55 protein-coding genes and 1 tRNA gene (1 of these 56 only partly in view) are annotated in these 56,604 nt (G+C 66.3%); 35 read left to right on the top strand and 21 right to left on the bottom strand.

Annotated elements, in window-relative coordinates; genetic code table 11:
* Positions 1-157: 157 nt before the first annotated feature.
* Both J2751_RS10430 and J2751_RS10435 read right to left on the bottom strand, forming a co-directional pair.
* Positions 158-406 carry a hypothetical protein gene (locus J2751_RS10430; RefSeq protein ID WP_209485836.1) on the bottom strand — a complete coding sequence of 83 codons (249 nt, stop codon included), beginning with the start codon at positions 404-406 and terminating at the stop codon, positions 158-160.
* A gap of 60 nt (positions 407-466) precedes the next feature.
* Positions 467-1,798, bottom strand: a complete 1,332-nt coding sequence (locus J2751_RS10435; protein ID WP_209485838.1) for an MFS transporter — start codon at positions 1,796-1,798, stop codon at positions 467-469.
* Positions 1,799-2,024: 226 nt separating this feature from the next.
* Here J2751_RS10435 and J2751_RS15715 point away from each other — a divergent pair, with 226 nt between their 5' ends.
* Positions 2,025-2,156 (top strand): DUF7503 family protein, encoded by a 132-nt coding sequence (locus tag J2751_RS15715; protein ID WP_280901084.1) that lies wholly within the window; start codon positions 2,025-2,027, stop codon positions 2,154-2,156.
* Here J2751_RS15715 and J2751_RS10440 read toward each other — a convergent pair.
* Complete coding sequence (locus J2751_RS10440) at positions 2,153-4,270, bottom strand: CHAT domain-containing protein (protein ID WP_209485840.1); 2,118 nt, start codon at positions 4,268-4,270, stop codon at positions 2,153-2,155. The two genes, J2751_RS15715 and J2751_RS10440, sit on opposite strands and share 4 nt — an antisense overlap.
* 186 nt (positions 4,271-4,456) lie before the next feature.
* On the opposite strand from J2751_RS10440, the gene J2751_RS10445 reads away from it, so the two are divergent.
* The 3 genes from J2751_RS10445 to J2751_RS10455 all read left to right on the top strand — a co-directional run bounded on the left by J2751_RS10445 (position 4,457) and on the right by J2751_RS10455 (position 8,123).
* On the top strand, positions 4,457-5,413 hold the full coding sequence (locus J2751_RS10445) for a succinylglutamate desuccinylase/aspartoacylase family protein (protein WP_209485842.1): 957 nt from the start codon (positions 4,457-4,459) through the stop codon (positions 5,411-5,413).
* Complete coding sequence (locus J2751_RS10450; protein WP_209485843.1) at positions 5,413-6,633, top strand: pyridoxal-phosphate dependent enzyme; 1,221 nt, start codon at positions 5,413-5,415, stop codon at positions 6,631-6,633. The genes J2751_RS10445 and J2751_RS10450 overlap by 1 nt, the downstream gene beginning before the upstream one ends.
* 587 nt (positions 6,634-7,220) lie before the next feature.
* Positions 7,221-8,123 carry a ketopantoate reductase family protein gene (locus tag J2751_RS10455; protein WP_209485844.1) on the top strand — a complete coding sequence of 301 codons (903 nt, stop codon included), beginning with the start codon at positions 7,221-7,223 and terminating at the stop codon, positions 8,121-8,123.
* Positions 8,124-8,148: 25 nt separating this feature from the next.
* Here the strand turns inward: J2751_RS10455 and J2751_RS10460 are convergent, their stop codons facing one another.
* Positions 8,149-8,370, bottom strand: coding sequence for a DUF7556 family protein (locus J2751_RS10460; protein WP_209485845.1), 222 nt, complete (start codon positions 8,368-8,370; stop codon positions 8,149-8,151).
* A 117-nt stretch (positions 8,371-8,487) separates the two neighbouring features.
* Here J2751_RS10460 and J2751_RS10465 point away from each other — a divergent pair, with 117 nt between their 5' ends.
* From J2751_RS10465 to J2751_RS10475, 3 genes are read left to right on the top strand one after another with little or no spacing between them, the layout of a single operon-like run.
* A complete protein-coding gene (locus J2751_RS10465; protein ID WP_209485846.1) occupies positions 8,488-9,336 on the top strand; it encodes a CBS domain-containing protein in 849 nt (282 codons plus the stop codon).
* Positions 9,336-11,138 (top strand): glycine--tRNA ligase, encoded by a 1,803-nt coding sequence (gene glyS, locus J2751_RS10470; RefSeq protein ID WP_209485847.1) that lies wholly within the window; start codon positions 9,336-9,338, stop codon positions 11,136-11,138. Before J2751_RS10465 ends, glyS begins: the two co-directional genes overlap by 1 nt.
* Positions 11,139-11,154: 16 nt before the next feature.
* A complete protein-coding gene (locus J2751_RS10475) occupies positions 11,155-11,793 on the top strand; it encodes a dolichol kinase (RefSeq protein ID WP_209485849.1) in 639 nt (212 codons plus the stop codon).
* 105 nt (positions 11,794-11,898) lie between these two features.
* Here J2751_RS10475 and J2751_RS10480 read toward each other — a convergent pair whose 3' ends face one another.
* The gene (locus J2751_RS10480; RefSeq protein WP_209485851.1) at positions 11,899-12,582 is read right to left on the bottom strand and encodes a riboflavin synthase; all 684 of its coding nucleotides are present in this window, start codon (positions 12,580-12,582) and stop codon (positions 11,899-11,901) included.
* Between the two features lie 127 nt (positions 12,583-12,709).
* On the opposite strand from J2751_RS10480, the gene J2751_RS10485 reads away from it, so the two are divergent.
* Entirely contained in the window at positions 12,710-13,000 is a 291-nt protein-coding gene (locus J2751_RS10485) for a DUF7533 family protein (RefSeq protein ID WP_209485852.1), read from the top strand.
* A gap of 50 nt (positions 13,001-13,050) precedes the next feature.
* Here J2751_RS10485 and J2751_RS10490 read toward each other — a convergent pair whose 3' ends face one another.
* The 7 genes from J2751_RS10490 to J2751_RS10515 form a co-directional block, all read right to left on the bottom strand.
* Positions 13,051-14,496 carry a M24 family metallopeptidase gene (locus tag J2751_RS10490; RefSeq protein ID WP_209485853.1) on the bottom strand — a complete coding sequence of 482 codons (1,446 nt, stop codon included), beginning with the start codon at positions 14,494-14,496 and terminating at the stop codon, positions 13,051-13,053.
* Positions 14,493-16,337, bottom strand: a complete 1,845-nt coding sequence (locus J2751_RS10495) for a UvrD-helicase domain-containing protein (protein WP_209485854.1) — start codon at positions 16,335-16,337, stop codon at positions 14,493-14,495. Before J2751_RS10495 ends, J2751_RS10490 begins: the two co-directional genes overlap by 4 nt.
* 240 nt (positions 16,338-16,577) lie before the next feature.
* Complete coding sequence (locus J2751_RS10500) at positions 16,578-16,736, bottom strand: DUF7563 family protein (protein ID WP_209485855.1); 159 nt, start codon at positions 16,734-16,736, stop codon at positions 16,578-16,580.
* An 88-nt stretch (positions 16,737-16,824) separates the two neighbouring features.
* Positions 16,825-17,004: an HVO_0416 family zinc finger protein gene (locus tag J2751_RS15530; RefSeq protein WP_245202726.1), complete on the bottom strand. Its 180-nt coding sequence runs from the start codon at positions 17,002-17,004 to the stop codon at positions 16,825-16,827.
* A gap of 71 nt (positions 17,005-17,075) precedes the next feature.
* Positions 17,076-17,828, bottom strand: coding sequence for a pirin family protein (locus tag J2751_RS10505; RefSeq protein ID WP_209485856.1), 753 nt, complete (start codon positions 17,826-17,828; stop codon positions 17,076-17,078).
* A 168-nt stretch (positions 17,829-17,996) separates the two neighbouring features.
* Positions 17,997-19,247 (bottom strand): cation:proton antiporter, encoded by a 1,251-nt coding sequence (locus J2751_RS10510; protein WP_209485857.1) that lies wholly within the window; start codon positions 19,245-19,247, stop codon positions 17,997-17,999.
* 57 nt (positions 19,248-19,304) lie between these two features.
* A complete protein-coding gene (locus tag J2751_RS10515; RefSeq protein ID WP_209485859.1) occupies positions 19,305-19,784 on the bottom strand; it encodes a cation:proton antiporter regulatory subunit in 480 nt (159 codons plus the stop codon).
* A 152-nt stretch (positions 19,785-19,936) separates the two neighbouring features.
* Here J2751_RS10515 and J2751_RS10520 point away from each other — a divergent pair, with 152 nt between their 5' ends.
* The 4 genes from J2751_RS10520 (at position 19,937) to J2751_RS10535 (ending at position 22,967) form a co-directional block, all read left to right on the top strand.
* Positions 19,937-20,233, top strand: a complete 297-nt coding sequence (locus tag J2751_RS10520) for a DUF7562 family protein (RefSeq protein ID WP_209485861.1) — start codon at positions 19,937-19,939, stop codon at positions 20,231-20,233.
* Positions 20,234-20,258: 25 nt separating this feature from the next.
* Positions 20,259-21,068, top strand: coding sequence for a hypothetical protein (locus tag J2751_RS10525; protein WP_209485863.1), 810 nt, complete (start codon positions 20,259-20,261; stop codon positions 21,066-21,068).
* Between the two features lie 71 nt (positions 21,069-21,139).
* Positions 21,140-22,438, top strand: coding sequence for an RNB domain-containing ribonuclease (locus J2751_RS10530; protein ID WP_209485865.1), 1,299 nt, complete (start codon positions 21,140-21,142; stop codon positions 22,436-22,438).
* 58 nt (positions 22,439-22,496) lie between these two features.
* The gene (locus tag J2751_RS10535) at positions 22,497-22,967 is read left to right on the top strand and encodes a hypothetical protein (RefSeq protein WP_209485867.1); all 471 of its coding nucleotides are present in this window, start codon (positions 22,497-22,499) and stop codon (positions 22,965-22,967) included.
* Positions 22,968-23,273: 306 nt separating this feature from the next.
* Here the strand turns inward: J2751_RS10535 and J2751_RS10540 are convergent.
* Positions 23,274-23,345, bottom strand: a tRNA-Ala gene (locus J2751_RS10540).
* Between the two features lie 235 nt (positions 23,346-23,580).
* On the opposite strand from J2751_RS10540, the gene J2751_RS10545 reads away from it, so the two are divergent.
* The 3 genes from J2751_RS10545 to J2751_RS10555 all read left to right on the top strand — a co-directional run bounded on the left by J2751_RS10545 (position 23,581) and on the right by J2751_RS10555 (position 26,140).
* A complete protein-coding gene (locus J2751_RS10545; RefSeq protein WP_209485868.1) occupies positions 23,581-24,324 on the top strand; it encodes a DUF120 domain-containing protein in 744 nt (247 codons plus the stop codon).
* Entirely contained in the window at positions 24,324-25,115 is a 792-nt protein-coding gene (gene ribB, locus J2751_RS10550) for a 3,4-dihydroxy-2-butanone-4-phosphate synthase (RefSeq protein WP_209485869.1), read from the top strand. Before J2751_RS10545 ends, ribB begins: the two co-directional genes overlap by 1 nt.
* Before the next feature lie 95 nt (positions 25,116-25,210).
* Complete coding sequence (locus J2751_RS10555) at positions 25,211-26,140, top strand: branched-chain amino acid transaminase (RefSeq protein ID WP_209485870.1); 930 nt, start codon at positions 25,211-25,213, stop codon at positions 26,138-26,140.
* A 104-nt stretch (positions 26,141-26,244) separates the two neighbouring features.
* Here J2751_RS10555 and J2751_RS10560 read toward each other — a convergent pair whose 3' ends face one another.
* Both J2751_RS10560 and J2751_RS10565 read right to left on the bottom strand, forming a co-directional pair.
* Positions 26,245-26,982 (bottom strand): DUF502 domain-containing protein, encoded by a 738-nt coding sequence (locus J2751_RS10560; protein ID WP_209485871.1) that lies wholly within the window; start codon positions 26,980-26,982, stop codon positions 26,245-26,247.
* A gap of 69 nt (positions 26,983-27,051) precedes the next feature.
* Positions 27,052-27,891, bottom strand: coding sequence for a proline dehydrogenase family protein (locus tag J2751_RS10565; protein WP_209485872.1), 840 nt, complete (start codon positions 27,889-27,891; stop codon positions 27,052-27,054).
* Between the two features lie 133 nt (positions 27,892-28,024).
* On the opposite strand from J2751_RS10565, the gene J2751_RS10570 reads away from it, so the two are divergent.
* Entirely contained in the window at positions 28,025-28,567 is a 543-nt protein-coding gene (locus J2751_RS10570) for a CDP-2,3-bis-(O-geranylgeranyl)-sn-glycerol synthase (RefSeq protein WP_209485873.1), read from the top strand.
* Positions 28,568-28,571: 4 nt separating this feature from the next.
* Here the strand turns inward: J2751_RS10570 and J2751_RS10575 are convergent, their stop codons facing one another.
* Positions 28,572-29,270: a phosphoglycerol geranylgeranyltransferase gene (locus J2751_RS10575; protein ID WP_209485876.1), complete on the bottom strand. Its 699-nt coding sequence runs from the start codon at positions 29,268-29,270 to the stop codon at positions 28,572-28,574.
* 103 nt (positions 29,271-29,373) lie between these two features.
* Positions 29,374-30,453 carry a tubulin/FtsZ family protein gene (locus tag J2751_RS10580; RefSeq protein ID WP_209485878.1) on the bottom strand — a complete coding sequence of 360 codons (1,080 nt, stop codon included), beginning with the start codon at positions 30,451-30,453 and terminating at the stop codon, positions 29,374-29,376.
* Between the two features lie 74 nt (positions 30,454-30,527).
* On the opposite strand from J2751_RS10580, the gene J2751_RS10585 reads away from it, so the two are divergent.
* From J2751_RS10585 to J2751_RS15720, 12 genes are all read left to right on the top strand, one after another.
* On the top strand, positions 30,528-31,115 hold the full coding sequence (locus J2751_RS10585) for a DUF7310 family coiled-coil domain-containing protein (RefSeq protein WP_209485880.1): 588 nt from the start codon (positions 30,528-30,530) through the stop codon (positions 31,113-31,115).
* Complete coding sequence (locus tag J2751_RS10590) at positions 31,112-31,675, top strand: DUF7311 family protein (protein WP_209485882.1); 564 nt, start codon at positions 31,112-31,114, stop codon at positions 31,673-31,675. The genes J2751_RS10585 and J2751_RS10590 overlap by 4 nt, the downstream gene beginning before the upstream one ends.
* 50 nt (positions 31,676-31,725) lie before the next feature.
* Positions 31,726-33,597 carry an ATPase, T2SS/T4P/T4SS family gene (locus J2751_RS10595; RefSeq protein ID WP_209485884.1) on the top strand — a complete coding sequence of 624 codons (1,872 nt, stop codon included), beginning with the start codon at positions 31,726-31,728 and terminating at the stop codon, positions 33,595-33,597.
* Positions 33,594-35,420: a type II secretion system protein gene (locus tag J2751_RS10600; RefSeq protein WP_209485886.1), complete on the top strand. Its 1,827-nt coding sequence runs from the start codon at positions 33,594-33,596 to the stop codon at positions 35,418-35,420. The genes J2751_RS10595 and J2751_RS10600 overlap by 4 nt, the downstream gene beginning before the upstream one ends.
* Before the next feature lie 73 nt (positions 35,421-35,493).
* Positions 35,494-35,976: a DUF7283 family protein gene (locus J2751_RS10605; RefSeq protein WP_209485888.1), complete on the top strand. Its 483-nt coding sequence runs from the start codon at positions 35,494-35,496 to the stop codon at positions 35,974-35,976.
* Positions 35,957-36,391 (top strand): DUF7285 family protein, encoded by a 435-nt coding sequence (locus J2751_RS10610; RefSeq protein WP_209485890.1) that lies wholly within the window; start codon positions 35,957-35,959, stop codon positions 36,389-36,391. Before J2751_RS10605 ends, J2751_RS10610 begins: the two co-directional genes overlap by 20 nt.
* Positions 36,388-37,005, top strand: coding sequence for a DUF7284 family protein (locus J2751_RS10615; RefSeq protein ID WP_209485892.1), 618 nt, complete (start codon positions 36,388-36,390; stop codon positions 37,003-37,005). The genes J2751_RS10610 and J2751_RS10615 overlap by 4 nt, the downstream gene beginning before the upstream one ends.
* A 47-nt stretch (positions 37,006-37,052) precedes the next feature.
* Positions 37,053-40,130: a DUF7286 family protein gene (locus J2751_RS10620; RefSeq protein ID WP_245202727.1), complete on the top strand. Its 3,078-nt coding sequence runs from the start codon at positions 37,053-37,055 to the stop codon at positions 40,128-40,130.
* 92 nt (positions 40,131-40,222) lie between these two features.
* On the top strand, positions 40,223-40,678 hold the full coding sequence (locus tag J2751_RS10625; RefSeq protein WP_209485896.1) for a DUF5791 family protein: 456 nt from the start codon (positions 40,223-40,225) through the stop codon (positions 40,676-40,678).
* A complete protein-coding gene (locus J2751_RS10630) occupies positions 40,675-41,601 on the top strand; it encodes an NAD-dependent epimerase/dehydratase family protein (RefSeq protein ID WP_209485897.1) in 927 nt (308 codons plus the stop codon). Before J2751_RS10625 ends, J2751_RS10630 begins: the two co-directional genes overlap by 4 nt.
* 101 nt (positions 41,602-41,702) lie before the next feature.
* Positions 41,703-42,878, top strand: coding sequence for a DHH family phosphoesterase (locus J2751_RS10635; protein ID WP_209485898.1), 1,176 nt, complete (start codon positions 41,703-41,705; stop codon positions 42,876-42,878).
* Positions 42,879-43,417: 539 nt separating this feature from the next.
* Positions 43,418-43,543 carry a hypothetical protein gene (locus J2751_RS15720; protein WP_280901095.1) on the top strand — a complete coding sequence of 42 codons (126 nt, stop codon included), beginning with the start codon at positions 43,418-43,420 and terminating at the stop codon, positions 43,541-43,543.
* A gap of 40 nt (positions 43,544-43,583) precedes the next feature.
* Here J2751_RS15720 and pan1 read toward each other — a convergent pair whose 3' ends face one another.
* Positions 43,584-44,798, bottom strand: a complete 1,215-nt coding sequence (gene pan1 / locus J2751_RS10640; RefSeq protein ID WP_209485899.1) for a proteasome-activating nucleotidase Pan1 — start codon at positions 44,796-44,798, stop codon at positions 43,584-43,586.
* A 139-nt stretch (positions 44,799-44,937) separates the two neighbouring features.
* On the opposite strand from pan1, the gene J2751_RS10645 reads away from it, so the two are divergent.
* The 4 genes from J2751_RS10645 to rad50 all read left to right on the top strand — a co-directional run bounded on the left by J2751_RS10645 (position 44,938) and on the right by rad50 (position 49,591).
* A complete protein-coding gene (locus tag J2751_RS10645) occupies positions 44,938-45,198 on the top strand; it encodes a MarR family transcriptional regulator (protein ID WP_209485901.1) in 261 nt (86 codons plus the stop codon).
* Positions 45,199-45,276: 78 nt separating this feature from the next.
* Complete coding sequence (locus J2751_RS10650) at positions 45,277-45,585, top strand: hypothetical protein (protein WP_209485903.1); 309 nt, start codon at positions 45,277-45,279, stop codon at positions 45,583-45,585.
* 26 nt (positions 45,586-45,611) lie between these two features.
* Positions 45,612-46,850 carry a DNA double-strand break repair protein Mre11 gene (gene mre11, locus J2751_RS10655; RefSeq protein ID WP_209485905.1) on the top strand — a complete coding sequence of 413 codons (1,239 nt, stop codon included), beginning with the start codon at positions 45,612-45,614 and terminating at the stop codon, positions 46,848-46,850.
* The gene (gene rad50, locus J2751_RS10660; protein WP_209485907.1) at positions 46,847-49,591 is read left to right on the top strand and encodes a DNA double-strand break repair ATPase Rad50; all 2,745 of its coding nucleotides are present in this window, start codon (positions 46,847-46,849) and stop codon (positions 49,589-49,591) included. Before mre11 ends, rad50 begins: the two co-directional genes overlap by 4 nt.
* Before the next feature lie 68 nt (positions 49,592-49,659).
* Here rad50 and J2751_RS10665 read toward each other — a convergent pair whose 3' ends face one another.
* The 3 genes from J2751_RS10665 to J2751_RS10675 form a co-directional block, all read right to left on the bottom strand.
* Positions 49,660-50,142: a DUF7346 family protein gene (locus tag J2751_RS10665; protein ID WP_209485909.1), complete on the bottom strand. Its 483-nt coding sequence runs from the start codon at positions 50,140-50,142 to the stop codon at positions 49,660-49,662.
* Positions 50,143-50,168: 26 nt separating this feature from the next.
* Positions 50,169-50,606 carry a DUF7322 domain-containing protein gene (locus tag J2751_RS10670; protein ID WP_209485910.1) on the bottom strand — a complete coding sequence of 146 codons (438 nt, stop codon included), beginning with the start codon at positions 50,604-50,606 and terminating at the stop codon, positions 50,169-50,171.
* Positions 50,607-50,684: 78 nt separating this feature from the next.
* A complete protein-coding gene (locus J2751_RS10675; RefSeq protein ID WP_209485911.1) occupies positions 50,685-50,858 on the bottom strand; it encodes a DUF7331 family protein in 174 nt (57 codons plus the stop codon).
* Positions 50,859-51,030: 172 nt separating this feature from the next.
* On the opposite strand from J2751_RS10675, the gene J2751_RS10680 reads away from it, so the two are divergent.
* The 3 genes from J2751_RS10680 to sufB all read left to right on the top strand — a co-directional run.
* Positions 51,031-55,179 (top strand): DNA polymerase domain-containing protein, encoded by a 4,149-nt coding sequence (locus J2751_RS10680; protein WP_209485912.1) that lies wholly within the window; start codon positions 51,031-51,033, stop codon positions 55,177-55,179.
* Positions 55,180-55,304: 125 nt separating this feature from the next.
* Positions 55,305-56,222, top strand: a complete 918-nt coding sequence (locus J2751_RS10685) for an ABC transporter ATP-binding protein (protein WP_209485913.1) — start codon at positions 55,305-55,307, stop codon at positions 56,220-56,222.
* A 52-nt stretch (positions 56,223-56,274) separates the two neighbouring features.
* On the top strand, positions 56,275-56,604 hold the start of the coding sequence (gene sufB / locus J2751_RS10690) for a Fe-S cluster assembly protein SufB (RefSeq protein ID WP_209485914.1). 1,098 nt of this gene lie beyond the right edge of the window; the window shows 330 of its 1,428 coding nt (coding positions 1-330); the start codon lies at positions 56,275-56,277; the stop codon falls past the right edge of the window.

Below are 56,604 nucleotides of genomic sequence, written 5' to 3' on the forward strand. Positions count from 1 at the left end.
ATACGAAGAACTTCGTCGAGTCGTCAGCAATAATGAGGTTATCTCACGGGCTCACGCTGTGCCGGCTGTCGAGACCTCGGGGTAAACACGTACGAGTCACGGATACGGGGACGCAACGCATAACCGTGTCGTCGAGGAACAGGACTCACCACGGTGTTTACGGACGGTACTGGAACGTGACGACGGTTCCGACAGCGTCGTCGCCGCCGATCGTTTCCGTCGTTACCGTGAGTCCGACGACGCCGTCCTCGCCGACCGCCTCGTCGACGATCGCACGGAGCGCCTCCGGGTCCGCTCCCTCCTGTAACACCGGTATTCGAACCTGCTGACGATTGATACCGACGTCACCGAGGTCGTACTCGGTGTGCTCGAACGCCTCGCGGATCGCGGCTTCGATATCGGTCATGTCCCGTGGTTCTCGCTCGGTGTATAAAAAGCCAGCCGCGGACGAGCGGGACGGTCGTCGTCAGGCGTATGCTTCGTACTCCTCGCCGAACAGCGCGAAGTACGCGACGCCGACGACGCCGATCGCACTCGCGATCCCGAACGCGAGGGTCGGGTTCCCGGCGAAGGTGACGCCGACCGACGATAGCGAGAACCCGCCGTAGATCAGGCCGCCGAGCGCGGCACTGGGGATGACGACCGCGTTGCGAACGAGATAGTAGGACCCCGACACCGTTCCGCCGCTGTCGCGTTCTGCCGGACCGACGATGAGCGCCTTGTGTGCCGGTAGCCCGGCGAACCGGAGCCCGGAGAAGGCGAAGAGCAGGGCGAACACGAGCGGGTCGCCGGGAGCGAGGATGAGCAGAACGGGGAAGACGGCGTACACGAGGAAGCCAAGACCGACGACCGGCTTCAGTCCGACTCGTTCGGCGAGTCGCGCCGCGGGCGGCATCGACACGAGCGCGACCGTCATCTCGATGGCGAGCAGGACGCCGAAGAAGACCGCCGGCGACAGCGATATCGCGCCGACCGTGAGTCCGACCTCTCGGAACTGCGTGACCACGAGGACGAAGAAGACGTACACCATCCCGTTGGCGAACCGGACGAGCGTGTCGGCGATGAGGAGCGGACGGAGCGTCGAGGGGAGCCCACGCAGGTCCGCGAGGACCTCCGAAACCCCTTCAAACTCCTTGCCGATCGAGTCCTCGCTCGCGTCATACAGGCGGTGTTGTGCGATCGTTGCGAGGACCGCGAAGACGACCGCGATGGCAAGCACGTACTGGAACCCGACGGTGAAGTCGGCGAACGCGTACAGCACGCCCGCCGCGATCAGGGGGCCGACGAGGAACGCGGTCCGGCGAAACACCTCCGTGCTCGCGAACCCGCGCGCGAGACGGTTCGGCGGGACCGACTGCTTGACGACCGCGAACGTCGCGCCCAGCCCGAACGACTTCCACGCCTGCGCCAAAAAGAGCCCGACGAAGATCCAGATCCACGGTTCGAGGACCACGCCGGCGACCGTGATCGTTCCGAGGGTCGGCGCGACGAGCCAGACGACGAACCCGAGACTCGACGCCAGTCCGAACAGCGTGAGCGCGATCCGCGACCCGATCCGGTCGGAGAGCCGGCCGCCCGGATACGGGTAGGCCGCGCCGATGACGTTGCCGACGGTTCCGAACAGCCCGATGACGAACGCGCTCGCCCCGAGCGCGGACATATACTCCGGAACGTACCGGCTCGTCATCTGAAAGCCGAGACTGAACGCGAACATCGCCACCGACAACACGAGCACGTCCCGTCGAAACGAGAAGAACTGGCGGAACGGATCCAGCAGATCGACGTCGTCCTCGCTCATACGGTTCCATCCGGCGAGAGCCGTTTCAATCTACCGACGTCGAAACGAAGGACTCGGGTACGACGGACCCGCGAGTCGGTCAGCCGGGGGTTGAATATCACGCCGCTCTTGTTCAGTAACGTCGAACCCGTATACTGTTCGTTTCACATATTTATTTATTTAAATATCCGTAACGTGATAGATGGCATAAGACTAGATGTTAATCTCACGCGTTATTCTGTGTAATATGCACGAAAGTGTTGCGGACTACGTGGCAGAGCACCCGAAAATGGCCGGCGTCCTGTTCACCGCCCTGCTGTTGTTGTCGCAGGCGGCTCCCGCAGCGGCGAATATGGCTGTTGCCAACCCTGGCCCCTAGTCGATACTAAAACGATCGCTCCAGACAAGTTCGTTTTTGTGAAATACTGGAGCTAATTCAAGATTGAAAAAAGAGCGTAACTCCTCAGTAGAAACATCTGATGAGGAGAGCATAGTGGGCACATAATAATTGTAATCGATCGGTTTCAGATTGATCGTTGCCAGCGATCCGATCCCATGATGTCCATTAGGGAAGAACTCTGCGGAGAAGTCCCACGAGCCACTGTGCTGTTCTGTGACAGAAACGACGATCGCTAACCCACTCCGGTTCTGACAGATCGTTGTCGCCCCGTCGCCAACGACGATGTACTGATGGCCGGTGATCAGCTCCCGTTTCGCGACGTGGAGCGCGGTCCGGAGGTTGAACCCGCTGTTCATCAATCGGGCAATGATCCGGCCGAGTTGTGTTGCCGGGGAGTTTGCGATGTCACTCAGGGTGACGATTCCGCCGCGACTCCCGCGGTGTATCAGCGCCTCGCCCTGCTTGTAGGACTGACACGCGTTCAGGAGGAACGCGCTGACGCCAACTTCCAGGTCCTCCTGGGTGAGATCGAGATAGTCGTCAGCACACTGCATCCCGCGGTCGTCGACGTGGCCGATATAGTGGAGGAAATCAACGTCTGACGCGAGCACTTCCCGCATCTCCTTGCGAGAGAGGTTGTGGCGTACTTCGATGTCGAACTGAACCATGTCGCGGAGGCCGTACAGCTCCGACACCTCGTCCTCCTCGCTCATCTGGTCGTCGTTACACACCACGAGTACGGAGATCCGTGACTGCTCGATCGCGCCGACCTCGAGCCGACGATGATACGCGTCCAACGTCGCCTTGTTAGCATCGAGCGGAACCCCCTCCCCAACCCACGCGTGTTCCACCGTGTCGACCTCCTCCGGTTGAACGAACTCCGCGCTGTCGAGCGCCGCACCGCGCTCGGTCGGCACGTCCGCGCCGCGGACCGCCGCGTCGACATCGCGAGTCTCCGAATCCGCGCTGCCCCGAAACAGTTCCGCGGACTGTATATCGGGCGTACGGAAGAATCCGGGCTGGCCGGGACCATCTGTGTTTGCGGGAGTAACGGTCTCGGGCGATCGGACGATCGAAAGCTCGGACGCCACGAACGGGAGCGACTCGATGTTCTCCGGGTCGGGGCGGACATCCGTCGTCAGGGTCCATTGCGGGAGCTCCGGTTCGACCGTCTTGAACGGGACAGCGAGATACTCGCCGAGTCGTTCCGCGAGCGGCATGTCGTACAGGGCCTCCCAGTCGAGGTCGACCGCGGTCGCCTCCCGCTCGTGTAAGTCGACCGGGTAGAACCCCTCGGTTCGGGCGATACAGTCGAAGTGGAACGACTGCCGGAGCACCTCCGCGGCCCGACGCTCGACGTCCGGCTCCAGTGCGTGTTCCCAGCCGTCGCCTTCGATCCGCGCGGGCTCGCCGGGCACGACCTCCGCCGCGAAGTAGTAGGCGAGCGGGACGACCGGGTACAGCGACCGATACTCGGGCGGAACCACGATCCGAACACCGGAGTCCGGCGGTTCGACCCGTTCGGGCACGTGGAACTCGTCTCCCGGTTCGATGAGCGGCGGGTGACCGCGCAGGGTCGGAAACGACCGCTCCGGACTCGTCGTCTGGAGGGCGGAGCCGAGAAGCGAGACGGCTTCCATCAGCGACTCGGGATCTGTCGGCGTCGTGATCGTCCCGGCGGGTGCCTGATGGAGCGAACGGAATCCGAGCGTGACCTCGGCCGCCCGATCGAGTTCGATCCGTGTCGTCTGGTCCGTGCTCACGACGGTGAATCCGGAGTCGAACCGGAGGTACAGCTTCGTCGGAGCAGGGTCGATGCCGACGTAGTACTCGCCCGTGGGCATGGAGTACGAGTCTCCATGGGCAGCAAGCGTACCGTCACTGGAGCGCGTTTCGACGATCGCGACACGCGGGATCTCGACGAACCGTGTTTCGACCGTCACGCTCGCGTCCACCGGAAAGTAGTGGTCCTCCTTCGGGGAGGGTCGGGGAACGACCCGCCGGTCGGTGTACAGTTCGAACTGCGTGTTCTCGATGTGATCGGTGACCGTGAGGCCGGCGGCGTCACACAGCGGATCGATGTCGATGCTCATGTGTGGAGTGTGCGGCCACATGAGGGCCGGTCGACGACGGCGGGGTCAACGCCGGCGGCGGCCCACGGTGCGGGAGTGGCTACCGTCCGTTTCGTGGAGATAGGTGTAAAGCTTGCGTCGGTACGGACCGCACGGTCGTCCGACGGGACCGAATCGATAAAGGGGTCGCCGGCCCACCTCCGTGTAATGATTACGCTGGGAACGGCGCGAGCCCCGCCGGGCGAAGCGGACACCGGTCGTCTCGAAGTGGGCGAGACGCGCGACGGGAGTCCCGTCCGGCTGCCGGTCGCCGTCATCAACGGTGCTGAGGACGGGGAAACGCTCTACATACAGGCGGTCAGCGACGGGGACGAACTTAACGGACTGGGCGTCGTGAGTCGGGTCGTTCCCCGTATCGAGCCGACAGAGCTGTCGGGGGCCGTGCTCGTCGTCGGCATCGTCAACTACTTCGGGTTTCAGGTGGCCGAACACCGGAATCCGATCGACGACCGAAAAATGAACCGCGGCTACCCCGGCGACGAGGAGGGAACGACGAGCGAGCGGATCGCCCACGCGACGTTCCAGGCGGCCAAGCGAGCGGACCTGATCGTGGACCTCCATCAGGGGTCGACGAGCCGGATGATAAACGAGACGCGGGTCCGCTGTGGGATCCGCCACCACCTCCACGGCGACTGTCTGGAGTTGGCGAAGGTGTTCGGCTGCGGCCACGTGCTCGACATCAAGGGACCGGACGGACAGCTCGCCCGAGCGGGCCCGGATCAGGGGATCCCGACGATCGACCCCGAACTCGGTGGCTGCGTCGGCTGGGACGAGGAGTCGATCCGGTACGGCGTCGAGGGCGTGTTCAACGTCCTCCGTCACTACGGGTTCCTCGAAGGGACCGCGGACGTGGAGGCACAGACGCGCGCTCGCGGCTTCGACCAATACGGCTCGCCGGCGGGCGGGCTCGTTCGGTTCGAGACCGAACTGGGCGAGCGGGTGACCAAGGGCGACGTCCTGTTCGAGGTGACCGACGTCTTCGGCTCTCGGAAGGGCCGGGTGACTGCCGACGAGAGCGGCGTCTTCTGGCGGACTCGCCGACTCCCGCAGGTTGCCGAGGGAGAGTACGTCTGCTCGGTCGGAACCAACGTGGATAGCTACTGATGGGACGTGCCAGCGACTCGGCAGATCCGACACGGACCCTCGAATGCGTCGACTGCGGGAACGGATTCGACGACCGATGGCGCTGTGCGTGTGGAGCCCCCCTCCGCTTCGCTGACCCGCCGATTCCGCCCGGCGAGTCGGCGGACCCGGAACCGCCCGAGACGCGTGCCGGGCTGTGGGGGTTCGACGCGTTCCTTCCCGTCGGCGACGACCCCGCCGATCGCGTGACGCTCGGGGAGGGGATGACGCCGCTCGTCGACGCCGATCGGAGTGACGGGGGTGGGAGCGGTCCCTCGAACGATCCCGGTCCGTGGAACGCGGCGTTCAAGTTGGAGTACGTCTTCCCGACCGGCTCGTTCAAGGACCGCGGCGCGACGACGACGCTGACGCGAGCGAACGAACTTGGCGTCGAACGCGTCGTCGAGGACTCCTCGGGCAACGCGGGGGCCGCCATCGCGACGTACGCGGCTCGGGCCGGGATCGACGCCGAGGTGTACGTTCCGGCCGACGTGAAGGCCTCGAAGATTCGAGCGATCCGGCGGGCGGGCGCGACCCCGGTCCGGATCGAGGGGGATCGTGCGGACGTGACCGAGGCGTGTATCGCGGCGCTCGGCGGGGAAGCGGGAGGCGATGGTGACGGAAACGACGAGGGTGGAGACGGGGCGTCTCCCGCCTGGTACGCCAGCCACGCGTGGAACCCCGCCTTCTTCGAGGGGACCGCGACGATCGCCTACGAGATCGCCTGCCAGCGGGGCTGGGAGGTTCCGGACGCGGTCGTGACACCGCTCGGGCACGGCACCCTTTTTCTCGGGGCCTACTGGGGCTTCCGCCGGCTCCGACGGGCCGGCTGGATAGACGAACTGCCGCGGCTGTACGGCGCGCAGGCCGCCGGGATCGCGCCGGTCGTCGAGGCGCTCCACGGCCCCGAGGCGGCCGATCCGGGCGGCGAGGGCAACGAGAGCGCGGACGGGATCCGGATCGCGAACCCCGTCCGGATCAACGGGATCCACGAGGCGATAGCCGAGACCGGCGGCGACGCGCTCGCGATCACCGGATCAGACGCCGAGCGGGAGCTCGACCGCCTTCACGCCGCCGGATTTTATACCGAGCCGACCTGCGCGGTCGCTCCGGCCGCGCTCCGAAAACTCCGCGAGCGGGGAGCGATCGGCGACGACGAGGACGTCGTCGTCCCGCTGACCGGGAGCGGACTGAAAGGGTAGCGAGAGCCGACCGGGAGCGGGCGTCGCCGACGCGAACGGCCGTCTACCGCGGAGTGATCCGTGGTCGATTCGGGAGTGGGTTAATCAGATCGACGGCAACGAGATCGTACTTAAAAAGAGTGTGAGTAGCAGCGGCGATCGCTTATAAATGAGCGATGCGGTGGCGCGCGCGTTTCTCGCGCGCGAGGGAGTCAGGGGCAGTCGCCGAGCGGTTCCGGCGACTGCCCCTGACGAGGCTGGGGAGGCCTGAGGGGCGGTTGCGGGGCGGGACTCAAAGGGGCAGTCGCCGGACTACGTCCGGCTGCCAGAGGCGCGGAGCGCCTCGCGGCTGAGGCTTTGGAGGTGTTCACCGTCGATCCACGATCAACGACTTATAAACGAGCGACCGGAGCGTTTGAACGGGTTTCCACGGAGCCATCTATTTATAAATCGCCGCCAACAACACCATTCTCTCACTTATAAACACCACCGTCACAGTATACTCGATCGACTCCCGCAATCACTCACCACGATGTCAGTACAGACGACCCGATGGCCGTAGTTGGACGACCGATATCCCTTTTCAGTGGCGGATCGTTGGACCACGTATGGAGGTGCTCGTGTACGGTGCCGGTGCGCTGGGGAGCCTCATCGGGGGGCTGCTGGCGCGCGCACACGACGTGACGCTCGTGGGGCGGGATCCACATATGCGACGGATCCGCGACGACGGACTCCGGATCGGCGGGGAGCTCGACGCTCACGTCCGACCGCGGGCGCTTACCGACGGGACTCACCGGTCGGCCGATCTCGCGCTCGTCACGACGAAAGCGTACGACACGGACGCCGCGGCTCGCGACCTCGCGACCGGCGAGTACGACGCCGTCTGCTCGCTCCAGAACGGACTGACCGAGGAGCGGCTGGTGGCGGCGCTCGACCCGCCAGTGCTCGCCGGGACGGCGAGCTACGGCGCGCGGTTCCTCGAACCGGGTCGCGTCCGGTGTACGGGGGTCGGTGAGGTCGTCGTCGGGACGCTCTCCGGCGGCGCGAGCGCCCTCGCGACGCGGGTTGAAGGCGCGTGCGACGCGGCCGAGATCGAGGCTGTCGCCGCGGACGACATGCCCCGTCGCCGATACGAGAAGCTCGCCGTCAACGCCGGGATCAACGGGGTGTCGGCGCTCGCGCGGGTGGCGAACGGCGAGACGCTCACGGGCCCCGGCGGCGACGTCTCGCGCGAGGCCGCTCGCGAGGTTGCCGCGGTGGCTCGCGCGGAGGGCGTCGACCTGCGCGATGCCGAGACGGTCGCGGCCGTGGAGGGGGTTGCTCGCGACACGGCCGCGAACCGGTCGTCGATGTGCGAGGACGTGACGCACGGCCGGCGGACGGAGGTCGACGCGATCTACGGGAGCGTCGTGGAGCGAGCCGACGAGCACGGGGTCGCGGTCCCGACCTGCCGGATGCTGGCGGCGCTGATCCGGGCGTGGGAGGTCGGGGAGGGAGTTCGAGGAGACTGATCGGGCGGGGAGGGGCCGGAGAGCGTTAACACCACTCTTTGAGAACCGTGGCGTCCGTCTCGTCGACGGAGAGCCACGCGTTCTCGCGGGAGACGTCGGCGATCACGAGCTCGGATCGCGACGTGGAGGAGTCGATGGACGCCATGACGTCGGGCGAGGAACCGGGGGTCGCGTCCGAGTCCGTCGGCAACCCCGTCCGGTGGCGGTCAGGGTCCGGGTCGTCCCAGGGAGTGGAACTCCGTGACATGGTTGTCATTACTTCCCAATCATTTATAAGTATTCCGAACCCAGATGGCGGATCAGTCGGCGTCGTCCGCCGGTCACCTTCGGGGGATACAAGAGGAGCGACGCTGAAAGGCGGAGCATGAACGTAGCAGACGCCATGACGCCGCGTGCGGACCTCGTCGTCGTCGAGATCCCCGGCAGCCGGAACGACGTGTTGGAGTACCTCCAGGAGTACGGCTTCTCCTCTGTGCCGGTCGTCAAGGACGTCGACGGCGAGGAGGTGTACCGCGGGCTCGTCTCGCGTGACGACCTCATCGATCAGCCCGACGAGGACCAGCTCGCGCTGTTGATGCGCGAGGTCCCCACGACGACCGCGGACGCCTCGATCGAGGAGGCGGCCGCAACGATGGTGGCCGAGAACGCCCGCCGCGTCCCGGTCGTCGACGGCGATGCTCTCGTCGGGATCGTCACCGTCACCGACGTGGTCCGGGCGATCGCCCGCGGCGAGGTCGACGGGGATCGACAGGTCGGCGAGCTGGCGACGAGGTCGGTCAACGCGACCCACGTCGAGACCCCGCTGCCGGTCGCGGAACGCGAGATCGGGCTGGCGGGCGTCCCCTACGCCGTCGTCCTCGACGACGACGCGTCGATGGCGGGGATTCTCACGGAAGTCGACGTGCTGGCGGTCGCCCGCGTCGTCGAGGGCGAGGCGAGCACGGGCGACTCCATCGCAGAGCAGGACTCCGAGTGGTCCTGGGAGGGGATCAAAGCGACCGGCGCGCGATACCTCCCGACCCGGAACGTCGAGCTGCCGGTCGGCGCGACGCGACACTTCATGACCGAGGACCTCGTCACGGTCAACGGCTCGCGGACCGCTCGCGACGTCGCTCAGGAGCTGATCACCAACGACGTCGAGCAGGTCCCGCTCGTGAACGGGACGGAACTCGCCGGCATCGTCCGGGACATCGATCTCTTGGAGGGTATCTGATGGCCGACGCGGACCTCGTCGAACTCGCGAAGCGACGCGGGTTCTTCTTCGGCTCGAACGGCGCGTACGGCGGCACCGCGGGGTTCTACACCTTCGGCCCGCAGGGTGCGGCCCTCAAGCGGAACGTCGAGGACGCCTGGCGCGACCGGTTCACGCTGCAAGAGGGGAACCGCGAGATCGAAGCGCCGACGGTGATGCCCGAGGCCGTCTTCGAGGCCTCCGGCCACCTCGACACGTTCGACGACATGCTCGTCGAATGCGCGGAGTGCGGCTCCTCCCACCGCGCGGACCACCTCGTGGAGGCCGTCACCGACATCGAGGACGCAGAGGCGCTCCCCGGCGAGGAGGTCGAGGAGCTCATCGCCGACAACGACATCGCCTGCCCGACCTGCGGGGCCGAACTCGCCGGCCTCGATGTCGAGGACTTCAACCTCATGTTCGCGACCGATATCGGTCCGGGCGACGGCCAACCGGGCTACCTCCGGCCGGAGACGGCGCAGGGCATCTTTGTGGAGTTCCCGCGGCTGAAGGAGTACGCCCGCGGGAACCTCCCCTTCGGGATCACCCAGATCGGCCCCGCCTACCGCAACGAGATCTCGCCGCGCGGCGGGCTGCTCCGCCTCCGGGAGTTCACACAGGCGGAGTTAGAACAGTTCATCGATCCCGAGGCGGACGAACCGCCACTCGATCGCGTCCGTGATGTCGACGTTCGGCTGTACCCCGCCACGGAGCAGCAGGCGGAGGACGGCGACTACCTCGACACAACGATTGGCGAGGCGGTCGAGGAGGGAGTCATCGGCTCCCCGTGGGTCGGCTACTACCTCGGCGTTGCTCAGGAGTGGTACGAGCGGATCGGCGTCGACACCAACCGGTTCCGGTTCCGCCAGCACCTCGCGGGCGAGCGCGCCCACTACGCAGCGGACTGCTGGGACGCGGAAAGCGAGGTCGACGGCGACTGGATCGAGATCGCCGGCTTCGCGTACCGCGGCGACTACGATCTCTCGAAACACGACGCGTACGGCGACGACTCCTTTACCGTGTTCAAACGCTACGACGAGCCGAAGACGGTCGAGCGCGCGACCGTTGACCCTGACATGTCCGTACTCGGACCCGAGTTCGGCGGTGACGCGGCCGCGGTCGCCGAGGCGCTCGAAACGCTGGCCGGCCGCGATCCGGACGCGTTCGAGGGTGACACCGTGACGGTCGAGGTCGACGGGAGCGGCGGAGACGACGCTCGCGAGGTCGCGGTCGACGCCGAGGTGGCGAACTTCTCCGTCGAGACGGTGACCGAGAACGGCGAACACATCACGCCACACGTCGTCGAGCCCTCGTTCGGCGTCGGGCGAACCGTTCAGACGCTGCTCGCGCACGCCTACGAGACCGACGAGGTCGACGGCGAGGAGCGAACGTACCTCTCGCTCGCGCCGGAGGTCGCGCCGCGTGACGCCGCCGTCTTCCCGCTGGTGACGAACGACGACCGGCTCGTCGCGCTCGCGGACCGGGTCGCGGCGGACCTCCGGGCGGCCGGACTGGCGGTCGCGCACGACGACTCCGGCTCGATCGGGCGTCGCTACCGGCGACAGGACGAGGTCGGCACCCCGTTCTGTGTCACCGTCGACCGCGACGGGATCGAGGGCGACGGCCCGGAGACGGTCACCGTGCGCGAGCGCGACTCCGCCGCACAGATCCGCGTCCCCGTCGACGATCTGGCCGAGGAGCTGGCCGGGTTGCGGGCGGGCGGATCGTTCGACGACCTGCTCGATCGGTACGAGACGGTCGAGACGGACGTGGAGACCGAGTGATCGGAGGAGCTCAGCGGTGACGCTTCCGGCGGGAGACTGGCGCGAGCGTGTGGAGTTCGAGCGCCGGCTGGTACATATGGGTGGAACCGTCTACCCGGTTCCGTACCTGTTGGGCTGGCTCTCGTGGGACGTGACCGCCGGAGTCCTGCTCGCCGGGGTCGCCATCGTCGGACTGCTCGAAACGGTCCGTCTCTCGGGGAGGGCGGGACCGCTCACGCCCGTCTACGACGCGCTGGTGCGCGAGTACGAGGCCGACGGCGTGGCGGGGTACGCACTCTACCAGATCAGCATGGCCGGCGTCGCGTTGGCAGCGACCACGTCGCTCGCGACGCCGACGCTCGCGATCCCGGCGATGTGGATGCTCTCCGTCGGCGACCCGGTAAGCGGAACGCTCGGGGACAACGGGCCGACCGAACCGAAGCGCCCCGCCGTCTGGGTCGCGATGGGACTGGTCTGTGTCGCCATCGCGATGCCGTTCACGGTGCCCGCGTTCGGGGCGACCGCGGGGGTCGTCCTCGCGGGCGCGGGCGCAGTCGGCGCGACGGTCGCGGACGGCCTCCCGCCGGTGATCCGGGGCGTCGCAGTCGACGACAACCTCACCATCCCGCCCGCCGCACTCGCGGGGATGACGGTGGCGCTCGCGGTACTCGGATGAGGGCCCCTGCTCCGATGCCCCCCTCGCCTTCGGATACGACATCGGACGACCCGTCATCGACAACTCTGCCGGTTCGGTTATAGGGGACTACGCCACCGATCCGCGCTACGCATACCCGTCGATCATGTTCTCGACGTATTTCGCGATCACGTCGACCTCCAAGTGAACGGGGTCACCGACCGACTTCTCGGCGAGCGTCGTCAGCTCGTAGGTCGTCGGGATGATCGCGACGTCGAACTCCGCGTCCCGCAGCTCCGCGACCGTCAGCGAGATGCCGTCGAGCGTCACGGATCCCTTGTCAACGAGGTAGCGACCGTGGCCCGCCGGGATCGAGAACGTGAACCGCCAGTCTTCTCCCACCTGCTCGATCCCGGCCACCGTCGCGACCGTATCGACGTGTCCCTGAACGACGTGACCGTCGAATCGTCCGTCCGCGGGCATCGCGCGCTCGACGTTGACGACGTCGCCCTCGCGGACCTCGCCGAGGTACGTTTTCGCGACCGTCTCGCTCGCGAGGAACACCTCGAACCAGTCCGTCTCGGCGTCCGCCGACCCGTTAGGTCCGTCGTTACCGCCGCCCGTCCCGTGTTCCTCGACGGTCAGACAGACGCCGCTGACGCTTATCGACTGGCCGTGGTGGAGGTCGTCGAACCCGCCATCCGAGACCGCCTCGCCGTCGCTTTCGACCCCGTCCTCGATCCCGTCGACCCCGATCCGCAGCCGGAGGCCGTCGTCGGTTTCCGTTCGCTTGCGAACCGTTCCGGTGCCTTCGACGATGCCGGTGAACATATCGGAACTGGGGCTGGCCGACGGATATCCGTTCTGGGTCCGACGGGATCGGCCCTCGGTTCTCGCGTGCGTCGCGACGTCCGCCGTCCTGAAATCCTTATGACAGCCAAGACGCTACGGTCGGGTGATGAATCTCGGGGTGTTCGACATGATCGGGCTGGCGGCCTCGCTGGCGTTCGCGATCCCGCTCGGTAACTACGCGGTCATCCAGCTTCTCGCCGGCGAGACCGCCCTCGGTGCCGGACTGCTCGTCGTCGCGGTCGCGATGGTCGTCCTTCCGCAGTACTTCCTCGATCCGGGCCGGATCCTCGCCGGGCTCGCCAAGGGGCTCCTTCCGCGACAGCTCCGCGGTGGCGACCCGGGAGACGACGCCGACGCAGAGGTCGAAGTCGACGAGGCCGAACCGACGGAGAAGTGAGGACGACTCCGAGCCGGATTCGTCCGCATCCGCGGTCTTCTCGTCCGTTCTCACTCCCGCGTCGAGGGGGTCGTCCCGAACGGGTACTCCGCGAGAATCTCGTAGCCGTCCTCGGTCACGACGACGAGATCCTCCAGTCTGACTCCCCCGGTCGCCGGGTCGTACACACCCGGTTCGACGGTAACGACGTGACCCGGGCGTAGCTCCGCGTCGCTCGACAGCGACGGCGACTCGTGGAGACTCACGCCGACGCCGTGGCCGGTCCCGTGCGTGAACCCCGATTTACCCTCGTCAGCTGCGGGATCGAACCCGTACGCGCCGAGCTCCGCGGCCGCCTCCTCGTGGACGGTTGCGGCCGTCACGCCGGGCTCGATCTCCACGAGTGCGGCCTTCCGGGCCGCCTCGACCGCGACGTACGCGCGTCGCGACCAGCCACCGTCGCCGTCGACGACGAACGTCCGGGTGAGATCGCCGTAGTAGCCGTCCGGACCACGCGGCGAGAGGTCGATCAGGACCGTCTCGCCCGCGCAGATTGGGTCGGTGCCGACGTAGTGGAGGTCGGCCGCGGACGGTCCCGCGCCGATCACGGTGTTGCCCGCGTCGCGGACGCCGTGGCTCGCGAGCGTCGCGTTTATGCTTCGCCGCAGCCGCTCGGTCGTGAGCGGGTCGTCGTTCCATCGCAACTCCCCGTCCGCGCTCCCGCTCGGATGGGGCCCGTTCGGGTCGTCGTCCGTCGACTCCGCATCCGTCGGTCCGTCACCGACCGGAACGCTCCGCGAGAGGACCGTCTCCGCGCGTGCCATTCCAGCGGTCGCCGCACGCTGAACCCGCCGGATCCGGTCGATCTCGGCCCGAGTCTTCACCGCTCGTATCTCGTCGACGACGGTCGTCGACGCCAGCTCGTAGCCGGCCCGCTCCAGATAGACGGCGGCGTCGTGGGGGATCGACGCGGGTACGAGCAGGGTGGGGTCGGTTTCGCTCCCGCCGGGGTCGTCTCCGTTGCTCCCGTTGCCGTCGCGGCCCTCGTCGACCGCGGCCGCCGCGCGCACGCCCGCCGGATCACCGACCCCGTCGCGTCGGAGTTCGCGGACGACCCCGTCGTGGAAGGCGTCGGGACCGAGGCCCTCGTCCACGGAGTCCCGGCGCGCGGCCTCGTTGTCCGGCCCCCGGCGTGCGGCGTCGACGAACTCCCGTTCCGCCTGATCGGCGAACAGTCCGGGCGCGAGGAGGATCGCTCGCGCCGGCGACGCTCCCCGACCGGGTCGTATCACCGTCGCGTACGCCCGATCCGGGCCGGAAAAGCGGGTCAGATATCGGAGGTCGTCGTCGAACCGGTCGCCGACCGCGACGAACGCGGCGGCGTCCGCGTCGACGACCGCGTCGACGATCGGTGTGAGATCGGTCCGGAGGCGCTTCCGGGAGTCGCGTTCGCACGGGTCCTGCTCGTGTGGATCACGTTCCCGCGGATCCCGATCCGTGCCCGCGTCCCCGGTCACGGATCGGGCTCTGGGACGGCTATCTCCGCCTGTACCTCCTCTATCAGTTCCTGTGGCGGCTCGTCGCGAAGCTCGTTGAACAGAAGCACGCTGATCGGGAGGGTCGGCGCGCCGCCGATGAGACTCTCCATGATCACGAGTCGCTCGCGGGCCCGCGACATCCCGACGTAGAAGACGCGGCGCTCGTTGTCGGTGAGCACTGGGACCGGACTCGTCGTCTTCGTGAACTCCTCGACGCCGTCCACGCCGGTCGGGTCGTCGATGGAGGCCGCCATCTGCTCGACCACCTTCTCCGTGAGGTCGGTCGCGACGAAGACGTGATCGGCCTCACGCCCCTTCGCGGAGTGGATGGTGCCGACGCGGACCGCGTCGGGGTCGGCACCCTGATGCTCGCCGTCGAAGTACGCACCCATCGACTTCCGCTGGAAACTCGTCACCTTCCGGACCATGTCGTCCGCGCTGTTCCGGTCGGGCATGAAGGGGATGTGCTCTGTCACCGCGTCGTTCGACACCTCGATGAGCGCGACGTCGTCGGCGTCGGCCGCCTCCTCGCGGTCGTCGAGGAGGTCGTAGAACTCGTCGCGGTCGTGGGTCCCGAACGCCGACTCCTGGAGCATGTCCGCGAGCCTGCGAGCCTCCAACAGCGTCACCGGCTCGCCGTCGTCGATCTTCTCGATCGCCGCGACGTAGTCCTGGATCCGGTCGGTCCACATCCGCCCGTCCGTCAGCATCGTGAAGGGAATGCCGTGGTCGATGAACTCGTCTATAAAGTCGAACATCTGGTAGCGCGCGCGGAACAGACACATCACGCTCCCCTCGTCGTCCTCAACGGTGTACCGGACGTTACGGACGAGTTCGAGCATCGATGGCGACTCGATCGCTTCGACGGATCCGCCCTCCTTGCGGGGATGGAGGTCCTTCTCCTGACGCTTGTCGATGTGGCGGATCTCCGCGTTGACGACGTTGAGGATTTCCGAAGGAAGCCGGTAGGAGTTCGGGAGGACGACGTCCTCGTCGACATCGGTCTCCAAGAGGAGGTCGGGGTCCGCGCCCTGCCACGCATAGACGACCTGATCGTCGTCGCCGGCGATGAGCACCGCCTCCATGTGCGGTTTCCACTCCTCGAAGACGCCGTACTGGAGCGTCGTGATGTCCTGGAACTCGTCGATAACGAGATAGTCGACCTTGGGCACGAGCGACCGCTGCGCCACGCGTTCGAGCATGTCGGCGAACCCGACGGGGTCGTTATCGCCCTTATACGCTCGCCACGCGCGGATCGTCTCGGGGACGTCGATACGGTCGTCGTCGGAGGGCCACGTCGGCGTATACTTGTTCCCCTGCTGGGCGTTGGGGTCCTCCTCGGGCGGGAGCCGGACCTCCTCGACGTTCCACTGGAAGGGAACCTCGTACCAGTCGGCCACGTCGCGTTCGGTGCGCTGGAGCCACTGAGAGGTGGCGATGATCTTGTTACCGATCGTCGTCGACCGGGCGGTCCGACGCCCAGCACCACCGTGTTGGTCCTCGAATTCGACCCCGTACTCCTCACAGAACGCCTCCTTGTCGTCGTCGCCGACGACATCGCTCCGCGAGAGGTCGAGGAGTTCGTACGCTTTCGCGTGCATCGTACAGACGTTCCCCTGGAGGCTCCGCGGAGAGACGTCGAGTCGCTCGGCGAGCCGCTCGCGGATCTCGGCCGCGGCCGCGCGAGTGTATGAGACGACGAGCACGTCGCGCACGTCGGCGTTTTCGTCCTCCAAGATCCCCTCAACGCGGTCGAGGAGGGCGGTCGTCTTCCCGCTACCGGGGCCGCCGAACAGTCGTGTGACGGTGGGGTCGTTCATTACTGATCACTGACCCCGGCTCTTCTTAAACGCCGTGGCTCGGGTCGTCGGCGGTCGTGATTCGGGTCGGCGGCGGTCGTGATTCGGGTCGGCGGCGGTCGTAGCTGCTGGAAGGGGCTGGAGGGCCCGTCGTCTCCCGTCGACGAGGACGGCCCCCGGTCGACGATCGATATGGACGGGGACGAAGGGACGTGCGGGCATCGCTGACGGGCGTGAGGGCGTGGGAACCGGGGACTCGCCTCAGTCCCCCCGAGTCGCTCGCGCTTCGCGGACATCGGCACCGTCACGGACGAGATCCTCACAGGCGGGGCAGACGCGGGGCCGGTCGACGTCGTTGGGCGTGAACACCCGTACGTAGTCTCTCGTGACGAACGAACCACAGTTCTGGCAGGTCGGCATGTCCGCCACTAATCGATAGTTACACATAATACTACCGCCCATTATTCGCGGAAGAAAATCCGTGGGGCGTCGGTCGATGCTCTCGTCGTCAGGTCGGCCGCCAATCGCAGACGCCACAACTCGACGTCCCCTCCGGATGGAGCGCACCGCACTCAGGACATTGAAGCTTGTTATAGGATCGCTCCCAGCGTACGATCTCCGTTTCGTGGCCACGATCGGATAGGAACTCGTCGAACACCTCGTCGCTCGAGCTGGGTGCGCTAGACATTGCGTGTTATACTATAGCACGGGTGGTATAAGTATCTTTCCGTGGTTGCGATCGAACGTCCGGATCCAGGACTATCGACCGATGGTTCCCTGTCGGGTGACCGGCGCGTCGGGATCGATGAGGAAGGCGACGACGATCGCGTCGCTCTCGGCGGTCAGCGTGGGCGTTCGGTCGTCGACGAGCAGGCCGCTCTCCGTTTCGTCGAAGCGCGTTCCGTCCGCGGTGACCGCGCCCTCGAAGACGTAAAAGTACACGTCACGGCCGTCCATCGCGGGAAGGTCGACGCTCGTCCCATCGTCGAGGCGAACGTCGTACAGGTCGACCGCGTTACGCACCGTGACGGGCGCGTCGGAGCCGTCAGGTCCGAAGACGTGCCGCCATTCGCCCGCAACGGGGTCCGAAAGGGGGGCGTGTTGGATCCCCGGTTCCAACCCGAGTTCGCGGGGGCGCACGAAGATCTGTAACATCCGCAGCGGCGGGTCGTCCGCGGCGGTGTACTCGGCGTGCCAGAACTCCGTGCCGGCGTTCATCGCCATCACGTTGTCGGGATCGGTGACGAGATCGTTCCCCTGTCGGTCGTCGTGGCGCATGACGCCCGCGGGCACCCACGAGACGATCTCCTCGTTCCGGTGCGGATGCATCGAGATCAGCGTGTCCGGGTCCATGAACGACTCGACGACCGTCGCGAGCGGCCCGTAGCCGTGGTCGTCGTGGTCGGAGAGATTGCGTCCGGGGAAGTTGAACCGGGTCCGGAACGACCCCTGGTTCTGCGTCACGTTCGATCGCGGGGCGGGGTACAGCCCCGTCGTCGGTTCAGCGTCCATACCCGAAATAAACGGGTGAGTGCGTATATAGGCGTCGCGAGCGCGACGCCGCCTGACGAACCGGTCGCCACCCGAGAGTTGGTCGCCGCCCGAGAGTTGGTCGCCACCCGAGAGTTGGTCGCCACCCGAGAGTTGGTCGCCACCCGGGAGCTAGTCACCACCCGGGAACTAGTCGCCGGGCTCGGGAGTCGCTCCGTCCGCGTCGTCGCCGTCGATCCACGAGACGACGGCCTCTTCGAAGGGACGCGAATACCCCATCAGCGTCGTCCCGAGGATCGCCATGATCAGCACGTACCCGACGGCGAACGCGTTGATCGTCGCAGCAAGCTCGGCGGGGAACGTGCCGGCTTCCGCGCCGGAAACGGCGATGGTCGCGATGATCAGCGAGAACTCCCCGCGGGTCGTCATCCCCAGTCCGACGCGGGTCGACCGCCGCGTGTCAAGCCCGAACGCCCGCCCGCCGAGGAAGCCGCTGACGAGCTTCGTCGGGGTCGTGACGATCACCGCGAGCAGTATCAGTCCGGCGACCCCGGCGAACAGCGCGGGATTCGTGATGAGCCCGATCCAGAAGAAGAACACCGCGGCGAAGGTGTCTCGGAGCGGTTCCAGTAGCTCTTCCAGCTGGTGGACGTAGTCGGTCGCTGAGAATGCCATCCCGACGAAGAAGGCGGCAACCGCCTCGCTCACGCCGAGCGCGAGCGCCGCGCCCGAAATCAACACGAGTACACCGACGGTTCGGAGTACGATGAACTCGTGGTCGTCGGTCTCGACGAGCTTCGAGAAGAAGCTCGTCCCGACGTACACCAAGATCAGCAGCGCGAGGATGAACCCGATCGCGATCCCGATGTCGAAGGCTGCCGCGCCGACGTCGCCACCACCGAGAACCAGCGCGGAGACGACCGCGAGGTACACCGCGATGAACAGGTCCTCGTAGACGAGCGTACCGAGCATCGGCTCGGACTCGTCGTTGGCGATCCACCCGAGGTCGATGAGCGACTTCGTGATCACCGCCGACGAGGAGATGTACACGATTCCCGCGACGAGGATTGCGGGCAACAGCTCGCCGAAAACGAGCCAGCCGATAACGAGACCGGCTCCGAAGTTGATCCCGAGGTCTATGGTCCCTGCCGTGCTGATCTCGGTCCGGCGTTCGAGCAGCCGGTCAAGGTTGAACTCAAGTCCCAAAAAGAACAAAAGGAAGACGATCCCGAGCTCCGCGCCGAGCACGATGAACTCCGACTCCGCGACGAACGCGGTGCCGATCACCGGAAGGTCGACCCGTCCGAGCACGAACTCGCCGAGCACCATTCCGATCACGATATAAAACGGGATCACCGACTGGCCGAGCCGGTTCGCGAGCGCGCCGGCCCCGGCGATCGCCGCGAACATGATACCGATCTCCAAGAGGAGATCAGCCATCGAGGCTCACCTCGAAACGGCGGGTCAGAGTCGCCGGGGAGTGGGAGGTCCCGGCGTTCATTCGGTGAGCAGGGTTTCGAACGCCTCGCAGTTCTCCCGGGTCCCGACGCCGATCACCGTGTCACCCTCCTTCAGGCGGGTGTCGGCGGGCGGGCTATCGATCGTCTCGTCGTCACGCTGGATGGCGACGATCGTGAGGCCGGTCTCGTTGGCGATGTCCGCACTTTCGAGGGTCTCCCCGATCAGGTTCGAGCCGGGTTGGAGCTCGTACCACTCCAGCAGGATTCCGCCGGGGAGGGTCGTCTCCTGTGTCCCGGCCTCGATCGGCTGGAAGTGGGCCCCTTCGATGATCGACCCGATGGTTCGAGCCAGTTCGTCGGGAAACTCGAACACCTTCTCGGAGTCGGCGTTCGGCTCGGGACGGTGGAACAGCTCCCGCTTTCCGGTGTTGTGGATGACGACGATCATCTCGCCGTCGGCGAGTTCGATCTCGAACTTCTTCCCGACGCCGGGAAGGTCGGATTCCGTGATCGGCATACGCGGGAATACGACCCGACCATGATAAGTGAACCGTCGTCTCGGCCGCGGGAGACGTGAGTCGTCCGGCGACGGTCCCCTCCGCCACCTCGCGTCGGACGGGCGTCTGCCGCGTACAAAACGCTAAGTGTACCCGGGCTGTGGACTCGGGTATGTGGCGCTCCCGGAAGAGCCGGGACCGGCGGACGGTGGTGTGTATCGCGTGTGGCGACTCCGTGTTGCGCGAGGACGCGCGCGAGTACGACAAGGAGGGGAACCGCTGGGACCGGCGCGAGAAGGAGTTCGAGTACCTCTGTACCGACTGTGACGACGACATCTGCCATCAGCCCCGCGACGGACTCGAATCGCTGATCACCTCCATCGAGTCCGACGGGCTCTCCCGCGAGGAGTTCCTCGACCGCTACGCCGCGGCGATAGCCGACTCCGCGGACCCTCCGGAGGACGGGTAGCTCCGTCGCTCTCGTTTAGCACTCGATGTCCCTCCAGTTCGACGTTCCAGTTCAACTAGGCCTCTCCCCGGTAACCCTCGTCCTCGCTCTCCTCGTCCTGATCGTCGGGGTCGCGGTGGCGCTGTACGGCCTCTCGGGGTCGGTGACCGCGCTCCGAACGCTCCGCGCTAGCGACGTGGACCCGATGAGTCTCGCGGGCGACGACCGCCGGGTCCGGGTCGTCGGACGCACGGAGTCGGTCGGAGAGGTCCTTCCGGCACCGCTCACCGACGGGGACGCGCTCTGTCTCGCCTACGAGGTGTCGGAGTACCGGACGCAGGGGAAGACCCAGTCGTGGTCGGCGATCGACTCCGGCGAGGCGGGGGTCCCCTTCCGCGTCGTCGTCGACGGCACGGGCGTCCGCGTCGACCCCGCGAGAGCGACGTTCGTTCTCGGCCTCGACGAGTCGATCCGGGTGCGGTCGAGCGAGGAACCACCCGATCGGATTCGGCGGTTCGTGGACGCGTTCGACGCGGTCGACGAGACCCATCCCGGCTACGACGTGGGGCCGTTCACGGTCGGCCGCGGTCCCGACCGCCGGTATCGACAGCGTCTCATTCGGCCGGGCGACGAGGTGACGGTCGTCGGCGACGCGAGCGCGTTCCCCGACGCGCCGGTCGGCGAGGTGAAATCACGGATCGCGGACGGGAACCCGTTCGTCGTGAGCGACGCGAGCCCGCGCCGGACCGCGCTCCGGCTGATCGGGCGGTCCGCGCTCCCGCTCGTCGGAGGGTGCCTGCTCGTCGTCATCGCCGTCGCGTTCCTCGGGCCGGTCTGGCGGCCGATCGTCGGGTGATCCCGGGGATAGACCGCCATGTCGGGCACGTCCCCGACAGGCCTTTCTAACGGACGCGCATTGGTCCGCGTATGTCAGACGACGAGCCGAAACAGGGATCCGCCGAGGACCAAGGTCCGGTGACGATCACCGAGGCGTTGGCCGACCGGCTGGCCGACAAACGGGAGGAGCTGTTCGAGGAGTTCGAGATCCGCGACGAGTTCCCGCCCGAGGTCCTCCGCGAGGCTGAGGCCCGAACGGAGGGCGTGTACGACGAGATCGAAGCCGAGATCGACGAGCGAAAGGACCTCCGAGAGTTGACGACGTGGACGACCGACCCGATCGACGCACAGGACTTCGACGACGCCATCTCCATCGAGCGCGAGGAGGACGCTTACCGGCTGTGGGTCCACATCGCCGACGTGACCCACTACGTCACGCCCGACACCGCAATGTGGGACGAGGCGGTCGAGCGCGCGAACACCGTCTATCTCCCCGACTACACCATTCACATGCTCCCACCGATCCTCGCCGAGACGGTCTGCTCGCTCGTCCCCAACGAGGACCGGCTCGCACACACGGTAGAGATGGAGATCGACGACGAAACGCTCTCGTTCGAGGACATCGACATCTACAAATCCGTCATCAACTCCAACGAGCGGCTCACCTACTCAGAGTGCGAGGAGCGGCTGGAGGACTCCTCCCTCCCGCTCGGCGAGGAAAACGAACTCGTCTTCGAGCTTGCTGATCGGATGCACGAACAGCGCAAGGAGGACGGCTCCCTCGTCTTGAACCCTCGCCGGGACCGGGCACACACCATCATCGAGGAGTGTATGCTGAAGGCGAACAAGGCCGTGACACACACCCTGATGTGGGACCGCGGGGTCGAGGCGATGTACCGCGTCCATCCCCAACCCACTCCGGACCAGTGGAGCGACGCCCTTCAGGAGATACAGGAGCTCGACGGCGTCTCGATCCCCGGCGACGCGTGGGGTGATGACCCACGGAAGGCCGTCAACGCCGCGCTGGAGGAGTCACCCGAGCGCCAACTCAACAAGATCCAGCGGGCCGTGTTACACGTGATGCCCCGAGCGAAGTACATGAACGACCCCTTTGGCGGCCATCACGCGCTCAACTTCGACATCTACGGCCACTTCACCTCGCCCATTCGCCGGCTTTCGGACACGATCAACCACTGGATCGTCCACGAGAACGACGTCCCCGAGAACCTCCTCGAACTGTGTGATCACGCCAGCGACAAACAGAAGGACGGCGAGACCGCCGAACGGCTCTACAAGCAGTTCCTCCAAGAGGAGGGGCTCGACCCCCACGCCGTGAACAACCGCGGGCTGGAGGTCGTCGACGAGGAGACGGCGAAACACACGGTCTGAATCGGTCCCGGCTCGACCATCCGGGAAGTATACGCCGCTGGAGCCCCTACGGCCGGGTATGGCTCCCCACGAGGACGATCATCACGGTGACGACTCCGACGACCACGATCGAGCGCGCCAGCCCCGCCCGTTCGAGTCCACGGGCGACCCCGAGCGCGACGCGGAGCGCGCGGCGACAGTAGGCGGCTTTACAGGCGCAGTTCTCGGTGCGAAGGGCGGTCCGATCGGCGCGGGGATCGGCGCGTTTCTCGGCGGCTCAACTGGGTATGCCGTCGGATACGCCGTGAGCGAGCTCGACGGTGAGTTCGACGACGGCACGCGCTCGACGACGCTCGATGACTACGCCAAGCCCGACGAGGCGGACGACGAAGACGACGGCCCCGTCACCATCGCGGTCGATTCCGTTGACGACGACGGTGAAGCGCACGCAGACGACGAGACGGATGCCGATGAAGAGACGGACTCCCACGAGGATACGGCCGACGACGACGAACCGGACACGGACGACGACACACCCCTTGACCGCTGAAAACTGACTTCTTTTTTAAATTCGATCGACGGATGCCGGGAAATGACTGACATCTCTCATTGGTCGGTTAATACAAACAACCGAGTCGTCAACGATGTCTCTCATCCGACCGTGAATGACGGCTTCTCATTCTTGAAGATCACACGTCTTCGTGTGACTGGTAGGGTTCAAACTACGCGTTCGCTACGCGAACGCTCAGCTCGCCATTTTTTACTAGCGTTCAAAAATGGACTCGTGGGGGTCCCGTGAGCGGAGCGAACGGGACCACGCGAGGGAACGACTGAACGACCGAAGGGAGTGAAGGAGTGGACTCGCGGGGATTTGAACCCCGGGCCTCTTCCTTGCGAAGGAAGCGATCTGCCGCTGATCTACGAGCCCGCATCAAGAAACATATCCCGTCCGTACTTGTACCTTACTTTTCGATGGCCCGCGAGTGAGGGGCTCACACGCGAGCCGTCTGGGCAGCGACCGCCGGAGGCGACGCCCTTAGGTGGATGCCGAGTCGAACTCCACGCGATTCCCGATAGCCGTTCCCTCTCCGCAGCCCGATAACGTTTTTGAGACGCATAACGTATTCGTTATACTTTTCAGTGCGCGCGACCTCGATCCATATATGTCAGACGCGACGACGGCGAGAGTCGACCCGGCGGCGATGGCGGCGTTGAAACACGTCGCGCTCGCGGGCGGGTTGACCGAGACGAAGGTGTCGTGTGCGGCGCTCGGCGACCGCCTCGACGCCTCGACGCAGACCGCCTCCAGACGGCTCCAAGCGCTCGAATCCGCGGAGCTCGTCGACCGCGATGTCGTCGGCGACGGCCAGTGGGTCCGGGTCACCGATGCGGGCGAGGCCGCGCTGCGCGGCGAGTACGCCGACTACCGCCGACTGTTCGAGACCGACGTCGAGCTCGTCCTCCGTGGACGCGTCACCGGCGGAATGGGCGAGGGCCGCCACTACATCACGCTCCCGGGCTACGCCGAGCAGTTCGCGTCCCGACTGGGATACGATCCGTTCCCGGGGACGCTCAACCTCGAACTCGACACGGAGAGCGTCCGCCGGCGCGGCGAGATCGCGGGCATCGACGCCGTCCCGATCGACGCGTGGGAGGACGAGGACCGCACCTACGGCGCGGCTGCCTGCTACGCCGTCACGCTCGTCGCCGACGGAAAGCGGTACGGGGACGCGCACGCCATCGTCCCCGACCGCACCCACCACGACGACGACAAGTTGGAGGTGATCGCGCCCGACGAGCTCCGGACCGAGCTCGATCTGGCGGACGGCGACCGGATCGAGGTCCGGGTGGAGGCGGCCTCGCGGGCGGACGCGCCGACCGAGACGGTCGACGCGGAGGTAGCCTGATGCGCGCGGACGCCGACGCCGACGACGTCGACCGCTCCGGGACGCCGACCGGACCCGGGGACGCGGACGATGACGCTGGAACCGGCGATGGCGAGGCGGGCACCGGAACCGCTGCTGGCGAGGACGCGGGAACTGCGGTCGACCGTGCGCTCACCGCGTTTCGCGCCGGCGAACCGGTGTGTGTCCACGACTTCGCGGACCGCGAGGGGGAGACGGACCTCATGTATCCGGCAAGCGCGGTCGACGAGGCGGCGGTCGCCCACATGCGCAACGACGCGGGCGGGCTGATCTGCGTCGCGGTCACGGACCCGGTGGCGGACGCGTTCGGACTCCCCTTCCTCGCTGACGCGCTCGACCATCCTGCGGTCGACGACGACCCCGCGTACGACGACCGTTCGTCGTTTTCGCTGCCGGTCAACCATCGGGAGACGTTCACGGGAATCACTGACGCGGACCGCGCGCTGACGATCACGGAGGTCGCGAACGCCGCGAACGCCGCGGCCGCCGACCCGGGCGCGTACTCTCCCGAGGAGTTCGCCGCGTCGTTCCGCGCGCCCGGCCACGTCCACGTCCTCCGGGGCGCGCGATCGGGGCTCAACGACCGCGTCGGCCACACGGAACTCGGGCTCGCGCTCGCCGAGGCGGTCGATTCCGCCCCCGCTGCCGTGGTCTGTGAGATGCTCGATGACGAGACGGGCGACGCGCTCGCACCCGAGGACGCCGCTGCCTACGCCGCCCGCCACGATATCCCCTACGTCGAGGGCGCGGCGCTCGTCGAGGCGCTGCGGTGAGGCCGTCGGCTGCCAGCTGCTCCCGTCCACGACCCGGGGTCCGCCGACCGGGCGGTATGTCATAATTTTAAGCCCGGACGCCACGACTCTTGGATATGGGATTTGAAGAGATGGACGTCGACACGATCTGGAAGAACGGGGAGTTCCTCGACTGGGAGGACGCGACGACCCACGTTCTGACGCACGCGCTCCACTACGGGAGCGGCGTGTTCGAGGGCGTCCGCTGTTACGACACCGAAAAGGGGCCGGCGGTCTTCCGCTGGGAGGAGCATCTCGACCGCCTGTTCGACTCCGCAAAGGTGTACGACATGGAGATCGAACACTCCCGCGAGGAGATCACCGAGGCGACGCTGGAGCTCCTTCGCCGACAGGATCTGGAGTCCTGTTACATCCGTCCGATCGCCTACTACGGCTACGACACGCTCGGCGTCTCGCCGAAGGACTGTCCGACCGACCTCGTGCTCGCCGCGTGGCCGTGGGGCGCGTACCTCGGCGATGAGGCGTTAGAGGAGGGCGTCGACGTGATGGTCTCCTCGTGGCGGAAACACGCCTCCTCGCAGGTCCCCACGAACGTGAAGACCACGGGCCTCTACGTCAACTCCATGCTCGCGGGCGAGGAGGCCCGCCGGAACGGCTACGTCGAGGCGATCGTGTTGAACAAGGAGGGGAACGTCGCCGAGGGGCCGGGCGAGAACATATTCATGGTGAACGACGGCGAGATCTACACGACCGGCCCGGCCCAGTCCATCCTCGAAGGGATCACGCGCGATACCCTCATTACGCTGGCCGAGGAGCGCGGGTACGAGGTCCACGACGAGGCCATGATCTCGCGCGGGCAGCTGTACACCGCCGACGAGCTGTTCTTCACCGGCTCCGCCGCGGAGGTGACGCCGATCCGCTCCGTCGACGACACGGAGATCGGCGCGGGAACCCGTGGTCCGGTGACCGAGGAGCTACAGGAAGCGTTCTTCGAGGTAGTCGAGCGACGCACCGACGACCACGACGAGTGGTTCACGTACCTCTGAGCACGGTCGTCGCCCAGTGACTCCGGGACGGGTTCGGAGTGGTCGAGAGGGTCCCAATCGTCCCAAACGGTCCGACGAGACGGTGGGAGAACGGTTGGAGACGCTTACGATCCGGACCGATCCGTGGTGCTACCGTCGGAGACGTGTGTCCCCGATCCCTCCGTCGAGGAGGCCCCCGGAGCTCCGCCCGGGCGATCGACACCGCCCGGGGACCCGGTCCCGTCCGCGTCACCCGCGGGCGGTCGCTCCTCCTCGACGGGGATCTGTTGGGCCGACTCGGCGAAGCCGGCAGAGAGGATGCGGGTCAGTCCCTCCTCGACGGTCTCGCCGGTGTCCTCGATCCGCTCCGGTTCGACCTCGATGACGAAGCCGGTCGTGATGTTCGGCGCGGTCGGCATGAACAAGACGATCTTGCCGTCGCGGGTCTTCTTACCGGTCCGGAACGCGGTCATCCGTATCCCGGGCCACGTCTCGAGGTACACCGGGTTCTGGAGGTCGTCGGTCCCGGAGATGGCGGTCTCGACCGCGAGTTTCGACGCGTTGTACACCACGCGTAGCGCGGGGATCCGGTTTATCGTGTCGTCCATCTTCGCCTCCGCGAGCCGACCGATTGTCGTCCGCATGAGGTAGCCGACCGCGAGCACCAGCGTGGCGAGCACGGCGACCGCGATGACCAGCCGGGAGAACGGCTCCAGCGGCTCGGGAATCGCCGCCGGCAGCAGCGCGTCGATGAGAGGAACGGAAACGACGTAGCGGTAGACCCATCTGATGACGAGAAGGAGAACGAGAAGCGGGGCGAGGACGATGAGCCCGCTGCCGAAGTCGCGTTTCCACGTGGACATCTATCGCGTCGGTATGTGTCTCCCGTCCTTAAGAGGATGTCTACCTGTTCCTCGAACGAACGGTTCGACTCACCGACCGACGATCGCCCGGAGCGCGAACAGGACGTTCTCCTTGCGCTCGCGGACGCGACGGTAGAAGTACGAGAGCCACTTGTTCCCGTAAGGCGCGTACTGTGTCACGTCGACGCCCTGCCGCGCGAGGTCACGCTGCGCGTCCTCGCGGACGCCCATCAGCATCTGGATCTCGTGGTCGGTGTCGTACTCCGAACCGAGCCGGTTCGCCAGCGAGATCATCTCCGGGTCGTGGCTCCCCACAGCGACGCCGCGGTCGCGGTGCTCGAACAGGTACTCGATGTCGGAGCGATACGCCTCGTTCACCCGGGACTTCTCCGTGTACGCGATCGATTTCGGCTCGTCGTACGCCCCCTTGACGACCCGGATCGCTCCCGGAACGTCGACGAGGCGTTCGAGGTCCTCCCGGGTACGTTTCAGGTTCGACTGGATACACTGGCCGACGCTCCACGGGTACTCGTTCGCGATCGACTCGAAGGCGTCGAGGGTGTCGTCGGTCGTCTCCGCGTCCTCCATGTCACACCAGACGAACGCGTCCCGCTCGTGGGCGCGGGCCACTATCTCCCGGTAGTGTTGCTCGAACAGCTCCGCCGAGACATCGAGCCCGATCTGTGAGGGTTTCACCGAGATCGACGCGTCGAGCTCGCTCCGTGCCACGTCGTCGAGGAGGTCGAGATACGCGTCCACGTCGGCTCGGGCGTCCGCCGGATCGTCGTAGTGCTCCCCGAGCAGGTTCAGGATGACGGCGATGTCGTCGTCGTTGTAGGCCCGCGCGTGATCGAGCGCCTCCGGGACCGTCTCGCCGGCGACGAACCGTCGCGCGATCGGGGGGATCATACCGACGGATCGCGACGACCGAACTTGAGCGTTGTCAAATCTTGCCACCCGCCGACCATGCGGGGGCCACCGATCCGTGGCGGTTCCGTCCGGATCCGGGGTTTATATCACGCGGTCGGTCGTGTGCCCGGGCATGGTCGGTTCGCTCGTCGCGACGGCGTTCTGGGCGATGTTACCAGCGTACGTGCCGAACAACGCCGCGGTGCTCGCCGGCGGCGGCCGTCCCATCGACGGCGGCCGCGAGTGGCGAGGGGCGCGCGTGCTCGGCGACGGGAAGACGTGGCGCGGCACCGCGGTCGGCACGGCCGTCGGCGTCGCGCTCGCGCTCGTTCTCAACGCGCTCGTCGACCCCGTAAGCGGCGCGGTCGGCATCGACCTCCCCGCCTTCGACCTCCTCGCCGCGGTCGCGCTCGCCTTCGGCGCGATGTGTGGCGACATCGGCGCGTCGTTCCTCAAACGGCGCTCGGGTCGCGAGCGAGGCGCGGCGTTCCCCGGGCTCGACCAGCTCGATTTCGTCGGCGGCGCGCTCCTCGCCGTCTTCCTGCTCGCTCCCGCGTGGGCGACCGAGGTGTTCACGCTCCCCGTCCTCGCCGTCGTCGTCGTGATGACGCCCGTCCTCCACGTGGTCACGAACGTCGCGGCGTACGTGCTCGGCGTCAAGAACGAGCCGTGGTGAGCCCTTACGCGTCCGTCGCGCCCTTCACCGTCTCCCGAACCGCGTCGACGCCTTCGTCGTGGAGGAGGTCTCCAACGACGATCACGTCGCTGTGGGCGGCCATCTCGTTTGCGGACTCGTAGTCGTGGATGCCGCCGCCGTAAAACAGGGTGGCGTCGTCGAGCGCGTCGTGGGCGGCCGCGACCTTCTCCGTGTCGCCGAAGGTGCCCGAGTACTCCACGTACACGATCTCCTGGCCGAACATGCGCTCGGCGACCTTCGCGTACGCCCCGACGTCGTCGGGGTCGAGATCACAGTTCGCGTTCGTCAACTCCGCGACCGCGGCGTCCGGGTTCAGTACGATGTACGCCTCGGTATGGGTGCGATCCCAGTCGAGGTCGTCGATGCGAACCCACTCCTTGTGTGCGCCGGTGATCCAGAACGGACCGCCCGCGTTGAACACGGTCGGGATCAGGTAGCCGTCGAGCGCCGGCGACTCGATGACGACGCCCGGGTTCGACGGCTCCTGATACAGCGGTACGTCGTATTCGGCGGCGGCGTCGACGACCCGAGTCATCTTCTCCGCGGTGACGTCGAGGGTCCCGCCGATCTCGATCGCGTCCGTCCCGGTCCGGCAGACGTCCTCGAAGGTGTCGTCCCCGAGCAGTTCCTTGTCGGGATCGACCTTCAGCACGTGGTCCCAGTCGTCCCACGGGTTACTCATTGAGCGGGAGTCTTCCGGCAGGAACCAAAAAGGTGCGGAAGCGTGTCGGCGGCCGACGCTGTCGATGAGCCTCGTCGCCGAGCGCTTTCCTCGGTCCCTGCGGTCACAGTAGATCGTCGATCTCGTCGTTCTGGAACGCCTCCGCCGCATCGGGCTCCTCTTCCGGCTCGTCGCGGATCGCCTGTCGAGCGCGTTCGAGGAACGCCTCGATCCGGTCCGAACGCTCAACGCCCGTGAGCAACACCACGGCCGCGAGCCGGTCGGAGTCGAGCGGGAAGTCGCCGCCGCGGACCTGCATCGACCCCGTCTCCTCTTGGAGCCACTTACGGGCCTTCTCAGCACCCTTTCGGGAGATCCGTTCGGGGTCGCCCGCGATGACGACGAGGCCGGCGTCGGCCGTCGTCGCGCTCGGTAGCGACAGCCCGGTCATCACCGCGCTCCGGACCGTGCTGGTCACCGTGTTCACGTTATCGCCGGCGTCCTCGCCCGCGGGCGCGGAGCCGTACCCGACGGCGGCCATCCCGCCGGCCCGCAGCGTGTTTATTACCTCGCTGGTGTCGACGACCGACTCCCCGACCCCCTGCGTGGCCTCGCCGGCCGCCAACAGGAGTCCGACTCGCCGCGCCATCGACTCGTTGATCGCGGCGTAGCCGCCCTCGACGCTCTCGCCTGACGACCGCCACGCGTCGTTGTCGAGCAGGATCGTCGCGTCCGCCTCCCGGACGAGCGTCTTCAGCGACCGCCCGGCGTTCACCTGATACATCGCCCCCTCGTCCCGACCGGGAAGGACGCCGAGCGCGTAGACGGGTACGTCGTACACCCGGGAGAGTTCGCGGACGAGCACCGGCGCGCCGCCGGAACCGGTGCCGCCGCCGAGACCGGCGACGACGACGATGGCCTCGACGTCAGCCGTGACCCGCGGGGCCACCGCGTCCAACACCTCGATGGAGTCCTCGTCCATCACCTCCGCACCGAGTTCGTTGTCGCCGCCGACGCCGTGGCCGTTCACTCTGGACTGTCCGACGAGTACCGTGTCGAGGGGGAGGGGCTCGAGATCGGCGGTCGCGGTGTTGACGGCGATGGCATCGCGGATCGCGCCGAATCCCATCTCCGCGTCGAACTCCGAGAGTGCGGTCGTGAGCTTGCCTCCCGCTTGTCCGACGCCGACGAGGACGGCTTTCATGTCTCCATCATAACGATCGGTCAACAATATCCTTTTCCCATCGGTTTAAATACGAAACCGCGGCCATCCGCGGTATGACATCCGAGCCCGACCCGACGGCCGAGGGAGCCGTCGAGACCGGATTCGAGGAGCGACTCGACGCAGTGGAACGTGCACTCACCGGGAGCGACATGGAAGTCACCGATGTCGACGGCGGGGCGGCCGCCGCCGCGGAACGCGAGACGCTCGCGAAGCGCCTCGATTCGGTGGAGGAGCGCATCGAGGAGCTGGAGGCCGCAACACAGGCGGTCAGAGGGTACGCCGGTGCGATCCGTTCGGTCAACCGAGAAGTGGAACGGCGAGCGGATCTCGCGCTGGCCCGCGCGACCGACGCGCGCGACGCGGCCCGACCCCGAGACCAGCCCGGGACGGGACGAGACGAGATCGGGACGGGACCCCGCGACGTCGACGCCGCCGACGAGTTACGTGCGACCGACCGAGGGACGAACGCTCCCGAGGTTCCGACCGATGCGGCGATCGAGGCGGCGATCCCGGGAGACGACCACGCGACGGGGCGGAACCACGGATCCGACGCGAGGAACCGGGGCAGCTGCGAGGACCACGGACCCGACGAGGAGAACTCGGACGAGGGTCCCCTCGAACGGCTTCGTGACGCGCTGTGATCCGTGTCGTTCTGACGGTCCTCCTCGCGGTCGCGCTCGTGGCCGCCTCGCTCCCCGCTCTCGACGCCACACGAACCGAAACGACCGCCGAGCGGATCGGGGCGGAGGCCGAGCGGATCGAGCGGGCGGCGGCCGACCTCGTCGCGGGGTCGGTCGCCGTCGACGAGCCGGCACTCGCCGCGCGCGGATCGCTCGTCGTGCGCGCACCGAGCGGGTTCGCCGCCGCGCCGATAGACGACCTAACCCTCGTGAACGTCGACCCCGATCGAGACGGGGAGGCGAGCGTCGACCGGAGCAACGGGGCCGTGATCGAGCGGGATGACGGGACCGTGGTCGGCGGAGGCGATGAGGGAGGCGTCACGTCCGCCGACGTGGCATTGGCGTATCGTTTTCGCGGAGAGCCGGTCCGAGTGATCCCGATACCGAATCCGACCGATACGGTCGGTCTTAGCGTCTTTGAGGGGCCGATAACGCTCCGGAGCACCGGTGAGAGCCGGATCGAGTTCCGGTTCGTCACGGACGAAGAGAAGACGTCGGTCCTGATCTCCCGAACCGGTTGAGCAGCCGAGACGAACGATATTTTATATGCGATACCGCGGCCACGCCGCTCATGAGCATCGACGTCCCGTCGTTCCTCCGGTCGGGGAGCGACGACGGCGACTGTAGCTGTGACACGTCGTTCGACCGGCCAGCGGGAACCGGGGTCGACGACCGTACCGTCCTCACGGTCGACGCAGACGGCTGTCCCGGACGCGGCGACCTCGCCGCGAGCTCGGACTGTCGAGCGACCGTCATCGACGCGCTCACCGATCGTGACGCGGACGTGATCAGAACGGAACACGCCGGTCGTGAACGCGCGTACGCGGGACGGGCTGCCGCGTGTCTGCTCGCCGCGGGTCGGTTCCGCGAGCGGATCGAGTTCCACGAGGCGCGGCTCGCGAAACGAGTGGCGCGGGACCCCGTCGGTGCCGTACGCGAGGCAACGGGGCGCGCTGGCCCGGCGGGACGGATCGTCGCCGAGACGGGGTTGGCGGAGGCCGTCGGCGACGCCGGCGAGACGGCCGACGTCCTCCGAGCACACGCCGGGCCGACCGTCGCCACGACTCGGATCGCGGCCGACCCGCCGCCGGGGGCGACTCTGACCGATCGGTGGGAACTCGACACCGGTGCGACGGTGCGACGCTACGAGGGAACCGGTGAGCTCGACACGTACCACCTGACGCCTCCGACGACGGAGCTCAACGCCGATGCGCTCGCGACGCTCGAAGCAGCCACTGAACGACTGCTCGCCGACCCGACGGGCGGCGATAGAGCGCCGGGACGCGCCGTTCGAGCCGTGGCGAGCGAGGACGACCCGGTGCCGCTCCTCACCGACACGCTCCGTCGACACACCCACGGGTACGGGGCGTTCGAACACGTGTTCGCCGACGGCAGAGTAAGCGACGCGACGGTGTCGGCTCCCGTCGCCGAAAACCCCCTCCGTGTCGTCCTCGACGGGGAACGGTGTCACACTAACGTCCGGCTTCCGCCCGAAGGGGCCGCGACGCTCGCGTCGCGACTCCGACGGACCAGCGGGCGGGCGTTCTCGCGAGCGGCACCGGTGCTCGACGCGACGATCGAGACGGAGTCAGGTCGCGTCCGGGTCGCGGCGACGACCGATCCGGCGAGTGACGGGCTCTCCTTTACGTTCCGCCGCGGCGACCCGGACGCATGGACCCTCGCACGACTCGTGAACGTGGACACGCTCTCCGCGCCGGCCGCTGGACTGTTGTCTGTCGCCGTCGAGCGTGGCGTGACGGGGCTCGTCGCCGGTGGACGCGGTGCCGGAAAGACGACCACGCTCGGATCGCTTTTGTGGGAGCTGTCGCCGGAGACGCGGTCGGTCCTGATAGAGGACACGCCCGAGCTCCCGGCAACGGCGCTCGCGAACGCCGACCGTGACGTCCAGCGACTACGCGTCGGAGACGGTGCGGAACCGTCACCGAGCGAAGCGGTTCGGACCGCGCTCCGACTCGGCGGCGGCGCGCTCGTCGTCGGCGAGGTGCGTGGTGAGGAGGCGAAGGCGCTGTACGAAGCGATGCGGGTTGGGGCCGCCGGCGAGACCGTGCTCGGAACGATCCACGGAGAGGATCCGGAGTCGGTCCGGGAGCGCGTCGTCACCGACCTCGGCGTCTCGCAGTCGTCGTTCAGCGCGACGGATCTCCTCGTCGTGTTGAACGACCACCGAGTCGACACGATAGTCGAAGTGATCGAACACGACGACGAGCCGTCGTTCGAGCCGCTGTTCGAACGGTCGTCGGATGGTCTCGAACCGACGGGTCGAACCCGCCGGGGAGAGAGTCATCTCGTCGACTACCTCTCTGTACCCGGCGAGTCGTACGCGGACGTTCGATCGGCCATCGAACGGCGGGCGGATTCGATCCGCGAGGCGGTGGCGTATGGTCGAACGGCTCCGGGACGGTACACCGAGGGACGCCGATGAGCGGACCCCGTCGCGAATCGTTGGGAGGAGACGGTAGGAGTGACACCGACGCCGGGTCCGAGGAGCTCCGTCGGTCCATCGCCTTCTTGGGCTGGGGCGTCACCGCGCAACGCGTGATCGAAACCGGATATCGTGCCGGGATCGGTGCCGGACTCTGTGCTGTCATCATCGGGACACTCGTCGGCGGGATGGCGGTGGGTGCCGTTGCGGGTCTCGCAGTCGGTCTCGTTGTAACCCACGCAGTACACCGCGGACCGGTATGGATCGCATCGCTTCGGCGGACTCGTGCGCTCGGGGCCGCACCGGGACTCGTCGGTCGCCTCGTGTTGCGGATGCGCCTCGACCCGTCGACCGAACGGGCGGTCCGTTTTGCGGCTCGAACGGGCCGTGGACCGCTGGCAGCGGGGTTGACCCGACACGAGCGCCGGTGTGTGAACGGCCCGACCAGCGGCCTCCGTGCGTTCGCACGCGAGTGGCGACCGTGGTTCCCCGCGATCGACCGGGCGGCAACGCTCGTCCGGACGGCCGCGTCCGCGCCGCCGGAGCGCCGTGGCCGCTGTCTGGATCGCGCCCTGAGCGCGACGCTCTCGGGGACGACCGAACGACTGGCCGAGTTCGTCGGGGAGGTTCGCGGACCGGTCTCCGCGCTGTACGCGTTCGGCGTGCTTCTCCCGCTCGCCCTCATCGCGCTTCTGCCGGCGGCCGCGGCCTCGGGCGTCCCGATCCGACCGGCGATGGTCGCCGGCATATATCTCGTCGTGCTCCCGGCCGGACTCCTGGGAGCATCGGCGTGGTTGCTCGCCCGTCGACCGGTGGCGTTTCCACCGCCATCAATAGACGGGAGCCATCCCGACGTTCCCGATCGCCGTCCACATGCGGTCGCCGCAGGGCTCGGAGTGGGCGTCATCGGGGCCGGCCTTTCGGGAGCACTGATCGCCCGATGGACCGTTCTGGTCGCCGCGGTCGGGGTCGGCGTCGGGACGGCACTCGTCGTCGCGGTTCGACCGCGCCGTGCGGTGCTCTCGGAGATCAGAGCGATCGAGTCGGGACTCCCGGACGCGATGACGGTCGTCGGGGGCGACGTCGCCGAAGGCGTCTCCGTCGAGCGAGCCGTCGCGAACGCCGGCGAACGACTCGACGACGCGACCGGGGACGTGTTCGAGCGGGCCGGTCGCCGGAGCGACACGCTTCGTGTCGGGGTCCGGGAGGCGTTCACCGGATCGGGCGGCCCGGCTGCGACCGTCCCCTCGCCCCGGGTCCAGGGCGCGGTCGCGTTGCTCGCCGTCGCCGCTCGCGAGGGGAGGCCGGCCGGCGACGTTCTACTCGAACTCGCCGACCAGCTCGAACGGCTGCGCGAGCTCGAACGCGACGCAAGACGACAGCTCGCGACCGTAACCGGGACTCTATCGAACACCGCGGCCGTGTTCGCCCCGATCGTCGGCGGGGCGACGGTCGCGCTCGCGACCGGGGTCGATACGGTCGGGGTCGGCGGTCTCGGGGCTTCGTCCGGCGGTACCGAAGGGATGGCCGATGCGCTCGCGGGCGGGGGTCCGGAGTCGGTTCCGACGGCGGAACCGACCGGAGCAGAGGGCGGCGGAGGCGATGACGGAAGCGGGGGTGGCGGTGGAGCGTTGTCCGTTCCAGTGCTCGGCCGGATCGTCGGCGTGTACGTGCTCTTACTCTCGGGGACGCTGACTGCGCTGGCGACGGGGCTTGAACACGGGTTCGATGCGACGCTCGTCGCCTACCGGGTCGGTATCGCGTTACCGACGGCGACGGCGGCGTACGTGGTCGCGTTTGCCGGTGCAGGAGCGCTGTTGTGAGCGTCGAACTCGTCACGATCACGACCCCGTCCACGTCCGATCGTTTAAATACGAAACCGCGGCCACCCGACCCATGTTCGAGACGAACCTCGACGCCACGTACGCGTGGCTCGGCCTTGCGGCCGTGAGCATCGTCACCGCCGGCGTAGTCGCCACGCTCCCCGCGTCGCCACCGCCGGACGCGGACGGCGTCGCGCACACGATCGATTCGGTCGCCGGCAGTGACTACGTCGCGACCGCGGAACACGGGGTTTCGGCCGATCGGCTCCGGATCACTCCACGAACGGTCGAGATCGATGGTGGCGGGGTCGTCGCTCGATCGACGATCGGCGAGAGCCCGATAACACCGGTCCCGCCCCGCGGGACAGGTGCCGACGACCGCCTCCGAAGGGTACTCGACGGTGTCTCGCCGGAGACCGTCTTCGACGACTCGGGCGAGTTCGCCGCGGCCGCGGAACATGAACGGACGCTCGAACACGAATGGCGAGTCGCTCCCGACCGAATAACCGTGAAGCGGGTTCACTACGATGAGACACATGTCACGCTCGTCGGATGAGTGGTTCGTCGCTGCCGACCGTGCGGCCGTGGAGCCGATCGCAGCACTGGTTGCCGTTCTCGCCGTGGGGGCAGCGCTCGGGCTATATGTCGGCGTGCTGGATGACGTGCGTTCGGATGCGACGGAGGGGCCCGAAGAGGCGAGCGTCGTGGTCGACCGGATCGAACGCGACGTGACCCTCGGCGGCGTCGCGCGGCCGAGCCGCCTGAGCGACCTTGGGGAGACGCGGACGCCGGCGACCGTCGAACTGGTGTCGGACGGAGAAACCTGGCGGGTCGGACTCGGGGCGGTCGGAGAAACAGGAGCCATTCGGCCAGATCGCCGGTCGAGTGCGGTCACCGAGCGGCGGGTAACCGTCCGCGTCGCCCCGGGGCGGAACACCCCCGGGACCCTTCGGGTGGTGTTCCACGGATGACGAGTACCGTTGTCGACGTGACGGTGTTACTGCTCTGCGTCTCGGCAAGCGTCATTACCCTCGGGATCGCGGGAGGGGGGCAAGGAGCGGGCGAGACGGGCTATACCGCGGACGACGCCGCGGACCGGCTGGCGACCGAGACGGCGACAATCACGTATCCGACGCCCGGAGCGGAGGATGACTCGCGAACCGTTCACGCGACGCTCGTGGAGTTCCTCTCGATGGCGATCGCTGCCGAGGAGTGGGACGACACGGGGGCGGCCGATCGGTTCCGGACGCGGGCGAGAACGGTCGTTACCGATTCGCTCGGGCCACGGACCCGAGTCGACGTTCGACATCGATTTGACCGCGTGGAGACGCTAGCCGAGAACGCGGATTCTCCGCCGGTGCCGACGCGGTCGAAAACGAGGACCGGGGCCGTTCGGGGAGGAACCGAAAACGACGAGCCGACCACCGTTTCCACCCGGGACGCTCGGGCGATCGGCGTCGGACCCGAACCGCCGAGGGACGTCGAAGTCACGGCCGCCGTTGTGACGCATCCGGTCCCGGAGCGATTGGAGAGCGACGAGGGACGGGACGACCGACTTCGGGTCGTCGTCAGGGTGTGGTACTGATGGGGAGCGCACGTGTGAGGGACCGAATCCCGGCCAGGGCGTTCGGCATGGACACGCGAGCACGGATCCCGTTCGCGCTGATTGGAGTGTTGCTGCTCGTGACGAGCTCCGCGTACGCGTCGGGGTTAGCGGGCCAAGGGCTCGTGAGCGAGGACCGAAGCGTCGAGCACGCCGTCGAACGAGTCGATGCGGACACGACGGCGGCGCTGAAGAGTGCCGCCCGCGAGGCCGCACATGCTTCCGCGTCAGATCCGGTCACTCGCGCGCCGAGCGAGACGAACGGAAACGACGACGGCCGATCGGCGAACGCCGTCCGATCGGCGTCACCCTTCGCGGATGCCTTCCGGATCCGGCTGGCACTCGCGGCGGAGGAGTCGCTCTCGACCGTGGAAGCCGACGTAAACGACGTCTCCGCGACGGCGTCGTTCGGTGCGGCCGGCGACGACATCGATCCGAACGACCTCGGATCCGCACGGGAGTCCGTCAGCGTGGAGAGCGTCGCGGACGGAACGGCGACGCGAGTGACGTTCGAGGACGTGACCGTCACCGCGACTCGGGACGGGCGGACGGTCGCCGAAGAGATCCGAGACCGAACCGTGGTCGTCGCCGTGCCGACGCTCGCGGCACACAAGCGAACGGAGCGGTTCGAGACGCGGTTGAATCGCGGTCCAGTGGAGGGCTCCGGACTTGGTCGTCAGCTGACCGCGAGCCTCTATCCGATGACGTGGGCGCGCGGATACGCACAGTACTGGGGCGCGCCCGTTCAGAACGTGCTGGCGAACCGCCACGTCGAACTGTCGACGAACGCAGGGATCGTGCGGACACAACGGGACGTGTTCGGCACGAGCGACCCCGACGCGCGAGGGGGCGTCGCCGAAGCGACCGCCAGAACCGGGCTGACGGACCTGCTCGAACCCGGCCCGCTCGACGAGGACGCGTGGACGGATCTAGTGCTCGACACGCCGACGCCGACCCGCGAAGACGGGGACGGATTCGATGCGGCGGAGGCCCACACGGACGAGACGACCTCCGTCTCGGTCGATCACGCGGCCGACGTTGCTGCGCTGGAGGTCCACGACGATATCGAATCGATAGTCGAGGGCAGTTATCGAATCGAAGCGACCATGGAGACGTCCACTAGTCGCGTCTCAAGCGGAGGTACCGCGCGACCGCCGACACCCAGCAGTGGGGGGGTCGAAGGCGACTGGGCACGGGTCGGCACGAGTACCGACGAAACGGAGTGGGTCGTGAGCGACGATTCGGTTCCGAGCGGCGTCCCCCGCGGCACGGTCTCGTCCGGGGAGTCAGTGTCGTTCGGCACGACGACACGGGAGGTGGTCTCGGAGCGGACGGCGACGGCAAGATGGGAGCGGATCGTCGACGTCGAGGACGAAAACGGTACTCGAACCGGAACACGGGTCGCCGAACGGACGACGACCACGGACACCGTGGCCGACCGGTATCGGGTCGTCGTCTCCGTGACCGGATCCTACGCACCACGTGACGATGCGCCAGACCGCTCGATCGCGACGTTCGGAGCCGGCGGAGCCGGCGACGTCGATCTCACGGGAACGCCTCACGCGGCTCGGTCGGAACTCGGTGCCGAGACGACTGGAGACATCGACTCCCTCGCGTACCAGGCCGTCTTCGACGGAGACGTCCACCGCTCGACCGTCGTGTTCGGTGATCCCGGTACTGGGGTCGTCGATCGGAGCGCGAAGGAGATCGACGAACTACGGATCGAAGTGCGTGAGCTCGAAGCCGAACTCTCGATGGAGAAAGCTGCCGTCGGAGCGGCCGATCCGTACGACGACCTCGCTGAGACGGTCAGAGACCGGCGAAGCGAGTTTATCGACGCCCCAGTGACGTACGACGGGGCGGCCGATCGAGCGTGGACGTCAACGCGTACCGCATACGTGGATGCCGTCATAGCGGAACTGGAGGCGGCGAACGACGACGAGAAGGCCGCGACTGACGGGTTCCTCGATCGGGTAGAAGGAGCCTTTGACGGCCCTTCACTCGCCGAGATCATCTCCAGCCGGGAGGCGGCACGCGATACGGGAGAGTACCGTGTCGGCGGGGAGGGCCCGGGTGGATCGGTGACGTTCGTTCCGAACGCGTCACCGGGCTATCTTCCACGGACGGCGGTCGACGGGGCGGACGTCGACGCCGTTGACGGGACGACGACGCGGCCGCTCGCCACACGGAACCTGAACTACGTGACGGTTCCCTATGACGACGTTGCCGGCGGGATCGTCGACCGGATCCTCGGAACCGAGGACACCGTCCGGCTCGGCGTCGCCGGACGCGCGCTACTGGCCGCGGACGACGCGCTCGCCGGCCGAAACGACCCGGATCTGGAGGCCGATAGGGAGACGCTCGCCGACCGAGTGACGGAGTCGATGGGCGTCGTGGACGACGAACTCGCCTCCGTCCTCGCGGATCGGAGCTCGATGAACCGCGGGGAAAGCGAGTCAGTCGTCGAGTCGGTGGCCGGTACGTACGGTTCGCCGGGAGAGAGAGCAGTCGCGATCGACGACGGCGAGTACGCACAACGGATCGCCGCGGCGGCCGAGCGTCGGAAGGGAGTGTCGGGACGGGAACGAGCGGCACTCAACGCGGATCTCCACGTTACGGCCCGGACAGCAACCGATCGCGACGCGGTCAGGATCCCTGCCCGATTCGTCGATGGACCGACCGAGAAGGTCCGTGAGGAGGTTCGCGGCGAGATGGAGGGCGCCGTAGAGGACGGTGCGCAACGCGTCGGCGAGGAGGCCGCGGAACGATGGGCCCCGAAGCCGGTTCGAAGAGTCGGGGCGGGACTTCCCGTCGCACCCGTCCCCGGGTACTGGGCCACAACGGTGAACGCGTGGCGCGTGGAGGTCCGCGGGGAGTATCCTCGGTTCACGCTCCGCTCGGACGTCGGAACGCCGGACCGACCGTTCGAGTACGTCAGAGAAGAAGGAACGGTGACGGAGACCGTTGACGGCGAGAGAGTACGCTTGGGTGTAACCGAGCCGATCGCGTTCGAGACCGGAACGCTCGTCGCCGTTGCGGTCCCCGCGGGACCGCCCGGGGTCGGCGACGTCGACGGAACACGTGACGAGACATCGCCGGGGTGGTAGGTCGATGTCCGCGGCGACTCCGAACGGAGCGTCGCGACCGCTACGAACGGGGCGACCGGTGGCGTTTTGGGACGCGCCCGCCGATCAACGGTATGTTTCACGAGATCGCCGACGAGGCGGTAACGGCCGACCGCGCGAACGACGACGAAGAGGCGATCGAGGCGGCAACGCTGTTGGCGTCGTTCGAGGCCGTGCTGGCCGAGACGGTCGAGGAAACGGGAGCGGACCGCGTCGTCGCCGAGACGCCACTCGACGAGGCAACCGTCGAGCGGATCGCCGACGGAGACGCTCGAACCATGACTCTCGCGGAGGGTGCAGCCCTGCTCGCCGTCGGGAGCGACCGCGAGTCGGAGCCGATGGTGGCGGAGATCCGCGATCACCTGTTGATGGGGATGGCGACCGCCGTCCTCGACGTGGACACGGTCGCGGCGTCGATGGACGCCGATCTCACCGGTCAGGAGGTTCAGCAGGTGCTGGAGGGACGTGCCGCGATGACGCTCGAACAGCTCGCCGAAGTCATGGCGGTCATCGAGAGCCGAAAACGATGAGGGTCGTCGTCGTCGGCTGCGGCTACGTGGGGCTCGAACTCGCACGACAGCTCGGGAGCCGCGGGCACGACGTGACGGGAGTCAGACGCTCGGAGACGGGGTTGGAGGCGATCGGCTCGGTGAGCGAACCGACCGACGAAGCGTTCGACGGATCCGTGAAGGCGGTTCGCGCGGACGCGACCGATCCGGAGACGCTCTCGACGCTTCCGGACGCGGACGCCCTCGTCTTCGCGGCCAGTTCCGGCGGGCGTGGCGCTGCGGCGGCCCGCGAAGTGTACGTCAACGGGTTACGGAACGTCGTCGAGGAGTACGGAACGAGAACCACGCCACCCGATCGACTGGTGTACACCTCCTCAACGGGGGTGTACGGCGACCACGACGGCGGATGGGTCGACGAATCGACGCCGATCGATCCGACCACGGAGAAGACGCGCGTGCTGGCGACGGCCGAGACGGTTGCACTGGAGGAGACGGCGGAGTACGGGATCGACGGAACGGTCGCCCGCTTCGCCGGGCTGTACGGACCGGAGCGATACCGCCTTGGCCGGTACATCGACGGCCCCGTAACCGCCGGCTACCTCAACATGGTCCATCGCGACGACGCCGCCGGAGCGATCCGACACGTCCTCGAAACCGATCGCGCCCGCGGGGAGGCGGTGGTCGTCGTGGACGACGAGCCGGCGGACAAACACGCGTTCGCGGACTGGCTCGCGGACGAGTGTGGCGTCGGCCGACCCGAAAAGCGCTCGAAGGCCGAGCGGATCGCGGACGGAGACCTCTCCGCGGCGGCCCGGCGACGGATCCGGACCAGCAAGCGATGTTCGAACGATCGGCTGCGAGAGCTCGGCTACGAGCTCGTGTATCCGACGTTCCGCGAGGGATACCGCGACGCGATCGATTCGTTCCGGCGAGAGCGAGAGTGAAGGTTACATAAAACCGCCGCATATCGGGGCCATATGCCGATTTCTCATGATACAGCGTCGGCACGAAGCTTCATGTAGCGTCGGCGAATTGCGTCTGACGTATGTGGGGCCTGACAGCGGTGAGCGAGACGCTCTCCGAGATGGAGGCGTTCGTCCGGGAGAACCCGGAGCTGACCGCGGTTGCGGCGTTCGTAGCGGTCGCCGTGCTCGCGAGTTCGTACGTACTGCTTCGGGCACGACGCCCGTCGGGAGTCACCTTCCGGCGATTGTTGGCCGACGAAGAGGAGATCACCGTGTTGATGCATCCGAACCCGGACCCGGACGCGATGGCGGCCGCGGTCGGGGTCGCGTCGTTGGCGGACCAGCTCGATGTCGAGGCGACCGTCCAGTATCCCGGTCAGATCCGCCATCAGGAGAATCGGGCGTTCCGAACCGTGCTTGACCTCAAACTCGACCGGATCGACCACGTCAGCGATCTCGCTGCGGAGACCGTCATTCTCGTCGATCACAACGAACCTCGTGGCTTCGGGGGTGCGGACGGGGTGTTGCCGACCGCGGTCATCGATCATCACCCCGGCGACGGGACCGGCGAGGAGTTCACCGACGTACGGACGGACTACGGCGCGACCGCCTCGGTGATCGCGGAGTACTTCGACGACAACGGAGCCGTGCCGGTGCCACCGGACAAACACGCGAGCGAGACGGACGGGACCCTCGCGCTGTCGACGCGTGCGTCGACCGGACTGTTGTACGGGATCCTCGCGGACACGAAACACCTCACCGTCGGCGCGAGCGAGCCGGACTTCGCCGCCGCGGCGTACGTTTATCCCGGCGTCGATCAGGACCAACTCGACCGGATCGCCAACCCTGCGGTCGACGCGGAGGTCCTGGAAGTGAAAGCCCGGGCGATCGCGGGGAGACAGATCGAGGGCTCGTTCGCCGTCTCGGACGTCGGGGGGCTGAACAACGTCGACGCGATCCCGCAAGCGGCGGACGAACTCATCCAGCTGGAGGGGGTCAGCGCGGTCGTCGTCATCGGTGAGCGCGACGGCACGATACACCTCTCCGGGCGCTCGCGGGACGACCGAGTCCACATGGGAAACGCGATCGACGCGGTCCTGTCCGACCTCAACAACGGCAACGGCGGGGGGCACTCCCGGATGGGCGGCGGCACGATCACCCCGGAGATCGATGCGACGGGAGAGGAGGAGCCCGACACTGTCGACCGCGACGCGCTCGCGAACGACCTGTTCCGCGCCATGGCCGGTGACGTATAAGGGCAATAAGTCAATCAGGTCGGTGCTGACGAGATCGTATTTAAAAAATCTGTGAACGGCAGCCGATTTTTATAAAAGAGCAGTGTTGTCCGCGCGCCCGGTTCGCGCCTTTTTAAGGGCTCGAACCGCGAGGCACTACGCGCCCTCACGGCGAGGGCTTTGACGCGTACACCAACGATCCGTAGCCGACAGTTTATAAACGAACGCCCGGGGCTTTGGAGGTCTCCACCGACGATCCGCAGTCGGCAATTTATGACCGACCGGCCGGAGATTTGGAAGCGTTCACCATAACGTCATCCATTTATAAACCACCGCCAGCAACACCGCTCGATCACTCATAAACGACTCCCACATCGTATTGAAATACTCACTCCCGACATCGCTCAAAAAGCAGTTTCTAGTGGCCGTGTCGGGCCGAGACTACCCGATCGATGGCATCTCAGCGAGGCCGTCGTATCGAAACCCGTCCACTGAGAGGGCGATCAGACCGTCGTGGGTCACGACCCAACGGTTAAGATGAAACCGGGCGATCGGCACGTATGAACGTCGACCTCGGCGGCGAGTGGCGGGCGCTCGCGGGAGTCGGGATCGGATACGCGCTCGCGACGGGACTGATCTTCGTCGCGTTCTTTCTGGTGCCGTATCTCGTCGTGAGTGCGCTGTGAGCGGGCTGTGGGGAACCCGGAGAAACAGCGAGGAAACCGCTTAGGCGAACGCCAGCGAGTCGTCGGCGTCGCCGGAATCGTCCTGCTGGAGCTTCTCGTGAGCTTCGAGGAAGTCGTCGAGGGTGACCTGCGTCCGGTCGTCGCGGATGGCGAACATCCCGGCCTCGGTACAGATCGCCTTGATGTCCGCGCCGGAGGCGTCCTCTATCATGTCGGCCAGCCGGGCGAAGTCGATCCCGTCGGCGAGGTTCATGTTCCGGGTGTGGATCCGGAAGATGATCTCCCGGCCCGCAGTGTCCGGTTTCGGCACCTCGATGAGGCGGTCGAAGCGGCCGGGGCGGAGGATGGCAGGGTCGAGCATGTCGAAGCGGTTGGTGGCGGCGATGATCCGGACCTCGCCGCGCTCGTCAAAGCCGTCCATCTCCGAGAGCAGCTGCATCATCGTCCGCTGGACCTCGGCGTCGCCCGAGGTCTTCGAGTCCGTCCGCTTCGAGGCGATCGCGTCGATCTCGTCGATGAAGAGCACTGCGGGCTGGTTCTCGCGGGCGACCTCGAAGAGGTCACGGACGAGCTTCGCGCCCTCGCCGATGAACTTGTGGACGAGCTCGGAGCCGGCCATCTTGATGAACGTCGCGTCGGTTTCGTTGGCGACCGCCTTCGCCAGCATCGTCTTTCCCGTCCCCGGCGGCCCGTACAGGAGGACGCCGCTCGGGGGCGTGATCCCCACGTCGGTGAACATATCGGGATGTTCGAGGGGCATCTCGACGGTCTCGCGGACCTCCTGCATCTGCTCTTCGAGGCCGCCGATGTCGGCGTAGGTGACGTCCGGAGAGTGTTCGACCTGCATGACGCGAGCGCGAACGTCGGTCTCCTTCTCTAGCTTCTTGACGACCGATAGCGAGTTGTTGACTGCGACGCGGTCGTCGGGGTCGAGTTTTCCCCGCATCTCGTCGGTGATCTCGGTCAGCGCCTCTTGGTTGTTGCCGTGCTGTTTGATCACGGCACCGTCCTCCGTGATCTCCTGTACCGTGGCCACGAACAGCGGCGACTGCTTGAGCTTCTTGTTTTCGTGGGTGAGCCGTTCGAGCTTCTGCTGGTACTTGTTGTTCTCGGCGTTCGCGTCGAGGAGTTTGTCGCGCATCTCCTCGTTCTGGGACTCGAGATCCTCGAGGCGGTCCTGGAGAGTCTCGATCTTCTCCTGTCTCGACGCCGACCCCTCGTAGGGCATATCGACGTCGTCGACGGTATCACTCATTGTGTGGTATAAGGCGTCTCGCGGATAAGAGGCTTCGGGTGGGGACACTCCGACGGCATCGACGTGTAATATAATGCCTAGTGGTAATGAAAACGGATAGTAAATATTATTTGTTGGCATGAAGTATGTCCGAACACGCATGAGCACCACGGAAGCCGTCGCCACCGACGACGTCTCGGACCGCTGGGAAGGGGTCCGTGACCTGCCGCCGAGCGCGAAGCTCGTCGCAAAGGTTCTCGATTACAACGACACGTTGACACAGAGCGAACTCGCCGAGGAGACGCTTCTCCCTCCACGAACCGTCCGGTACGCGCTCTCGCGGCTGGAGGAGGAGGACGCGGTCGACTCCCGGTTCTCCTTTACCGATGCTCGGAAACGACTCTACTCGTTGTCGGTCTGAACGTCCGCACACGGGCGATCCGGTCATCCGTTCAAGGGTCACGCGAGAGTATAAACCCGATAGCGAACCAGCCACCGTGTGGTCTCGACCGACGACGTCAAACGGGCGCTGTCCGCGCTAGCGACGCGAACCGACACCGCGACGAGACCGTACACCGCGGTGATCGACGAGGCCGACGCCGCCCGCGAGGACCTCCACCGGGCCGCCGGCTTCGTCGAGGCCGTCGGGCTCGACCGACTCGAGGAGGCGATCAGGGACGCCGAACGCGATGGAGACGCCGAGCTCGCCGATCGGGGACGCGCTGCGCTCGACTCGTACCGACGGTTCCGAGCGGTCGCTGAGGGGAGAGAACCGGCGGCGGATCGTGGGTCGGCCCGGAACCCCTAAATCCGACACCGGCCAACCGTCGGGCAATGACACGGGTGATCCATACCGGCGACACCCACATCGGGTACCAGCAGTACCACTCGCCGGACAGACGCCAAGACTTCCTCGACGCGTTCGACGCGGTCGTCGACGACGCGGTCGACGACGACGTCGACGCCGTCGTCCACGCGGGTGACCTCTTTCACGACCGACGACCGGAGCTTCCCGACCTGATGGGCACTATCTCCGTCCTTCGGCGGCTCGACGACGCCGGGATCCCGTTTCTTGCGGTGGTGGGGAACCACGAGTCGACCCGCGGCGGGCAGTGGCTCGATCTGTTCGAACGGCTCGGGCTCGCGACCAGACTCGGTCGGGAGCCGGTCGTCGTGGGCGACACCGCCTTCTACGGGCTCGACCACGTCCCCGTCTCCCGCCGTGACGAACTCGAGTACGCGTTCGAGCCGCACGACGCGGACTACGCGACGCTGGTCGCACACGGCCTCTTCGAGCCGTTCGCACACGCGGACTGGGACACGGAGACGGTTCTCGAGGAGAGCGACGTGGCGTTCGACGCGATGCTGCTCGGCGACAACCACAAGCCGGATCGCGCAACGGTCACCGACACGCCGGTCACCTACTCGGGATCGACGGAGCGCGCGAGCGCGAGCGAACGCGAGGGACGCGGTTACAACCTCGTGCGGTTCGACGAGGACGCCGGCGGGGGCGACGATCGCGTCGAGATCCGGAGGCGCGCGATCGACACCCGCGAGTTCGTTTTCGTGAGCGTCGAACTCGGGGAGGGGGAAGGCGAGTCCCGCGTGCGCGAGCAGGTCCGCCAGCACGACCTCGGGGACGCCGTCGTCCTCGTCGAGGTGACCGGCGAGGGCGACCCGGTCACGCCGGCCGCGATCGAGGAGTTCGCCACCGACGAGGGGGCGTTGATCGCGCGTGTCACCGACCGTCGGACGGTCGAGACCGACGACGAGGTCGACGTGAGCTTCGCCGACCCGGAGGACGCGGTCCGCGAGCGGATCGAGGGGATGGGGCTCTCGGCGGCCGCGCTCGACATCGACGAGACGGTCCGGTCGGAGAGCGTCGCCGACACGAACGTCCGGGAGACGGTGAAATCCGCGGTCGAGGACCGGCTCGACGACCTCGACGCGTTCGTGGCCGCGGACGACGGCGAGTCGAACGAGGGCGGGCCAGACGACGGCGACGAGGGTGAGACGGACGCCGACTCGGAGCCGACCACAGACGGACAGGTCTCCATGGAGGACTACCTATGAGATTCGACAGGGTCCGGCTCACCAATTTCAAACCCTACGGCGATGCCGACGTCCGATTGTCCGAGGGGGTGACAGTCATCCACGGCCTCAACGGCAGCGGGAAGTCCTCGCTGTTGGAGGCATGCTTCTTCGCGCTGTACGGCTCGAAGGCGCTCGACGGGACCCTCGACGACGTGATCACGAACGGAGAAGACGAGACCGAGGTCGACCTCTGGTTCACGCATGACGGAGTCTCGTATCACGTCTCGCGTCGGCTTCGCGAGTACGACGACCGCGTCGATCACGACTGTACGCTCGAAGCGACCGCGGGAGGCGACCTGACGCGCGACGGCGCGACCGCGGTTCGGCGGTTCGTCACCGATCTGCTCCGGATGGACGCCGACGCGTTCGTCAACTGCGCGTACGTCCGTCAGGGCGAGGTCAACGCCCTCATCAACGCCAGTCCGAGCCAGCGACAGGACGTCATCGACGACCTCCTCCAGCTGGGGACCCTCGAGGAGTACCGCGAGCGCGCCGGCGACGCGCGCCTCGGCGTCGAGGACGTGTTGAACGCGAAGCGGGCCGTCCTTAGAGAGAAGGAGAGACGGATCGAGGAGAAGGAGGAGCGGGACCTCCACGACCGGCTCAACGGACTCGAAAGCGACCTCGCGGAGCTCGACGAGCAAGTCGACCACTACGAGGACCAGCGGGACAGCGCGCGCAAGACCCGGTCGGAGGCGGTCGAGACGCTCTCGACGTACGAGGAGAAACGGGACGAACTGGAAGCGGTCGAGTCGGAGATCGAGGGGATCGAGACGTCGATCCGCGAGACGGAGCAGGAGCGCGAGACACACCGGACGGCGATCGGCGAGGCGCGCGAACGCATCGACGAGATCGAGTCCGGGATCGACGAGCAGTTGGACGCCGCGGGGGTCGAAACGGCGACCGCGGCGGCCATCACCGACCGCCGCGCGGAGCTCGACGACCGGGAGGCCGAGATCCGTGCGGAGCTCGACGACGTGCGGGTGAACGCCGAGGCGTTCCGGAACCAGTCGGAAACGCTCTCGGAGAAGGCGGATGACCTGGCCGAGCGAGCCGCGGACGCCGAACGCGAGGCCGAACGTCGCGAAGAGGAGGCCGAGGCCGCAGCGGCGGAAGTCGAGGAACACGAGTCCTCGATCGAGGAGCTCCGCGAGGAGGCGGCCGGGCTCCGCTCCCGGTTCGAGAACGGTAAGGGGGACGCCGAGACGGACGGAGTGGACGACGACGAAACCGTCGAGGAGACCGTTAACGTGGGGCCCGACGAGGCGGCCGGACGACGGGAGACCCTCCGTGAGCGACGCGGCGAGGCTCGCGAGCGGATCGCCGAACTCTCCGCGGAGTTGAAGAACGCCCGTGAACGGGTCGTGGACGCGGAAGCACTACTGGAAGCCGGGAAGTGCCCGGAGTGCGGACAGCCAGTCGAGGACTCCCCGCACGCGACCGGGATCGACGAGGATCGTGAGCGCGTCGCGACGCTGGAGACGGAGCTCTCCGCCGCCCGCGATCGGGCCGAACGCCTCGATGACCGGATCGAGACGCTCGACGGGCTCGTCGAGGCGGCCGACCGGCTCGACGAGATCGACGACACCATCGGAACCGTAGCGGAGCGAGTCGAGGAGAAGCGTACGGAGGCAAGCGAGAAGCGGGAGGCGGCGAGCGAGAAGCGCGACGAGGCCGGGAAGCTCCGGGAGCAATCCGAGGAGACGCGCGAGGTGGCCGTAGAGAAACGTGAGGAGGCCGAGGCAAGCGAGAAGCGGGTACGGGAGCTGGAAGCCGAGATCGACGCGATCGAGGACGCTCGGATGTCCGTGAGCACGGTCGAGGAACGCTTGAACACGATATCCGATCTCAACGAGCGGATCGAGCGTCGTCGCGAGAAGCGGGCGAACCTCGAGGAGGTGAACGACGAGCGGCGCGACCGGCTTGCGGACAAACGAGATCGACGCGACGACCTCCGAGAGGACGTCGATGAGGAGGCGATCGAGACGGCAAAGGAGCGCAGGGAGGACGCCGAGGACTACATCGAACAAGTCACCGAGGAGTTGGACCGGCTCGACGAGCGCCGGACCGAGCTCCAGAACGCGATCGGCGGCGTGAGAGGTGAAATAGCGGCGCTTGAGGAGTTCCGCGAGGAACGTGAGTCGCTGGCCCGGACCGTCGAGTCGCTGGAGTCGCTCCACGACGAGACCGCCGAGCTGGAGGCGACGTACGGGGACCTCCGTGCGGAGCTGCGGCAGCGAAACGTCCGGGAGCTGGAACGGACGCTCAACGAGACGTTCGAGCTGGTGTACGGCAACGACGCCTACTCACACATCGAGTTAGACGGCCAGTACGCGCTTACCGTGTATCAAAAGGACGGAGAACCGCTCGATCCCGAACAGCTCTCCGGGGGCGAGCGGGCGCTGTTCAATCTCTCGTTGCGATGTGCGATCTATCGCTTGCTCGCCGAGGGGATCGAGGGAGCCGCGCCGACGCCGCCACTCATCCTCGACGAACCGACCGTCTTCCTCGACTCCGGGCACGTCTCCCGGCTCGTCGACCTCGTCGAGGAGATGCGTGGGTTCGGCGTGCGACAGATACTCATCGTCAGCCACGACGACGAGCTGGTCGGGGCGGCCGACGAGCTCCTAACCGTCGAGAAGAACCCCCGGACGAACCGCTCCACGGTCACGCGCGAGGATGTCGCCGGGCTCGACGTCGCGTCGCTCGCGGACGACTAAGCGACGGTCGGGGCCGCGCCGACCGGACCGGAGCGAGCGTCGTGAACGGCCGCCGATAACACTACCCCTCATGTATCAGAACTGCTGTACTCGGCGTCCGCACCACCGAGTACACCGTCCGCGGGTTCCGTCTCACGTAACAGTCGGACCGCCTTCTGGGCGTCTTCGGTCGCCTCGTAGCCCCGCTGCCCGACGACATCGACCTCCTCGACCAACCCGGTGGCACGGAACTCCGTGAGTCGGCCGTGAAGTTCCGATTCACATGCCCCGGAAGCGTCCATGAGTTCGGTAACCGACACCGGCCCGGCATCGACGAGTTCCACGAGCAGACCGAGCGACCGGTCGTCGTGGACCGCGCGGATCACCCGGCGGACGACACCTGGAACAGCGAGCGACGCCGTTTCGAGCGGCGGTTCGCCGTCGACGACCGTTAACTCCGCGTTCTCGACGTAGCGCTCCTCGCCCGAGATCGGGTCTCGTACCAGACTCGACTCGTCGGAGCGTTTCACGAGGAGGTACGTGTTGCCGTCGCCGTCGCGGACCGTCTGCATGGGCGATCGGAGGCCCTCCGAGGTCATTACCGTTCCGGGGCGTCGTCGTCAACGTCGGCGTCGAGATCAGGATCGGAACCCACCGTTTCGTTCGGATCAGCATCCATCGTCTCGTCCGGGTCGTCCGATCGCGACCGATCCCACGCACGATACGTCTGGTACGTTCGGATGCCGGCAAGCAGCCCGACGCCGAGGAGGGCGGGTCCGGCTCGGCTCCACCCCTCGAAGTACCAGACCATCGGACCTAGGAATACGAGGAGAACGGCGATGTTCGCGTAGATCACGGCGACGACGAACGCGCGAAGCGTGTCCTTGTCGACGTCGCCCGCGGACTCGAAGTCACCGCTCTCGTCGAACGTCTTGACCGAGGGCGCTTCGGGGATGTCCGGCGTCATCTCCCGCTCGGCGTCGGAACTCTCGCCGAAGGACACCTCGCCCTCGTTTTCCTCGTCGAATGGGAACACGGCTGAACTACGGCATGGCGAGTCAAAGGGGTTGCGCCCGGCATCAACGTCGATCACGGAGCGGTGTGAAACGTTCCCTCAGGCCGCGTCGACGAGTCGGACCGTTCGGCTCGCCTCGACCCACGCAAGGGGGTTCGTCGCGTCGAAGAGAACCACGTTTCCGTCGTCTTCATACGCCTCCACCTCGGCATCGACCGCATCACGGTCTCCCGAGCGGTGCGTCCCGTTCTCCCGGTGAGGGTTCGAGGGCATGGACCGTGGTAGGTCATGGCATAATATATGCCTTTCCGTGGACGGGCGTCCCGCTGATGCGGGTTCCGGAGGCCGATTCGACACGTCCGAGTCGCTGTCCCGTCACTCCTTTGAGGGGAACGGAACACGACCGAATGCCGAGTTTTTTAGCCGGGTACGCCGAAGCGTTTGTATGACTCAGTCGGGGCTTACGGATTTCTCGTCGTCCGAGAACGCGGACGACGGCGGCGGCACCGGCCGAGACGACCTCGCCGCCGCGGAAGCGGAGGTCGTCACCGGTGCGGGCGGGGGACGCGTCAGCAACGTGATCGATGTCGACGAAGCGAAGTTCCCGAACTCGACGGGCACCGTCGAGTTGATGATCACCCAGATCGACTACGCCATCGAGGGGTACGGGAGTGACGAGTACCCGGTCGTCCACGTGTTCGGGCGTCGTCCGAACGGCGGCAATCGCGATGACACCGGCGACAGCGACCGCGACACCGTCGAACACCTCCGCGTACTCGGCGTCGAGCCCTACTTTTATGTGCCGACCACGGATCTGGATATCGACCCCGTCGAGGAGTACGACGTCGTCATCGGGACGCGCGAGACGGACCCTAACGGCGACCCCTACGAGAGCATCCGTGGCGAGCCGCTCACTCGAATCGTCACCCGAACACCGCGCGATGTCGGGAGCATCCGCGACGACTTCACGACGACGTTCGAGGCGGACATCCTCTTCCCGAACCGGTTTCTGATCGACAACGGGCTCAACGGCGGGATCCGCGTCGAGGAGCGCCGACTCGATGACGAGGACGGGACAATCCAAGTCCACGAGAGGCACCTCGAACCCGCGGACGTCGACGCCGAGATGCGCGTGAACACGTTCGACATCGAGGTCGACGACCGCCGCGGCTTTCCGGAGGACGGCGAGGAGCCGATCATCTGTCTCACCAGTCACGACTCCTACGACGACGAGTACGTGATCTGGCTGTACGACGCGCCCGACGCGGAGGTACCACCGCCAGAGGAACTCCCCGACTACGAGGGGATCGTCGGCGACGGCGACGAGCTCGACTTCGAGGTCCGCACCTTCGAGGAAGAGGCCGCGATGCTCGACGCGTTCGTCGAGTACATCTCCGAGACGGACCCGGATCTCTTTACGGGGTGGAACTGTCTACCGGCGGATAGTCAAATTCTCAAAGCGGACGGGACCGTGCAACGGATCGAGGACGTGTGTGTCGGAGACGAAGTGATAGGGAGCGACGAGCAGCGGACGACGACCGCGGAGGTCACGAACAAGTGGGAGAGCGAAAAGGATATTCTTCGGTACAGGCTCGCGGACGGAACTGATCTCCGCAGTTCGGAGGATCATCGGGTGATGGTCGGTGACGATGATCAAGTCGACTGGAAGGAGGGAAGCGAGATCGACGTCGGGGACTATCTCCTCAAGCCGCGAAAATTGAACGTCGACTCGGAGCGTGTTCCGACCCTCAGTGACCTCGTTCCAATCGAATGCCAGCGGTTCGGAAGTAAAGAAGCGATCAAATCGTTTAAATCTGAACTCCCTTACGGTGCCGTTTCCGAACTTGCGGAGGAGTTTGATCTCGCCACGGGGACCCTACATCACCCGAAGACAGACGTCTGGACTCCGGAGCGCTGTCAGCTTGCGTCCGACCGGTACGACGTTGCCCTCCCTGACGGCGGACGGGAGTACCGCCGCACGCGGAACGACCTCGACAGAGAACTTACCGGCCACAAAATGTATCTCGCAGGGCTCGTTCTCACGGACGGGACGATGTCGCCCGAGGACGGAGTCCGTTTTTACAACACGCGCGAGGAGTTACACGAACAGTTCCCCGGTGAGACGCATCTCGAACCCGATGGAAAAGGATGCTACAAGCAGAACGTGCTGGACTACGCCCGGATGTACGCGTTCAACGGACTCGGAATTCCGTTCGGTGACAAAAACGAAGGAGAAGTCGATCTCTCGACGGTTTTCGAACTTCCAGAATCGCATATAGAACGGTTCTTGGCAGGAGTCATCGACGGGGACGGGAACGTTTCGTCTTCGGTGACCGTTGCGGCCGAAAATCGGTCCATCGGAGAGTGGTACGTGAAGTTATTCCGCCGGCTTGGAATCTACGCAGAACAGCGTGAGAACGTGGTTCGGGTTCCGGACGCAGAGCGTGAGATCCAGCGGCTCAGGGATCGGGTTCTCCCGCATCTCTCTCACTCGAAAAGGCGAGAGGCGATAAAAGCGCTGGACGGTGGAAAGAGTGGACGGAGCGAGAACATCCCGTACGCGCTCTTCGAGGCTGATACCGGCACTGACGAGAAGCGGATCGGCCGGGACAAACACCGCCGAAGAATTAATCTCAAACGGCACGAAACGACTCTCGACAAGTGGCCGGAGTACGTGTTTGTGGAGGTTGAGGACGTGGAGCGTGTCGGTACGGAGACGACCTACGACATCGAGACGACCACGCACAACTTCTTCGCAGATGATTGTCTCGTCCACAACTGCGAGGACTTCGACGTCCCGTACTTCTTCGACCGGATGGAAGAGCTTGATCCGGGAAGCGAGTATAATCTCTCGGTGGATCGGTTCTCCCGGATCGGCGAGGTGTGGCGCTCCGGCTGGGGCGGTCCCGATGTTAAAGGGCGGGTCGTCTTCGATCTGCTGTACGCCTACAAGCGGACGATGTTCACGGAGTTGGAGTCCTATCGACTCGACGCGGTCGGAGAGCGCGAGTTGGGAGTCGGCAAGGAGCGGTACGCCGGTGACATCGGGGACCTCTGGGAGCAGGATCCGGAGCGACTGTTGGAGTACAGCATCCGGGACGTGGAACTCTGCGTCGAGATCGATCGGGCGCAGGACGTGATCGCCTTCTGGGACGACGCTCGGAAGATCGTCGGGTGTAAGATCGAGGACGCAACGACGCCGGGCGACGCGGTCGACATGTACGTGCTCCACATGGCGTACGGGAACTTCGCGCTCCCCTCGAAGGGCCAGCAGGAAGCCGAGGAGTTCGAGGGTGGTGCGGTGTTCGACCCGATCTCCGGGGTTCGTGAGATGGTGAGCGTGCTGGACTTGAAGTCGCTATACCCCATGTCGATGGTGACGATCAACGCGTCACCGGAGACGAAGGTCGATCCCGAAACGTACGACGGAGAGACGTACAAGACGCCCACGGGTGTCCACTTCCGGAAGGAGCCCGACGGTATCATTCGGGAGATGGTCAACGAACTGCTCGACGAGCGTGAAGAAAAGAAGGCGCTCCGAAACGAGCACGACCCCGGAACCGAGGCGTACGAGCAGTACGACCGCCAGCAGGGAGCGGTGAAGGTTCTCATGAACAGTCTGTACGGCGTGTTCGGTTGGGACCGGTTTCGGCTGTACGACCGCGAGATGAGCGCGGGCGTCACTTCGACGAACCGTGAGGTGATCGACTTCACCGCCGACGTAACGAGCGAACTCAACAGAGAAGTGACATATGGAGATACTGACAGTGTTATGTTATCACTCGGTGATCTCTCGAAAGAGGAGGCCATCGAGAGCTCATTCGAGATCGAGAACCACATCAACGAGCGCTACGACGACTTCGCACGCGAGGAGTTGAACGCTGAGGACCATCGGTTCCAGATCGAGTTCGAGAAGCTCTACCGCCGGTTCTTCCAAGCGGGTAAGAAGAAACGGTACGCGGGCCACATCATCTGGAAGGAGGGGACGGACGTCGACGACATCGACATCACCGGCTTCGAGTACAAGCGCTCTGACATCGCGGGGATCACCAAGGAGGTCCAACAACACGTCATCGAGACGATCGTCACCGGCGACAACATCGACGAGGACATGGCCGAGATCACGACATACCTCTCGAACGTGATCGACGACTTCCTCGCGGGAAACCTCGACGTCGAAGAGGTCGGGATCCCCGGCGGAATCGGCAAGCGACTCGACGCGTACGAGACGCCGACCGCACAGGTTCGGGGCGCACAGTACGCCAACGAGATGTTGGGCACGAACTTTGGAAGCGGGTCGAAGCCGAAGCGACTCTATTTAAAAAAGGTCCATCCGGATTTCTGGGATCGGATGGAGGAGGAACGGGGTCTCGACCCGCAGCGTGGTGGACTATACGGGGAGTTCAAACGCGATCCGGACGTGATCTGTTTCGAGTACGCAGATCAGATACCGGAAGAGTTCGAGATCGATTGGGAGAAGATGCTTAATAAAACGCTTAAAGGGCCCATCGAACGGGTAATAGAGGCACTTGGAACCTCATGGGAAGAGGTCAAGACCGGGCAGGAGCAGACGGGACTCGGCTCGTTCATGTAAAGAGCAGAAACTCGTGTTTTTGACTCAGAAAGATTTGTTTTCAAAACCGTGGTTTTCGGCGGGTATATCCGAAAGCATTAACCGCCGGAACACCCATGTTCTTCGTACGAGGCTCAACTACACAAATGGCAACTCTCGAGATCAGCGACCTACGCGCACGGGTAGCGGAAGAGGACGGAGAACGGATCCTTCGAGGCGTCGACCTCGAAGTCGATTCCGGCGAGATACACGCGCTGATGGGTCCGAACGGCTCCGGGAAGTCGACGCTGGCGAAAGTGATAGCCGGCCACCCGGCCTACGAGGTCACCGGCGGGAACGTCACGCTCCACCTCGACGAAGCGGACGTCGCCGATATCGACGCGGAGCTTGACGACGACGACTACCACTGGGAGCTGCTGGAGCTAGAGCCGAACGAGCGCGCCGCGCTCGGTATCTTCCTCGGCTTCCAGTACCCCGCGGAGATCGAGGGTGTCACGATGACCAGCTTCCTCCGTCAGGCGCTCAATGCTAAGGCCGAGGAGCGCGAGGAGCTGTTCGAGGACGAGGAGGAGGAAGAGGCCGCGGACGAGGACGACGCCGGCTACGAGACCTCCCCGATGGAGGGTCCTGCCGACGACGGCGACATCGGCGTCGCCGAGTTCCAAGAGATCCTCTCGGAGAAGATGGAGCTGCTCGACATGGACGAGAAGTTCATGCAGCGATACCTCAACGCCGGCTTCTCGGGCGGCGAGAAGAAGCAGAACGAGGTTCTCCAAGCCGCGATGCTCGAACCCGCGGTCGCCGTGCTCGACGAGATCGACTCCGGGCTCGACATCGACCGGCTTCAGGACGTCTCGAAGGGGATCAATGCGCTCCGCGACGAGCAGGGCACGGGCGTCCTCCAGATCACCCACTACCAGCGAATCTTAGACTACGTCGAGCCCGACCACGTCCACGTAATGCTGGACGGACAGGTCGTCAAGAGCGGCGGCGCGGAGCTCGCCGAGAAGCTCGAGGACAAGGGGTACGACTGGGTCCGCGAGGACGCGTTCGAGGCGGCGTAATCGATCGTGATTACTCAACAACCATATACGACCGGAAACGAAACCTAACGACATGAGTTCACAAGACCATCTGAAGGAGACCGACACCGAGGCTCGTTTCGAGTTCAAGAAGGAGGAGAACTCCGCATTCAAAAGCGAGAAAGGCCTCACCGAGGAGACGATTCGCGTCATCTCGGAGGACAAAGACGAGCCGGAGTGGATGCTTGAGCGTCGCCTGCGCGCACTCGAACAGTTCCAGGCGATGCCGATGCCCACCGACTGGCCCGAAGCACCCGATCTCAGCGAGGTCGACATCGACGAGATCGTCCCGTACATCCGGCCCGACATCGACGTCCGCGGGGGCGTCGACGACTGGACCGACCTCCCCGACGACATCAAGGAC

The organism is Halorubrum alkaliphilum (genome assembly GCF_017873815.1).
In the GTDB taxonomy this organism is placed as follows: domain Archaea; phylum Halobacteriota; class Halobacteria; order Halobacteriales; family Haloferacaceae; genus Halorubrum; species Halorubrum alkaliphilum.

Excerpts from the sequence above, each read along its gene's own strand:
- J2751_RS10430 (WP_209485836.1), bottom strand. The coding sequence starts at position 406 with ATGACCGATATCGAAGCCGCGATCCGCGAGGCGTTCGAGCACACCGAG.
- J2751_RS10435 (WP_209485838.1), bottom strand. The coding sequence starts at position 1,798 with ATGAGCGAGGACGACGTCGATCTGCTGGATCCGTTCCGCCAGTTCTTC.
- J2751_RS15715 (WP_280901084.1), top strand. The coding sequence starts at position 2,025 with ATGCACGAAAGTGTTGCGGACTACGTGGCAGAGCACCCGAAAATGGCC.
- J2751_RS10440 (WP_209485840.1), bottom strand. The coding sequence starts at position 4,270 with ATGAGCATCGACATCGATCCGCTGTGTGACGCCGCCGGCCTCACGGTC.
- J2751_RS10445 (WP_209485842.1), top strand. The coding sequence starts at position 4,457 with ATGATTACGCTGGGAACGGCGCGAGCCCCGCCGGGCGAAGCGGACACC.
- J2751_RS10450 (WP_209485843.1), top strand. The coding sequence starts at position 5,413 with ATGGGACGTGCCAGCGACTCGGCAGATCCGACACGGACCCTCGAATGC.
- J2751_RS10455 (WP_209485844.1), top strand. The coding sequence starts at position 7,221 with ATGGAGGTGCTCGTGTACGGTGCCGGTGCGCTGGGGAGCCTCATCGGG.
- J2751_RS10460 (WP_209485845.1), bottom strand. The coding sequence starts at position 8,370 with ATGTCACGGAGTTCCACTCCCTGGGACGACCCGGACCCTGACCGCCAC.
- J2751_RS10465 (WP_209485846.1), top strand. The coding sequence starts at position 8,488 with ATGAACGTAGCAGACGCCATGACGCCGCGTGCGGACCTCGTCGTCGTC.
- glyS (WP_209485847.1), top strand. The coding sequence starts at position 9,336 with ATGGCCGACGCGGACCTCGTCGAACTCGCGAAGCGACGCGGGTTCTTC.
- J2751_RS10480 (WP_209485851.1), bottom strand. The coding sequence starts at position 12,582 with ATGTTCACCGGCATCGTCGAAGGCACCGGAACGGTTCGCAAGCGAACG.
- J2751_RS10485 (WP_209485852.1), top strand. The coding sequence starts at position 12,710 with ATGAATCTCGGGGTGTTCGACATGATCGGGCTGGCGGCCTCGCTGGCG.
- J2751_RS10495 (WP_209485854.1), bottom strand. The coding sequence starts at position 16,337 with ATGAACGACCCCACCGTCACACGACTGTTCGGCGGCCCCGGTAGCGGG.
- J2751_RS10500 (WP_209485855.1), bottom strand. The coding sequence starts at position 16,736 with ATGCCGACCTGCCAGAACTGTGGTTCGTTCGTCACGAGAGACTACGTA.
- J2751_RS15530 (WP_245202726.1), bottom strand. The coding sequence starts at position 17,004 with ATGTCTAGCGCACCCAGCTCGAGCGACGAGGTGTTCGACGAGTTCCTA.
- J2751_RS10505 (WP_209485856.1), bottom strand. The coding sequence starts at position 17,828 with ATGGACGCTGAACCGACGACGGGGCTGTACCCCGCCCCGCGATCGAAC.
- J2751_RS10510 (WP_209485857.1), bottom strand. The coding sequence starts at position 19,247 with ATGGCTGATCTCCTCTTGGAGATCGGTATCATGTTCGCGGCGATCGCC.
- J2751_RS10515 (WP_209485859.1), bottom strand. The coding sequence starts at position 19,784 with ATGCCGATCACGGAATCCGACCTTCCCGGCGTCGGGAAGAAGTTCGAG.
- J2751_RS10520 (WP_209485861.1), top strand. The coding sequence starts at position 19,937 with ATGTGGCGCTCCCGGAAGAGCCGGGACCGGCGGACGGTGGTGTGTATC.
- J2751_RS10525 (WP_209485863.1), top strand. The coding sequence starts at position 20,259 with ATGTCCCTCCAGTTCGACGTTCCAGTTCAACTAGGCCTCTCCCCGGTA.
- J2751_RS10530 (WP_209485865.1), top strand. The coding sequence starts at position 21,140 with ATGTCAGACGACGAGCCGAAACAGGGATCCGCCGAGGACCAAGGTCCG.
- J2751_RS10535 (WP_209485867.1), top strand. The coding sequence starts at position 22,497 with ATGGCTCCCCACGAGGACGATCATCACGGTGACGACTCCGACGACCAC.
- J2751_RS10545 (WP_209485868.1), top strand. The coding sequence starts at position 23,581 with ATGTCAGACGCGACGACGGCGAGAGTCGACCCGGCGGCGATGGCGGCG.
- ribB (WP_209485869.1), top strand. The coding sequence starts at position 24,324 with ATGCGCGCGGACGCCGACGCCGACGACGTCGACCGCTCCGGGACGCCG.
- J2751_RS10555 (WP_209485870.1), top strand. The coding sequence starts at position 25,211 with ATGGGATTTGAAGAGATGGACGTCGACACGATCTGGAAGAACGGGGAG.
- J2751_RS10560 (WP_209485871.1), bottom strand. The coding sequence starts at position 26,982 with ATGTCCACGTGGAAACGCGACTTCGGCAGCGGGCTCATCGTCCTCGCC.
- J2751_RS10565 (WP_209485872.1), bottom strand. The coding sequence starts at position 27,891 with ATGATCCCCCCGATCGCGCGACGGTTCGTCGCCGGCGAGACGGTCCCG.
- J2751_RS10570 (WP_209485873.1), top strand. The coding sequence starts at position 28,025 with ATGGTCGGTTCGCTCGTCGCGACGGCGTTCTGGGCGATGTTACCAGCG.
- J2751_RS10575 (WP_209485876.1), bottom strand. The coding sequence starts at position 29,270 with ATGAGTAACCCGTGGGACGACTGGGACCACGTGCTGAAGGTCGATCCC.
- J2751_RS10580 (WP_209485878.1), bottom strand. The coding sequence starts at position 30,453 with ATGAAAGCCGTCCTCGTCGGCGTCGGACAAGCGGGAGGCAAGCTCACG.
- J2751_RS10585 (WP_209485880.1), top strand. The coding sequence starts at position 30,528 with ATGACATCCGAGCCCGACCCGACGGCCGAGGGAGCCGTCGAGACCGGA.
- J2751_RS10595 (WP_209485884.1), top strand. The coding sequence starts at position 31,726 with ATGAGCATCGACGTCCCGTCGTTCCTCCGGTCGGGGAGCGACGACGGC.
- J2751_RS10600 (WP_209485886.1), top strand. The coding sequence starts at position 33,594 with ATGAGCGGACCCCGTCGCGAATCGTTGGGAGGAGACGGTAGGAGTGAC.
- J2751_RS10605 (WP_209485888.1), top strand. The coding sequence starts at position 35,494 with ATGTTCGAGACGAACCTCGACGCCACGTACGCGTGGCTCGGCCTTGCG.
- J2751_RS10610 (WP_209485890.1), top strand. The coding sequence starts at position 35,957 with ATGTCACGCTCGTCGGATGAGTGGTTCGTCGCTGCCGACCGTGCGGCC.
- J2751_RS10615 (WP_209485892.1), top strand. The coding sequence starts at position 36,388 with ATGACGAGTACCGTTGTCGACGTGACGGTGTTACTGCTCTGCGTCTCG.
- J2751_RS10620 (WP_245202727.1), top strand. The coding sequence starts at position 37,053 with ATGGACACGCGAGCACGGATCCCGTTCGCGCTGATTGGAGTGTTGCTG.
- J2751_RS10625 (WP_209485896.1), top strand. The coding sequence starts at position 40,223 with ATGTTTCACGAGATCGCCGACGAGGCGGTAACGGCCGACCGCGCGAAC.
- J2751_RS10630 (WP_209485897.1), top strand. The coding sequence starts at position 40,675 with ATGAGGGTCGTCGTCGTCGGCTGCGGCTACGTGGGGCTCGAACTCGCA.
- J2751_RS10635 (WP_209485898.1), top strand. The coding sequence starts at position 41,703 with ATGTGGGGCCTGACAGCGGTGAGCGAGACGCTCTCCGAGATGGAGGCG.
- J2751_RS15720 (WP_280901095.1), top strand. The coding sequence starts at position 43,418 with ATGAACGTCGACCTCGGCGGCGAGTGGCGGGCGCTCGCGGGAGTCGGG.
- pan1 (WP_209485899.1), bottom strand. The coding sequence starts at position 44,798 with ATGAGTGATACCGTCGACGACGTCGATATGCCCTACGAGGGGTCGGCG.
- J2751_RS10645 (WP_209485901.1), top strand. The coding sequence starts at position 44,938 with ATGAGCACCACGGAAGCCGTCGCCACCGACGACGTCTCGGACCGCTGG.
- mre11 (WP_209485905.1), top strand. The coding sequence starts at position 45,612 with ATGACACGGGTGATCCATACCGGCGACACCCACATCGGGTACCAGCAG.
- rad50 (WP_209485907.1), top strand. The coding sequence starts at position 46,847 with ATGAGATTCGACAGGGTCCGGCTCACCAATTTCAAACCCTACGGCGAT.
- J2751_RS10665 (WP_209485909.1), bottom strand. The coding sequence starts at position 50,142 with ATGCAGACGGTCCGCGACGGCGACGGCAACACGTACCTCCTCGTGAAA.
- J2751_RS10675 (WP_209485911.1), bottom strand. The coding sequence starts at position 50,858 with ATGCCCTCGAACCCTCACCGGGAGAACGGGACGCACCGCTCGGGAGAC.
- J2751_RS10680 (WP_209485912.1), top strand. The coding sequence starts at position 51,031 with ATGACTCAGTCGGGGCTTACGGATTTCTCGTCGTCCGAGAACGCGGAC.
- J2751_RS10685 (WP_209485913.1), top strand. The coding sequence starts at position 55,305 with ATGGCAACTCTCGAGATCAGCGACCTACGCGCACGGGTAGCGGAAGAG.